Origin of the sequence: Variovorax sp. SRS16, assembly GCF_901827165.1 — a bacterium.
Lineage (GTDB): Bacteria > Pseudomonadota > Gammaproteobacteria > Burkholderiales > Burkholderiaceae_C > Variovorax.
The window spans coordinates 839,553-894,685 of the sequence record NZ_LR594666.1; the positions used below are offsets into that span (position 1 = coordinate 839,553).

The following is a 55,133-nucleotide window of genomic DNA, read 5'->3' on the forward strand; positions in this document are numbered from 1 at the left end:
ATCGGTCTCGAAGGCCTGTCGATCGGCGCGCTGGCAGAGGTCACGCAGATGAGCAAGTCGGGCGTGTTCGCGCACTTCGGCTCGCGCGAGGAACTGCAGATCTCGGTGGTGCGCGAATACCACGCGCGCTTCGAGCAGGAGGTGTTCTACCCCGCGCTCAAGGCCGCGCGCGGCCTGCCGCGGCTGCGCGCGATGTTCGCCAACTGGATGAAGCGCACCTCGGCCGAGATCGATTCCGGCTGCATCTACATCAGCGGCGCGGTCGAGTTCGACGACCGGCCCGGCCCGGTGCGCGATGCGCTGGCCGACTCGGTCAACACCTGGCTCGCCGCGATGTACCGCGCGGTGGTGCAGGCGCAGGAGGAGGGCCATCTGCGCGACGACGCGGATGCCAAGCAGATCGCCTTCGAGATCCATGCGCTGATCCTCGCGCTGCACTACGAGGCCCGCTTCCTGCGTTCGCCCGATTCGCTGGCGCGCGCCAACCAGGGCTTCGGCAACATCCTCGCGCGCAGCGCGGTGGCCGATGCGCCCGGCGCGGCCGCCTCGATCGCCGCATCCTCCACACGCCGCCTGAAGACCGTGCGCTGAGCGCCCGTCCTGTCCGATTCCTCAGCTTTCATCCCTTTTCAATTTCTCCCGGAGATCCGCCCGATGCCTTCCTACACCCCGCCTCTTCGCGACATGCAGTTCGTGATGCACGAAGTGCTGAACATCACCGAGGAGCTCCAGGCCCTTCCCCGCCATGCCGATGTCGATGCCGAGACGCTGAACGCCGTGCTGGAGGAGGGCGGCAAGTTCGCGGCCGAAGTCACCTTCCCGCTCAACATCACCGGCGACGAGGAAGGCTGCGTGCTCGACAAGGCCACGCACGAAGTGAAGACGCCCACCGGCTTCAAGGCGGCCTATGCGAAGTACGTCGAAGGCGGCTGGGCCGCGCTCTCGTGCGATCCGCAGTACGGCGGCCAGGGCCTGCCGCTGGCGCTGAACCAGTGCTTCTACGAAATGCTCAACTCGGCCAACCAGGCCTGGACCATGTACCCGGGCCTCTCGCACGGCGCCTATGAAGCGCTGGTGGCGCACGGCACCGACGCGCAGAAGAAGACCTACCTGCCCAAGCTCACCAGCGGCGAATGGACCGGCACCATGTGCCTGACCGAGCCGCATTGCGGCACCGACCTCGGCCTGCTGCGTACCAAGGCCGAGCCGCAGCCCGACGGCAGCTATCGGCTGACCGGCAACAAGATCTTCATCTCCGCCGGCGAGCACGACATGGCCGCCAACATCATCCACCTCGTGCTCGCGCGCCTGCCGGACGCGCCCAAGGGCAGCAAGGGCATCAGCCTGTTCGTCGTTCCCAAGTTCAACGTGAATGCCGACGGCTCGCTCGGCAGCCGCAACGGCATCTACTGCGGCGGCCTCGAACACAAGATGGGCATCCACGGCAATGCGACGGCGCAGATCGTGCTCGAAGGCGCGGCCGGCACGCTGGTCGGCGAGCCCCACAAGGGCCTGGCCGCGATGTTCGTGATGATGAACGCGGCGCGCCTGGGCGTCGGCAACCAGTCGCTGGGCCTGACCGAGGTCGCGTTCCAGAACGCGCTGGCCTATGCCAAGGACCGGCTGCAGATGCGCTCGCTCTCGGGCGTCAAGGCCAAGGACAAGGAAGCCGATCCGATCATCGTGCACCCCGACGTGCGCAAGATGCTGATGACCGCCAAGGCCTATGCCGAGGGCGGCCGCGCGCTGGCGATCTATTGCACGCTGCTGCTCGACAAGGAGCACCACCATCCCGACGAGAAGGTGCGCAAGGACGCGGGCGAGATCGTCGCGCTCTTGACGCCGATCGTGAAGGCCTTCATCACCGACAACGGCCACATCGCGACCAATGCCTGCATGCAGGTCTTCGGCGGCCACGGCTTCATCAAGGAATGGGGCATGGAGCAGTTCGTCCGCGACAACCGCATCAACATGATCTACGAAGGCACCAACACCATCCAGTCGCTCGACCTGCTGGGCCGCAAGGTGCTGGGCAACAACGGCGCCACGCTCAAGAAGTTCGGCAAGCTGGTCGGCCGCCTGGTGGAGGAGGAAGGCGTGAACGAGAAGATGTCGGAGTTCATCACGCCGATCGCCGTGCTCGGCGAGCAGCTCACCAAGTTCACGACCGAGATCGGCTTCAAGGGCTTCCAGAACCCCGACGAAGTGGGCGCGGCCGCGGTCGACTACCTGCGCGTGGCCGGCCACTTCGTGTTCGGCTACATGTTCGCGCTGATGGCGCGCGTGGCGCTGCGCGAGATCGCGGGCGGCAACACCGATCCGTTCTACCAGGCCAAGCTGCAGACTGCGCGCTTCTATTTCGCCAAGCTCTTTCCCGAGACCGCGACGCTGATGCGCACCGCGCGCGCCGGTGCTGCTCCTCTGATGAACACGGACGCCGCTCTGGCGTGAAGCCCATGAAAGACCTCCTCGCAGCGATCGCCTTCGCCGCCGCCGCCACCTCGGCGATGGCGCAGATGAACCCCGTCGGCCTGTGGCGCAACGTCGACGACAAGACGGGCGAGGCCAAGGCCGAGATCCGCATCGCCGAGTCGGGCGGTGCGCTCGCCGGCCATATCGAGAAGTCGCTCAAGAAGGACGGCAAGCCGGTGTGCGACGAATGCACCGACGACCGCAAGGGCCAGCCGATCGCCGGCCTCGAGATCATCCGCGGCGGCAGGAAGGCCGAAGGCAAGGAGGTCTGGGAAGGCGGCAGGATCCTCGACCCGGAGAACGGCAAGGAATACCGCGCCAGCTTCACGCCGATCGACGGTGGCAAGAAGCTCGAGGTGCGCGGCTACCTCGGCCCCTTCTGGCGCACACAAGTCTGGAATCGAATCCAGTAGCCCATCGACGGAAGAACCATGTCCCGATTTCAAGTGAAGAAAGTCGCCGTGCTCGGCGCCGGCGTGATGGGCGCGCAGATTGCAGCCCACCTCGTCAACGTGCGCGTGCCGGTGGTGCTGTTCGACCTGCCGGCCAAGGAAGGCGCGAAGAACGGCATCGTCGCGCGCGCCATCGACAACCTCAGGAAGCAGAAGCCCGCGCCGCTCGGCGATGTCGACGATGCGGTGCTCATCGAACAAGCCAACTACGAGGACGATCTCGCGAAGCTCGGCGAATGCGACCTGGTGATCGAGGCGATCGCCGAGCGCATGGACTGGAAGCTCGACCTCTACCGCAAGATCGCGCCGCACGTCGCCAAGCACGCGATCCTGGCCTCGAACACCTCGGGCCTGTCGATCACGAAGCTCAGCGAAGCGCTGCCCGAGGCATTGAAGCCGCGCTTCTGCGGCATCCACTTCTTCAACCCGCCGCGCTACATGTTCCTGGTCGAGCTGATCAACACGCCGACCACCGAGCCGCAGGTACTCGACCAGCTGGAGACCTTCGTCACCCGCACGCTCGGCAAGGGCGTGGTGCGCGCGCACGACACGCCCAACTTCATCGCCAACCGCATCGGCATCGCCGGCCTGCTGGCGACGCTGAAGGAGGCCGAGAAATTCGGCCTCGCGCCCGAGGTGGTGGACGATCTCACGGGCAAGAAGCTGGGCCGCGCGAGCTCGGGCACCTTCCGCACGGCCGATGTCGTCGGGCTCGACACCATGGCCCACGTCATCAAGACGCTGCAGGACAACCTCGACGAGAAGAGCGACCCCTTCCATGCCAGCTTCGCGACGCCGCCGGTGCTCGCGAAGCTGCTCGAACTCGGCAACCTGGGCCAGAAGACGAAGGCCGGCTTCTTCAAGAAGGTGGGGCGCGACATCCTGCGCTTCGATCTGGCCAAGGGCGACTACGTGCCCGCGGGCGACAAGGCCGACGAGGTCTATGGCCGCATGCTGAAGAAGCCCGCGGCCGAGCGGCTGAAGCTGTTGCGCGAGAGCGAAGGCGCCGAGGGCCGCTTCCTCTGGGCCATCCTGCGCGACAGCTTCCACTACGCGGCCGTGCATCTGGCCGATGTCGCCGAGAGCGCACGCGACATCGACTTCGCGATGCGCTGGGGCTTCGGCATGAAGCAGGGGCCGTTCGAGCTGTGGCAGGAGGCCGGCTGGACGCAGGTCGCCACGTGGATTCAAGAGGACATCGATGCCGGCGAGGCGCTGTCGCGCGCGCCGTTGCCGAAGTGGGTCTTCGAAGGTCCGGTCGCCGAGGCCGGCGGCGTGCACACGCCCGAGGGTTCGTGGAGCGCATCGCAGAACCGCTTCGTGCCGCAACGAAAGTTGCCCGTGCATGCGCGCCAGCTCTTTCCCGAGAGCGTGCGGGGTGCGAATGCGCCCGATGCGAACCAGGCCGGCACCACGATCCAGGACGAAGGCGAGGTGCGGCTCTGGACCCTCGACGGCGAGGTGCTGATCGCGAGCATCCATTCGAAGATGCATGCCATCGGCCCCGATGTCGCCGACGCGCTGGCGGCCGGCGTCGAACTGGCCGAGCGCGACTACCAGGCGATGGTGATCTGGTCGCCCGACGAGCTGTTCTCGGTCGGCGCCGACCTGCAGGCGATGCTGCCGGCCTTCGTGGTCGCCGGCATCGGCGCGGTCGACGGCGCCGAGCATGAACTGCAGAAGCTCATGCTCAGGATCCGCTACGCGGGCGTGCCGGTGGTCTCGGCCGTGCGCGGCATGGCGCTGGGCGGCGGCTGCGAGCTGGCCGTGTATTCGGCGAAGCGTGTGGCTGCGATGGAAAGCTACATCGGGCTGGTCGAAGTCGGCGTCGGCCTCGTGCCCGGCGCCGGCGGACTGACCTACATCGCACGCCGCGCGGCCGAGAACGCGGCGGCCTCGACAGGCACCGACCTGCTGCCCTTCCTGACCGAAGACTTCACTGCCGCGGCGATGGCCAAGGTCGGCACCGGCGCGCTGGATTCGAAGAAGCTCGGCTACCTGCTCGACAGCGACGTGATCGTGCCGAACAAGGACGAGCTGCTCCACGTCGCGCTGCAGCAGGCCCGCGCGATGGCCGATGCCGGCTGGCGCGCGCCGCTGCGCCGCCCGTTCAAGGTCGCGGGCCGCAGCGGCGCCGCGACGATCCGCGGCCAGTTGGTCAACATGCGCGACGGCGGTTTCATCAGCGCGCACGACTTCCACATCGCGAGCCTGATCGCCGGCGTGGTGACGGGCGGCGACGTCGATGCCGGCAGCCTCGTGACCGAGGAGTACCTGATGGCGCTGGAGCGCAAGGCCTTCTGCGCGCTGCTCGTGCATCCGAAGACACAGGAACGGATCATGGGGATGCTGAATACGGGCAAGCCGCTGCGCAACTGACGCACTCAATTCATCATGAGTAGCCTAGAGGACGACATTTCCGGTCCCCTCTCCCGCGTGCGGGAGAGGGTTGGGGTGAGGGCACGCAGTCTCAGAGAGACGCCGACCGACGCCGAGACCCTCCTCTGGTACCACCTCAGAGATCGTCGCCTCGCCGGCTGCAAGTTTCGAAGGCAGCGCCCGATCGGTCGGTACTTTGCCGACTTTGCGTGCCTCGAGGCCAAGCTGGTTGTCGAACTCGATGGTGGGCAGCACGCGGATGTGGCTGCCTATGACGAGGCGCGAACGCGATTCATGGAAGGCGAAGGACTTCGCGTGCTTCGGTTCTGGAACAACGAGGTTCTGACGCAGATCGATGTGGTGCGCGAGCAGATTCTGCGGGCGCTGCAGACCCTCACCCCAGCCCTCTCCCGCAAGCGGGAGAGGGGGCAAGACAGCGGCCTTTCCGACGATCCGGGGAGTTCGCAAGACAACAAGGACACATCGACATGAAGCAAGTTCAAGACGCCTACATCGTCTCCGCCACCCGCACCCCCATCGGCCGCTCGCACCGCGGCTTCCTGCGCAACCACCGGCCGGACGATCTGCTCGCGACCACGCTCAAGGCGGCGCTCGCGGCCGTGCCGGGCCTCGACTGGAAGGCCATCGAGGACATCGTCTGCGGCTGCGCGATTCCCGAGGCGCAGCAGGGCCTCAATGTCGCGCGCATCGGCGCGGTGCTCGCGGGGCTGCCGCACAGCGTCGGCGGCATCACGGTCAATCGATTCTGCGCGTCGGGCCTGTCGGCGGTGCAGATGGCGGCCGACCGCATCCGCGTCGGCGAGGCCGAGGTGATGATCGCGGCCGGCGTCGAGAGCATGAGCATGGTGCCGATGATGGGCAACTCGCCCTCGCTGTCGCCGTCGATCTTCGAGCGCGACAGCGATGTCGGCATCGCCTACGGCATGGGCCTCACGGCCGAGAAGGTGGCGCAGCAGTGGCAGGTGAGCCGCGAGGAACAGGACGCCTTTGCGCTGCAGTCGCACCAGCGCGCGCTGGCCGCGCAGCAGGCCGGCCACTTTGCGGACGAGATCACGCCGATCGAAGTCACCGACCGCGCGCCCGATCTCGCCAGCGGCGAGTCGGTTGCGACCACCCGCACCGTGCGGCTCGACGAAGGCGCACGCCCCGACACCTCGCTCGAAGGCCTGGCCAGATTGCGCACCGTGTTCGCCGCGCGCGGCACGGTCACGGCCGGCAACAGCTCGCAGACCTCCGATGGCGCGGGCGCGCTGATCCTCGCGAGCGAGAAGGCCTGCCAGCAGTTCGACCTGAAGCCGCTGGCGCGCTTCGTGAGCTTCGCCAGCAAGGGCGTGCCGCCGCAGATCATGGGCATCGGGCCGATCGAGGCGATTCCCGCCGCGCTGCGCTCTGCGGGCCTCGCGCAGGACGCGATCGACTGGATCGAACTCAACGAGGCCTTCGCGGCGCAGTCGCTGGCGGTGATCCGCACGCTCGGGCTCGATCCGGCCAAGGTCAATCCGATGGGCGGCGCGATCGCGCTCGGCCATCCGCTCGGCGCGACCGGCGCGATCCGCTCGGCGACCGTGGTGCACGCGCTGCGGCGCAACAACCTGAAGTACGGCATGGTCACGATGTGCGTGGGCATGGGGCAGGGCGCCGCGGGCATCTTCGAGCGCGTCTGAAACGCATGCTGCGTCCCGCACACGACTGCATGAACCACCGGCCCAGGGGCACACTGCGACCATGAGCACACATCCTCTCGACAAGGCGCTCGCGCTGTCGCACAGCGACCTGCGCGCCGGCCAATTCACCGGCGCCACGAGCCCGGACTACGGCAACATGGTCGGCCCCTTCGGCGGCACGACCGCGGCGGTGATGCTGCAGGCCGTGCTGCGCCATCCCGATCTGCTCGGCGCGCCGGTCGCGCTGACGGTCAACTATGCCGCGGCGATCGAGGCCGGCGCCTTCGAACTGCAGGCCGTGCCGGTGCGCACCAACCGCTCGACCCAGCACTGGACCGTGCAGATGTCGCAGGCCGGCGCCGACGGCAAGCCGCACCTCACCACCACGGCGACGGCCGTCACGGCGCTGCGCCGCGAGACCTGGGGCGCCACCGACCTGGCGATGCCCGAGGTGCCGCCGCCGGCCGCGGTCGAGCGCCTGAGCATCGGGCCGGCGAAGGTGGCCTGGATCGAGCGCTACGAGATGCGGCCGATCGTCGGCACGATGCCATCCCGCTGGGACGGCAGCGGCGACCACAGCGAAACCCGCATGTGGGTGCGCGATGCCGAGCCGCGGCCGCTGGACTTCGCCGCGCTCACGGCCTTGAGCGACTGCTTCTATCCGCGCATCTGGCTGCGGCGCGCGAAGCCGGTGCCGATCGGCACGGTCTCGATCACCACCTACTTCCATGCCGATGCGGCGCTGCTGGCCGAAGTCGGCACGGGCTATCTGCTGGGTCGGGCCGTCGGGCAGCAATTCCGCAACGGCTACTTCGACCAGGCGGCGCAGTTGTGGAGCGAGGCGGGTACGCTGCTGGCGACCAGCAATCAAGTCGTCTACTTCAAAGAGTGATCCCATGACAACCAAGGCCGCCCTGATCGTCGGCGCCGGCGACGCCACCGGCGGCGCGATCGCCCGCCGCTTCGCCCGTGAAGGCTATGCCACCTGCGTCACGCGACGCAGCCTCGACAAGCTGCAGCCGCTGGTCGCGCGCATCGGGGCCGAGGGCGGCCGCGCCCATGCCTTCGCCAGCGATGCGCGCAAGGAGGAGGAAGTGGTCGCGCTGGTCGAGCAGATCGAATCGACCGTCGGACCGATCGAGGTGATGGTCTTCAACATCGGCGCCAACGTGCCCGAGAGCATCCTGACCGAAAGCGCGCGCAAGTACTTCAAGGTCTGGGAGATGGCCTGCTTCTCGGGCTTTCTCAATGCGCGCGAGGTTGCCAGGCGCATGGTCGCGCGCGAGCTGCCGGATGGCGCGCACCGGGGCACCATCCTGTTCACCGGCGCCACCGCATCGCTGCGCGGCGGCGCGAACTTCGGCGCCTTCGCGGGCGCCAAGATGGCGCTGCGCGCGCTGGCCCAGAGCATGGCGCGCGAGCTCGGCCCGCGCGGCATCCATGTCGCCCACACCATCATCGACGGCGCCATCGACACCGAGTTCATCCGCAGCAATTTCCCCGAGCGCTACGCGTTGAAGGCGCAGGATGGCATCCTGGATCCGGCGCACATCGCGGACGCCTACTGGATGCTGCATGCGCAGCCGCGCGACGCATGGACGCATGAACTCGACCTGCGTCCCTGGTCTGAAAAATTCTGAAGAAGCTCGCCGAAAAGGAGACACGCATGACCACCAGGACCGTCGAGTTCTATTTCGACGTCGGCAGCCCCGCTGCCTACCTCGCCTACACGCAACTGCCGCACGTGTGCGCCGACACCGGCGCCACGCTGGTCTGGAAGCCGATGCTGCTGGGCGGCGTGTTCCAGGCCACGGGCAACCACTCGCCGGCCGAGATCGCGGCCAAGGGGCCGTACATGACCCAAGACCTGACGCGCTTCGCGCGGCGCTACGGCGTGCCCTTCGTTCACAACCCGCACTTCCCGATCAACACGCTGCTGCTGATGCGCGGCGCCACGGCGCTGCAGATGCGCGAGCCGGAACGCTTCGGCGACTACCTGGCGGCCGTGTTCCGTGCGATGTGGGTCGAGCCGCGCAATCTCAACGATGCCGCGACCGTCGGCGCCATGCTGACCGAGGCGGGCTTCGATCCGCATGCCATGCTTGCGCTCGCCGGTACCCAGGCGGTGAAGGATCAACTCAAGGCGATCACGGAGGAGGCCGTCGGGCGCGGCGTGTTCGGCGCGCCGACCATGTTCGTCGGCGACGCCATGTACTGGGGTCAGGACCGCCTAGACTTCGTGCGCGAAGCATTGGAAAGGACCATCTGACATGAGCGACATCCTCGTCCACACCGAAGCCGGTGTGATGACCCTCACCTTCAACCGCGTCGACAAGAAGAACTCGATCACCAGCGCGATGTACGCGCAGCTGGCCGACGCGATCGCCCAGGCCGAACAGGACAGTGCCGTGCGCACGGTGCTGATCCAGGGCGATGCGACCATCTTCAGCGCCGGCAACGACATCGGCGACTTCCTCAACGCGCCGCCCTCGACCGAAGACTCGCCGGTGTTCCGCTTCCTGCGCGGCATCGCGACCTTTCCCAAGCCGCTGGTCGCGGCGGTCTGCGGCCCGGCCGTGGGCATCGGCACCACGATGCTGTTTCATTGCGACCTCGTCTATGCGGGCGACAACGCGATGTTCTCGATGCCCTTCGTCAACCTCGGCCTGTGCCCCGAGGCCGCGTCGAGCCTGCTGGTGCCGCAGATGTTCGGCTACCACCGCGCGGCCGAGGCGCTGCTGCTGGGCGAGCCCTTCATGGCCGAGGCTGCGCTCGAGGTGGGCCTGGTCAACCGCGTGCTGCCGCCGACCGAAGCCAACGCCTTCGCGCAGACGCAGGCGCGCAAGCTCGCGGCCAAGCCGCTGACTGCACTGGTCGAGACCAAGCGCCTGATGAAGAAGGCGCAGCAGCCGGCGCTGATCGAGCGCATGGGCGAGGAAGGCCAGAGCTTCGGCCGCATGCTGCGCGAGCCGGCGGCGCGCGAGGCGTTCACTGCGTTCATGGACAAGCGGCGGCCGGATTTCTCGAAGGTGTGAGAGACAAGACGCAAGCGCTCAATCCTTCTTCTCGATCGCCCGCGGCCGCCCGTTCTCGTCGATCGCCACATAGGTGAAGGTCGCCTCCGTCACCTTGATGTACTCCCCCTGCGCCCGGAAGCGCTCGGCGAACACCTCGACCGTCACGGTGACCGAGGTGCGCCCGACGCGCACCAGCTTCGAATAGAAGGACAGGATGTCGCCCAGCCGCACCGGCTGCTTGAAGACGAATTCGTTGACCGCGACGGTCGCCATGCGGCCCTTGGCGTAGCGCGCCGGGATGACCGAGCCGGCCAGGTCGCACTGCGCCATGACCCAGCCGCCGAAGATGTCGCCGTTGGCATTGACGTCGGCCGGCAGCGGGATCACCTTGAGCACCAGCTCCATGTCGGCGGGGAGGCTCTTGAGCGTGGCGGCCACGTTGGCACTGGAAGAATGGGACATGGGCACAATCCGAGGACAACAACAGCCACGATTGTCTCCTTATGCGCCGCAGCGGCGAAACCCTTTCCTCTCCCCACCACGCATCAGCCGGCCAGCCCGCGCGCAGCGATCGCTCCGACTGGGCGACGCTGCGGCGGCTCTTTCCCTATATCTGGCACTACAAGTGGCGGGTGATCGCGGCGCTGACCTTCATGATCGGCGCCAAGGTCGCCAACGTGGGCGTGCCGGTGCTGCTCAAGAACCTGATCGACGCGATGTCGATCAAGCCCGGCAGCGTGGCCTCGCTGCTGGTGGTGCCTGTCGGGCTGCTGGTCGCCTACGGCCTGCTGCGCCTGTCGACCGCGGTCTTCAACGAGCTGCGCGAGCTGGTCTTCGCCAAGGCCACCGAGGGCGCGGCGCGGCGGATCTCGCTCGAGGTCTTCCAGCACCTGCATGCGCTGAGCCTGCGCTTCCACCTCGAGCGCCAGACCGGCGGCATGACGCGCGACATCGAGCGCGGCTCGCGCGGCGTGCATTCGCTGATCTCGATGTCGCTCTACAGCATCGTGCCGACGATCATCGAACTCACGCTGGTGCTGTCGGTGCTGGGCGTGAAGTTCGATGCCGGCTTCGTCTGGATCACGCTCGCGGCGCTGGTGGTCTACATTGTCTTCACCGTGACGGTGACCGAGTGGCGCACGCAGTTCCGCAAGACCATGAACGAGCTCGATTCGCTGGCGCAGAGCCATGCGGTCGATTCGCTGCTCAACTACGAGACGGTCAAGTATTTCAACAACGAGCACTTCGAGGCCGGCCGCTACGACGCCAGCCTGGAGCGCTACCGCAAGGCCGCCGTCAAGAGCCAGACCACGCTGAGCCTCCTGAATGCCGGCCAGCAATGCCTGATCGCGGTCAGCCTGGTGGCGATGCTCTACCGCGCGACGCAGGGCGTGGTCGACGGCCGCATGACGCTGGGCGACCTGGTGATGGTCAATGCCTTCATGATCCAGCTCTACATCCCGCTCAATTTCCTGGGCGTGATCTACCGCGAGATCAAGCAGAGCCTGACCGACCTCGACAAGATGTTCGTGCTGCTCGAGAAGGACCGCGAGGTGCGCGATGCGCCGGGCGCGCAGCCGCTGGCCGGCGCCGATTCGACGGTGCGCTTCGAGGACGTGAGCTTCGCCTATGAAGCCGCGCGGCCGATCCTGAAGCATGTGAGCTTCGAGATCCCCGAAGGCAAGACGGTGGCGGTGGTCGGCCCTTCGGGCTCGGGGAAGTCGACCATGGCGCGGCTGCTCTACCGCTTCTATGACGTCCAGCAGGGCCGCATCACGATCGGCGGCGAGGACATCCGGCAAGTCACGCAGGCCAGCGTGCGGCAGGCGATCGGCATCGTGCCGCAGGACACGGTGCTGTTCAACGACACGGTCGAATACAACATCGCCTACGGCCGCCCCGGCGCCAGCCGCGCGGAGGTCGAGGAGGCGGCTCGCGCGGCGCGCATCCACGACTTCATCGCCGCCACGCCCAAGGGCTACGCCACGACGGTCGGCGAGCGCGGCCTCAAGCTGTCGGGCGGCGAGAAGCAGCGCGTGGCGATCGCGCGCACGCTGCTCAAGAATCCGCCGATCGTGATCTTCGACGAGGCGACCTCGGCGCTCGATTCGGCGAACGAGCGCGCGATCCAGTCGGAGCTCAAGAGCGCGGCACAGAACAAGACCACGCTGGTGATCGCGCACCGGCTGTCGACGGTGGTCGACGCGCACGAGATCCTGGTGCTCGAAAGCGGCGTGATCGTCGAGCGCGGCACCCATGCGGCGCTGCTGGCCCGGGAGGGCAAGTACGCGCAGATGTGGGCGCTGCAGAAGATCGAGGCCGCGCCGGTGCTTTGACGCATCGGCACGGGCCTTGCAGCGTCATCGGTATCTCGAACTTCAGGAGTCGTCGCAGTCATGTCAGGTCTTGTCCCCTTGCTGATTCTCAACAGGCAGATGAAGGCGCATCTCGCGCAGCTGTCGCAGGCCTACGATGTCACCTATGCGCCGACGCCGGCCGAGCGCAAGGCGGCGATCGAGGCCGGGGGCGGGCGCTTTCGCGCCGTGCTCACCATCGGCACCGTCGGCCTCACCGGCGCGGAGATCGACGCGATGCCGGCGCTGGAGCTGATCTGCACCATGGGCGTGGGCTACGAGAGCGTCGACCTGGCCGCGGCACGGGCGCGCGGCATCGCGCTGGCGAACGGCGCCGGCACCAACGACAACTGCGTGGCCGACCATGCCTTCGGGCTGCTGATCGCGGCCGTGCGCGGCCTGCTCAGGCTCGACCGGCTGTGCCGCGAGGGCGTCTGGCGCGACGGGATCGCGTCGCCGCCGAACGTCTCGGGCAAGCGCCTGGGCATCCTGGGGCTGGGCACCATCGGCGAGAAGATCGCCAGGCGTGCCGCTGGCTTCGACATGGAGGTCGGCTATCACAACCGCCGCCCGCGCGAGGGCGCGGCGCATCGCTACTTCGACAGCCTCCATGCGCTGGCCGCGTGGTGCGACTTCCTGGTCGTCGCGACGCCGGGCGGCGAGGGCACGCGGCACCTGGTCGACGCGGCGGTGCTCGACGCGCTCGGCCCGCAGGGCTTCCTGGTGAACATCGCGCGCGGCAGCGTGGTCGATACCGAGGCGCTGGCCGCGGCCCTGCGCGAAGGGCGTCTCGGCGGCGCGGGCCTGGATGTCTACGAGAGCGAGCCGAAGCCGCCCGCGCCCCTGATCGGCCTCGACAATGTCGTGCTCACGCCGCACCTGGCCGGCTGGTCGCCGGAGGCCAACGAGGCGACCTTCCAGCGCTTCCTGGCCAATGCGGCCGGGCATTTCTCGGGGCGCGGCGTGGTCTCGCCGATCTAGCGCGAGGCTGCCGCGCAGACATAATGTTCTGCATGGAAACCAAGTGGCTTGAAGATTTCGTCAGTCTTGCCGAGACGCGCAGCTTCAGCCGCTCGGCCCAGTTGCGCCATGTCACCCAGCCGGCCTTCTCGCGCCGCATCCAGGCGCTGGAGGGATGGGCCGGCACCGACCTCGTCGATCGCAGTTCCTACCCCACGCGCCTGACGCCGGCCGGCCAGACCCTGTACGGCCAGGCGATCGAGATGCTGCAGGCGCTGCAGAGCACGCGCGCCATGCTGCGCGGCCATTCGGCGGCGGCGCAGGACGTGATCGAGTTCGCGGTGCCGCACACGCTGGCCTTCACCTTCTTTCCGGCCTGGGTCACCAGCCTGCGCGAACGGTTCGGTCCGATGAAGAGCCGCCTCATCGCGCTCAACGTGCACGACGCGGTGCTGCGGCTGGTCGAGGGCAGCTGCGATGTGCTGATCGCCTACCACCATGCGTCGCATCCGCTGCCGCTCGATGCCAACCGCTACGAGATGGTGGGCCTGGGCGTCGAAGTGGTCGCGCCCTGGGTCAAGCCCGACGCCGACGGCCGCCCGCGCTACCGCCTGCCGGGCCGGCCGGGGCAGCCGCTGCCCTACCTGGGCTATGCGCCCGGCGCCTATCTGGGGCGGCTGGTCGACCAGCTGCTCAAGGAATCGGGCACCGCCATCCACCTCGATCGCGTCTACGAGACCGACATGGCCGAAGGCCTCAAGGTGATGGCGCTCGAAGGGCACGGCATCGCCTTCCTGCCGGAGAGCGCGGTGCGCAAGGAAGTGCGTGCCCGCACGCTGGTGAGCGCGCTGCCGCCCGAGATCGAAAGCCTCGAGGCGACCATGGAGATCCGCGCCTACCGCGAGCGGCCGCAGGCCGCGCCGTCGGCGAAGGGCAACGGCCGCGCGGCCATCAAGCCCGACGCCGCGGCAGCGCCGCGGACCAAGGGCAGCGTGGAGGCGCTCTGGTCCTACCTGGTGGGCACCGAGGCGGCGAACTGAGCGCCCGTCTTGTGCAGTGCATCAATCTATGACGCCGGTGCATGCCGGGTCTCGCAAACGGCATTGGCGCACGCGTCTGCGTGCCCCTACAGTCGCGGGCAGTCTTGCTGTCGCATGAATCCTTCGCACGCCTTCGCGCGTGCTTTTTTTTGAGGCAGCCCGTCGGGCACGAAGACTGCATGGTGAAGAAGACCCGGCATTCTCCCGTGCGCCTCATGGCCGGCATGGTGCGCAGTGCACCGGGTTGGTCCGGGTGTTGCAGCAGAATGCGTGTGTCTAGAATTTCCTCGTCTCGTTTTTCAGTTCACCCCAAGGAGTTTTCCTTCATGAAGAAGCAAGTACTGGCATTGACGATCGCGGCGCTGGCCACGGGCGCCGCATGGGCGCAGGCCAACGACACCTTGGCGAAGATCAAGGCGTCGGGCGTCATCACCGAAGGCGTGCGTGAATCGTCCGGCCTGTCCTATACGCTGGGCAACGGCCAGTACACCGGGTTCCACTACGACGTCTGCGCCAACATCATCAAGGACATCCAGAAGAACCTGGGCCTGGCCAAGCTGGAAACCAAGTACCAGCCCGTGACCTCGCAGAACCGCGTGCCGCTGGTGCAGAACGGCACCGTCGACCTCGAATGCGGCTCCACCACCAACAACCTCGCGCGCCAGAAGGACGTGGCCTTCGCCGACACCACCTACGTCGAGGAAGTGCGCATCGCGGTCAAGGCCAACTCGGGCATCACCTCGATCAAGGACCTCAACGGCAAGACGGTGGCCACCACCACCGGCACCACCTCGGTCCAGACCCTGCGCAAGAACGAGCGCGCCGGCGGCATCGACTTCAAGGAGCTCTACGGCAAGGACCACTCCGACAGCTTCCTGCTGCTCGAGTCCGGCCGCGCCGATGCCTTCGTGATGGACGGCTCGATCCTGGCCTCCAACATCGCCAAGGCCAAGACGCCGTCCGACTACAAGATCGTCGGTGAGGTGCTCAGCGTCGAGCCGATCGCGATCATGATGCGCAAGGACGACCCGGCCTTCAAGAAGATGGTCGATGACAGCATCAAGGCGCAGATCAAGGCCGGCGAACTCAACAAGCTCTGGGACAAGTGGTTCCTGCAGCCGATCCCGCCGGCCAACGTCAAGATCGGCCTGCCTCTGTCGGACGCCACCAAGGCGGCCTGGGCGAACCCCAACGACAAGCCGATGGAAGACTACGCGAAGAAGTGATTCGCGCGCCGGTCACCGCGCAACGCCCGCCCACTTCGGCGGGCGTTTGTTTTAGTCAAGAAATAGGAGAGTCCCGATGGGATCGAGCTGGGATTGGCAGGTCTTCTTGCAAGACCCTGGAGGAAAGTACCCGACGTATTGGCAATGGATGATCTCGGCCTGGGGCTGGACCATTTCCGTGTCGCTGCTGGCGCTGATCGTGGCGCTGGTGCTGGGTTCGTTGATCGGCATCATCCGCACGCTGCCCGACAGCCCCTGGCTGATCCGCTTCGGCAATGCCTGGGTCGAGCTCTTTCGCAACATTCCGCTTCTGGTGCAGATCTTCCTCTGGTACCACGTGATCCCGGCCTTGATCCCGCCCATGAAGGGCGTGCCGAGCTTCGTGCTGGTGGTGCTCGCGCTGGGCTTCTTCACCTCGGCGCGGATCGCCGAGCAGGTGCGCTCCGGCATCCAGGCGCTGCCCAAGGGCCAGCGCTACGCGGGCATGGCGGTGGGCTTCACCACGCCGCAGTACTACCGCTACGTGATCCTGCCGATGGCCTACCGCATCATCATCCCGCCGCTCACCAGCGAGACGATGAACATCTTCAAGAACTCGTCGGTGGCCTTCGCCGTGTCGGTGACGGAACTCACGATGTTCGCGATGCAGGCGCAGGAAGAAACCTCGCGCGGCATCGAGGTCTACCTGGCGGTCACGGCGCTCTACGTGATCTCGGCCTTCGCGATCAACCGGCTGATGGCCTTCATCGAGAAGAAGACGCGCGTGCCGGGCTTCATCGTCTCGGCCAGTGCCGGCGGCGGAGGACACTAGCATGAAGCACACCCCCAGGCTGGCCCACTTCGTGTGGCCGCCCACCCCCTTGCAGGGGGCAACACCAGCAGCCCGGCGAAGCCGGTTCTGCGGTGTTTCTGGAATGGAGCAATTGCCATGATGCATCTGGATCTGTCGTTCTACAACTGGGACGTCATCAGCAACTTCGTCGTCAAGGGCTTCTACTTCAGCATCATGCTGACCGTGGTCTCGACGATCGGCGGCGTGATCTTCGGCACCCTGCTGGCGCTCATGCGCCTGTCGGGCAACAAGTGGCTCGACGCGCCGGCCGCCGTCTACGTCAACGGCATGCGCAGCATTCCGCTGGTGATGGTGATCCTGTGGTTCTTCCTGCTGATGCCGGCGTCCTTCTATTCGTTCTTCGGCGCCTGGGGTTCCAACTACCGCTCCGAGATCTCGGCGGTGATCACCTTCATCGCCTTCGAGGCGGCCTACTTCAGCGAGATCATGCGCGCCGGCATCCAGTCGATCCCGCGCGGCCAGGTGAATGCGGGCCAGGCCGTGGGCATGACCTACGGCCAGAACATGAGGCTCGTGATCCTGCCGCAGGCCTTCCGCAACATGCTGCCGGTGCTGCTGACGCAGACCATCATCCTGTTCCAGGACACCTCGCTGGTGTATGCCATCGGCGCCTACGACATGCTCAAGGGCTTCGAGACCGCGGGCAAGAATTTCGGGCGTCCGATCGAGGCCTACCTGCTGGCCGCGGTCGTTTACTTCATCATGTGCTACGCGCTGTCGTGGCTCGTGAAGCGACTGCACAAAAAGATCGCGATCATTCGATGATCGTCAATGAACCATTGAACGGAGAGCTTTGAAATGGCCGACAACATGATCGAGATCAAGAACGTGTCCAAGTGGTACGGGCCGGTGCAGGTGCTGCAGGACTGCTCGGTGAGCATCGCCAAGGGCGATGTGGTGGTGGTGTGCGGGCCTTCGGGCTCGGGCAAGTCCACGCTGATCAAGACGGTGAACGCGCTGGAGCCCTTCCAGAAGGGCGAGATCACGGTCAACGGCATTCCGCTGCACGACCCGAAGACCAACCTGCCCAAGCTGCGCTCCAAGGTCGGCATGGTGTTCCAGCACTTCGAGCTGTTTCCGCACCTGTCGGTCACCGAGAACCTCACGATCGCTCAGATCAAGGTGCTGGGCCGCAGCGCCGACGAGGCCAAGACGCGCGGCCTCAAGATGCTCGACCGCGTGGGCCTGATGGCGCACAAGGACAAGTTCCCCGGCCAGCTCTCGGGCGGCCAGCAGCAGCGCGTGGCGATCGCGCGCGCGCTCAGCATGGACCCGATCGTGATGCTGTTCGACGAGCCGACCTCCGCGCTCGACCCCGAGATGGTCGGCGAAGTGCTCGACGTGATGGTGGCGCTGGCCAAGGAAGGCATGACCATGATGGTGGTCACGCACGAGATGGGCTTCGCGCGCAAGGTCGCGAGCCGCGTGATCTTCATCGACGTCGGCGGGCGGATTCTGGAGGATTGTTCGAAGGACGAGTTCTTCAGCCATCCGGAGAATCGGCAGGCGCGGACGAAGGACTTTCTCAACAAGATCCTTCAACATTAAGCTCGCCCCCAGGCTGCGCGCACTTCGTGTCGCTCCGCCTCCCCTGCCGGGGGCGGTGCCGGCCGACCGGCAGAGCCGGATCGGCGGCACCCCTGGAACGAAAAAATGCCCCGCATCGCGGGGCATTTTTTCTTTCTCCCTCTCCCTCTGGGAGAGGGTTGGGGTGAGGCGCGCGGCGCCCGCTGCCGCCTACTTCCTGTTCGCCGCTACCGCCTTCTCTGCCTTCGCAACCAGGTCGGCGCCCACCGTGCTCTTCCACTTGTCATACACCGGCCGCGTCGCCTTCACGAACGCATCACGCTCCGCCGGGTTCAACGAAGTCACCGTCACCCCCATCCCCGCGATCTCCTTGAGCACCGGCTTGTCGGCTTCCACCAGCCCCTTGCGCGCAAGCACGAGTTCCTGTTTGCCCGCATCGAGCGCGGCCTGCCGCACGGCGGCCTGATCGGCCGGCGTCCACGAGGCCCAGACCTCCTTGTTGACGACGAACACCAGCGGGTCGCACACATAGCCCCAGGTGGTCACGAACTTCTGGCCCACGGTCTGCATCTTCAGGATGGTGAAGAGGAAGAGCGGATTCTCCTGCCCGTCGACCGCGCCGCTGGCGAGCGCGGGCTGCGCATCGGCCCAGCTCATCTGCGTCGGGTTGGCACCCAGCGCGGTGAACATGTCGGAGAAGATCGGTGAGCCGACGACGCGGATCTTCATGCCCTTGAGGTCCTCGGGCGTCCTGATCGGCTTCTTGGAGTTGGTGATCTCGCGGAAGCCGTTCTCGCCCCAGGCCAGCGGCACCACGCCGGCCTTGTCGAGGATCTTGAACATGTCCTTGCCGACCTCGCCCTGCGTCAACGCGTCCACCGCCGCATAGTCGGGCATCAGGAACGGCATCGAGAACAGGTTGAGCTGCTTGACCTGCGGCGACCAGTTGATGGTCGAGCCCACGGCCATGTCGATCACGCCCTGGCGCAGTGCGCTGAACTCGCGCGTCTGGTCGCCCTGGATCAGCGACACGCCCGGATAGAGCTTGATGTTGATGCGGCCCTGCGTGCGCTCCTTCACGAGGTCGGCCCAGATCTTGCCGGCCTGGCCCCATGGCGTGGGCGGGCCCAGCACCAGCGACATCTTGTACTCGGCCTTGTAGCTCTGCGCGGGCGCGGCCACCGAGAAGGTGCCGAGCGCCGCAGCGACGGCCAGCACGCCGAGCAGGGAGCGACGGAATTTCATGTGCAGTCTCCTTTGAATGAATCAGTAGCCCAGTTTTCGCGGCAGCCACAGCGCAAGCTCGGGCCAGATGACGACCGCCACCATCACGAGGAACATCGCGAACAGCATCCAGCCGACCCAGCGCACGGTCTCTTCCATGCGCACGTTGGCGATGCGGCACGACACCATCAGGTTGACCGCCAGCGGCGGCGTGAACTGGCCGAGCGCGACCTTGAGCGTGAGGATCACGCCGAACCACACCGGGTCCCACTTGTAGAACTGCACGATCGGCCACAGGAGCGGCACGAAGATCAGGAAGATCGAGACGCCGTCGAGGAACATGCCGACCGTGATCAGCATCAGGATCAGGAGCGACAGCACGCCGTACTCGCCCAGCCCCGAATTCACGATCGCGCGCGTGACCGGATCGATCACGCCCAGCGTCGACAGCGAATACGCGAAGATGCCCGCAAGCGACACCACGATCAGGATCACGGCCGACAGCTCGCCCGACTCGCGCAGGATCACGAACAGGTCGCGCACCTTGATCGTGCGATGGATCGCCATGCCGACGAAGAGCCCGTAGAACACCGCGACCACCGCCGCTTCGGTCGGCGTGAACAGGCCGGCGCGCATGCCGCCGAGGATCAGCACCGGGGCCGCCAGGCCCCAGGTCGCCTCGCGGAAACTCTTCCAGAACGCCGGCCGCGGCAGGCTCGATTCGAGCGCGCCCATCTTGTGCTTGCGCGCCAGCAGCACGGCCGGCACGATCAGCGCGACGCCGGCCAGGATGCCCGGGATCATGCCGGCCGCGAACAGCGCCGGCACCGAGGCGCCGGGCACCAGCACCGAATAGACGATGAAGGCGACCGAGGGCGGGATCAGGATGTCGGTCGCCGCCGCCGCGCCGACCACGCTGGCCGAGAACGCCGCCGGGTAGCCCGCGCGCGACATCGCGGCGATCATCACCGCGCCGACAGCGGCCGCATTGGCCGGGCCCGAGCCGGAGATGCCGCCGAGGAACATCGCCACCACGATCGCCACCAGCGGCAGCATGCCCGGGCCGCGGCCGACGATCGCGATCGCGAAGTTGACCAGCCGAAGCGCCACGCCCGAGCGGTCGAAGATCGAGCCGACCAGCACGAACATCGGGATCGCGAGCAGCGGGTATTTGCCGAGGCCCGCATAGAAGTTCTGCGGCACGGCCAGGAGGCCGAACCATTGCGCATCGCCGTTGGCCAGTGCGATGCAGGCCGCGCCGGCGAGGCCGAGTGCCGCGCCGATCGGCACGCCGACCAGCATCATCAGCACGAAGGCGACGAAGAGCAGGGTCGGAATCATCGGTCCGTGCCGCCGTAGGTGGTCTTGCGGCCGCGCCGCACGAACAGGCCCACCGCGCGCAGCGCGATCGCCAGCGAGACCACCGGCAGCCAGATCGAATACCACCACTGCGGCACGCCGATGCCGGGCGAGGTTTCCTCGTAGCGGTAGTCGTCCCAGACCACGCGCACGCTGAGCACCGCGATCAGGAAGAACAACATGGCCACCATCGCGGCGCCGAATTGCGCGAGGCGCTTGCGGCGCGCCTGCGAACCGCTCTCGGCGAAGTACTCGATGCGGATGTGGCGGTCGCGCGCCACCGCGGCCGAGCCGGCCACCAGCGCCAGCAGGATCATGAGGAACACCGAGAACTCCTCGGTCCACGCGAAGGACGAATCGGTGAAGTAGCGCACCAGCACGTTGGCGAAGGTGATGCAGGCCAGCAGGCCCATGATGATCACCGTGAGCCAGTCCTCGATGGCCAGCGGCACGCGCGTCGGCTCGTCGGCGGCTTCGATTTCGGGCGGGAGGGGGCTGGCGGCGTCCAGCACGGGGCCGGACTCGGTGGGCGTGGACATCGGGAAGAAGGTGCGTGCTTGGCGTTGTTGTGTCACCCGGCGGCCGCCGGGATGCGATCCGCGCACCTCGACAAGTGCCCCGAAATAGTAACGATCGATAACCACCGCCTCATCGGTGGTTTCCTTAGCACGCGCCCGCCTCAGCCCGTGCTGCGGCGGTAGAAGGCCAGCGAGCCGGCCAGCGCCAGCAGGGCGCCGCCGCAGCAGCGGTCGAGCCACAGCACCGCGCGCCGGCTCAGCAGCCTCACCGCGCGTGCGCCGATCAGTGCGTAGCCCAGCATCACCGCGCAATCGAGCGCGGCGAACACGATCGCGAGCGCGAGGTACTGCGGCCCCTGCGGCAGCGACGCGTCGATGAACTGCGGCAGCAGCGCCGAGCAGAACAGGTAGCCCTTGGGATTGGTCACCGCGACCAGGAAGGACTTCGCGAGCAGGGTGTGCGGCGTGCCGCCGGCGTGGCCTGCGGCGGCCTGCGACAGGTCCAGCCCGCCTTGCGAGCGCAGCAGCTTGAGCCCGATCCAGGCGAGGTAGGCCGCGCCCACCCACTTCACGACCGAGAACCAGAACTCCGACGCTGCCAGCAGCGCGCCGAGGCCGAGCGCCACCGCGCCGACCAGCACGAAGTCCGAGGCCATCGCGCCCAGCATGCCGGCCAGCGCGCGCCGCACGCCGTAGCGCGAGCCGTTGGTCAGCGCCAGCAGCACGGTCGGGCCGGGCGTGGCGATCGCCACCAGGGCGACCAGTGCGAAGAGCAGGAGGGTGGCGAGGTGCATGGCGTGTAAGGGGTACGGGGCTGCGTGACCGGTGTCGCGGGCGGGCGTTCAGGCCAGCTTGCCGACCTCCGCCTCCCAATGCCGCCCATCGAAGCGCAGCACCTCGGGCTGCGCCTGCTGCAGGTCGTAGTCGTCGAGGCAGCGCACGTTCACGGTATAGAGCGCGGGCGCGGCGCGCGGCCGCGTGAAGGTGTGGATGCCGCAGACTTTGCAGAAGTGATGCCTCGCGACCTCGCTGCCGAACTGGTAGGTGCCGAGCGCGTCCGCGCCGCTGACGAGGCGGAAGTTCTCGGGCGCCACGCGGTGGTGGAGGATGCCCTTCTTCGTGCAGACCGAGCAATTGCATTCGGTGATGCGGTCGATCACGGTGTCGATCTCGAAGCGGATGGCGCCGCAGTGGCAGCTTCCGGTGTAGCGGGTCATGGTGTTCAAGTTCTGATCAGAACGGCCCGTTCTCGCGAAAGCTGTAGAAGCGTTCGAAGCCGATGACGATGAAGTCCTGCAGCGGCAGGCCGTGGATGTCGCCGAGTTCCTTCAGCTTCGCGGCCGCGGCGATGTCGGCGTTCGAAGGCTCGCATGAACCGGAAGGGTGGTTGTGCACGACGACCAGCGACGATGCCCTCGCCAGGATCGCATTGCGGTAGATCTCGATCGGCTCCATCGGCACGCGCGTCGCCGTGCCGATCGACGCCACCTCATAGGACAGGACTTCCAACTGTGGATTGAGATGCAGGATGACCACCTTCTCCTTGGTCTCGTCCTGCATGTCCTTGAACAGCTCGTAGACCTGTGCCGGGCTTTCGATCGGCTTGTTCAGCAGATCGTCGTCGACGCGCTTTCGGGTGTAGGTGACCTTGAGTTCTTTCAGGTATGCCATCTTGGTTTTCCCCTGAGTTGCCCTGTCCCGGACTTGCCGCGACGCCAAGCGTACCGCATGACACCGTGGCCCAGGAGCGGGCGACCCTCGCATTGCGCAAGATCGGCTGACACCACCCGCACAGTCCTAAGCTTTGCGCGTGGCGCGGGACTTGCGCTTGGGCGGCGGCGCGCGCAGCACGGCTTCCCAGGCGCGGCGCGCCCAGACCGCGGCCGTGTCGCGGTCCTCGAACACTTCCGGCGGCGCTTCGTAGTAGGACAGGCGCGTCGGCTTGCCCTGGCGCATGTATTCGAAGGGCGCGAGCTGCTTCGCCTCGAAGGCGGCGACCGAGTGCGCGTCGGCCTTCAGGTAAAGGCGGTCGCCGGTGACCAGGCCGAACATCCGGCCCTCGTGGTAGACCCCGTAGCCGCCGAACATGCGCCGCATCGACACGCGGCCGAAGCGTTCGAAGACATCGTGGAGCTGGTCGACGAATTCGTTCATGGGATTGCGCCCTTGGGTTGGACGATCATAGGGCACCGCTCTTCGGCGGCCACTCTTCCCTGACGAAGGCCATCCCGCTGCGGGATCGGCGCCCAGGGCGCAATGGGACAATCGCCCCATGACAAGTTCCGCCGACACCCTCACGATCACCCGCCCCGACGACTGGCACCTGCATGTGCGCGATGGCGATGCGCTCGAAGCCGTCGTGCCGCACTCGGCCCGCCAGTTCGGCCGTGCGCTGATCATGCCCAATCTGCGCCCGCCGGTGACCACCTCCGGCCAGGCCATCGACTACCGCGAGCGCATCCGCGCCGCCGTGCCCGAGGGCCTGCAGTTCGAACCGGTGATGTCGCTCTATCTGACCGACAACCTCGCGCCCGACGAGATCGAACCGGCCGCCGATGCCGGCGTGCGCGCGCTCAAGCTCTACCCGGCCGGCGCCACCACCAACAGCGATGCCGGCGTGACCGACATCCGCCACACCTACCCGACGCTGGAGGCGATGCAGAAGCGCGGCCTCTTGCTGCTGGTCCATGGCGAAGTCACCGATCCGGCGGTCGACCTGTTCGATCGCGAGGCTGTCTTCATCGATCGCGTGATGATCCCGCTCAGGCGCGACTTCCCCGAGCTCAAGGTCGTGTTCGAGCATCTGACGACGAAGGAGGGCGCGCATTACGTGCGCGATGCCGACCGCTTCACCGCCGCCACCATCACCGCGCACCATCTGCTCTACAACCGCAACGCGATCTTCACCGGCGGCATCCGGCCGCACTACTACTGCCTGCCGGTGCTCAAGCGCGAGACGCACCGCGTGGCGCTGGTCGAAGCCGCCACCAGCGGCAGCGACCGCTTCTTCCTCGGCACCGACAGCGCGCCGCATCCGGCACACCTCAAGGAACATGCGCTGGGCTGTGCCGGCTGCTACACCGCGCTGGCCGCGCTCGAGTTCTATGCCGAGGCCTTCGACAACGCCGGCGCGCTCGACAGGCTCGAGGCCTTCGCGAGCTTCCACGGCGCCGACTTCTACGGCCTGCCGCGCAACACCGGCACGGTGACGCTCAAGCGCGAAAGCTGGACCCTGCCCGAAACCCTGCCCTACGGCGAAGCGACGCTCAAGCCGCTGCGCGGCGGCGAAACCCTGACCTGGAGACTCGCATGAACGACATGCCGCGCGTGATGCTGCTGATCGACGCCGACAACGTCTCGGCCGACGTGATCGAGCAGGCCGTGGCCATGGTGCTGGCCCGGCACGGCCATCTTCATGTGCGGCGTGCCTACTGCAATGCCGAGGCGGCACAGAAGCAGCAGGCCCTCTTCAAGCGCCTGTCGGTGCGGCCGATGGTCAACCTCTCGGCCGGCAAGAACAGCACCGACATCGCGCTGGCCGTCGATGCCATGGACCTGGTCATTGCGGAGCGGCCACAGGTGGTCTACCTGGTGTCTTCCGATTCGGACTTCGCGCCGCTCGTCATTCGCCTGCGCGAGAAGGGCTGCCGCGTATGCGGCATCGGGCAGAAGGGCAAGACCGGCGACGAGACGACGCTGGTGTACGACGAGTTCAACGATCTGCAGCACCACGCTGCGGCCACGGCCGCGGCGGCGCCCAAACCGGCCGCGGCCAAGCGTGCGCCGCGGGCACCGCGACGCGCTGCCGCCAAGCCCGAAGCGCCAGCCGCGGCACCGCGCGCGCCGGCCCTGCCCGACGAGGTGATCCGCATCCTCGATGCCGTGCCGGAACTGCTCGCGGGCGGCAAGGTCGAGCTCAACCAGGCCGCGGAGCGGCTGCGCGCCGCGCGCCTGCTCGGGCGCAGCGCGAGCTCGCCCAAGTTCTTCAACAAATACCCCGGCATGTTCTGGCTCACGCCGGACGGCACGCCGAACAAGGTGCAGTACATCGGACCCACCACGCTGTAAGGCCGCCAGAACTTTTGCTTCTATCATCACTCTGTACGAAAGTGCCGTGCGGGCCCCCAAGAACCAGAACAACGCCGTGCCCCGCGTCTCCCTTGGCTTGAAACCCTGTAGCCGGCCCTCATTTGCGCGCCAGGGCGGGCCGTCGTCTGTCCTCACGGAGAATTCAACTTGAAACGTATCCTTCTGTTCGTTCTGACCAACGTGATGGTCGTCGCAGTGCTCGGCGTGGTCGCCAGCCTGCTCGGCGTCAACCGCTACCTCACGGCCAACGGGCTCAACCTCTCGGCGCTGCTGGGCTTCGCGCTGGTGATGGGCTTCGGCGGCGCAATCATCTCGCTCCTGATCAGCAAGCCGATGGCCAAGTGGACCGCGGGCGTGCGCATCATCAACGAGCCGCAGTCGCCCGACGAGGCCTGGATCGTGCAGACCGTGCGCAAGTTCGCCGACACCGCCGGCATCGGCATGCCCGAGGTCGGCATCTTCGAAGGCGAGCCCAATGCCTTCGCCACCGGCGCCTTCAAGAATTCGTCGCTGGTCGCGGTGTCGACCGGCCTGCTCGCCAACATGACGCGCGAGGAGGTCGAGGCGGTGATCGGCCACGAGATCGCGCACGTGGCCAATGGCGACATGGTCACGATGACGCTGATCCAGGGCGTGATGAACACCTTCGTGGTGTTCCTCTCGCGCGTGATCGGCTATGCGGTCGACAGCTTCCTGCGCCGCGGCGACGACCGCTCGTCCGGCCCCGGCATCGGCTATATGGTGACGACGCTGGTGCTCGACATCGTGCTCGGTTTTGCCGCCGCGATCGTGGTGGCCTGGTTCTCGCGGCAGCGCGAGTTCCGCGCCGACGCGGGCTCGGCCAAGCTGATGGGCCGCAAGCAGCCGATGGTGAATGCGCTCGCGCGCCTCGGCGGCCTGCCGGCGGGCCAGCTGCCGAAGGCGGTCGAGGCGATGGGTATCACGGGCAGCATCGGCAAGCTGTTTGCAACGCATCCGCCGATCGAAGAACGCATCGCAGCACTTCAATAGCTCGCCGCCAGGCTGCGCGCCACGGCTTCCGCGACCTTGATGCCATCGACTCCCGCCGACAGGATTCCGCCCGCGTAGCTCGCGCCTTCGCCGGCCGGGTAGAGGCCGCGCACGTTGAGGCTCTGCAGGTCGTCGCCGCGCGTGATGCGGATCGGCGACGAGGTGCGGGTCTCGACGCCGGTCAGCACCGCGTCGTGGAGGTCGAAGCCCTTGATCTTGCGGCCGAAGGCGGGGAAGGCCTCGCGCATCGCCTCGATCGCGTAGCCGGGCAGGGCGGCGTGCAGGTCGCCGGGCGTGACGCCGGGCTTGTACGAGGGCTCGACGCTGCCGAGCGCGGTCGACGGGCGGCCTGCCACGAAGTCGCCGACCAGCTGCCCGGGCGCGCGGTAGTCGCCGCCGCCGAGGACGAAGGCCTTCGATTCGAGTTCGCGCTGCAGGTCGATGCCTGCCAGCGGCGAGCCCTTGCGTCCTTCTTCCCAGCCGGGGAAATCGCGCGGATCGATGCCGACCACGATGCCCGCGTTGGCGTTGCGTTCGTTGCGCGAGTACTGGCTCATGCCGTTGGTCACGACACGGCCCGGCTCGCTGGTTGCGGCGACCACCGTGCCGCCCGGACACATGCAGAAGCTGTAGACCGAGCGGCCGTTGCTCGCGTGATGGACCAGCTTGTAGTCGGCCGCACCCAGCAGCGGATGGCCCGCATGCCGGCCCCAGCGCGCGCGGTCGATCAGGCCCTGCGGATGCTCGACGCGAAAGCCGATCGAGAAGGGCTTGGCCTCGATATGCACGCCGCGCGCATGCAGCATCGCGAAGGTGTCGCGCGAACTGTGGCCGAGCGCCATCACCACATGGTCTGCGCGCAACGCGTGCGTCTGGCCCGTGCGCTGGTCGAGCACGGTGAGGCCGCGCAGCGCCTTGCCGTGCGGACCGTCCTCGATCAGCACGTCGGTCACGCGCTGCTCGAAGCGGATCTCGCCGCCGAGTGCGACGATCTGCGCGCGCATGTGCTCCACCACCTTCACCAGCTTGAAGGTGCCGATGTGGGGATGTGCGACGTAGAGGATCTCGGGCGGCGCGCCGGCCTTGACGAACTCCTCCATCACCTTGCGGCCGAGGAAGCGCGGGTCCTTGATCTGGCTGTAGAGCTTGCCGTCGGAGAAGGTGCCGGCGCCGCCTTCGCCGAACTGCACGTTCGATTCGGGATCGAGCACGCTCTTGCGCCACAGGCCCCAGGTGTCGCGCGTGCGCTGGCGCACCGTCTTGCCGCGCTCGAGCACGATCGGCCTGAAGCCCATCTGCGCGAGCAGCAGCGCGCAGAAGATGCCGCAGGGGCCGAAGCCGACCACCACGGGGCGCGACGACAGCGCGGCCGGAGCCTCTGCCGGCGCGTGCCATGCCATGTCGGGCGTGGGATGGATGTGCGCATGCCCGGCGAACTTCAGGCGCAGCGCCGCTTCGAGCGCCGGATCGGCGAGCGTCGCATCGACGATGTAGACCCGCAGCAACTCGGCCTTGCGCGCGTCGAAGCTGCGCTTGAAGACGGTGAATCCGCTGACCGCGCCGGGCGGTGTGCCGAGCGCGGCATCGATCGCGCGAGGCAGCGCCGCGTCGTCGTGATCGAGCGGTAGTTTGATTTCCGAGATTCGCAGCATATCGTGGCGTGGGCTTGTGGTTATCAAGCAGGGCGCCCGATCATAGAACGCGCTCGCCAATGACAAAGGGCCTGCGGCACGCATCGCGCCGCAGGCCCTTTGCCGTGAGGGTGATCCGTCAGGCGTCGGAGGTCGCTTCCACGCCGAGCTTGTCAGCGTCCTTCTCCACCTTCTTGAGGGCACGGCCGCGCCAGCTCGACCAGGTCACGCCGATCAGCAGCAGCGTCGAGATGATCACGAAGGCGCAGCTGATCGGGCGCTGCACGAACACCGTGACATCACCGCGCGACAGCAGCATCGCGCGCCGGAAGTTCTCTTCCACCATCGGCCCGAGCACGAAGCCCAGCATGATGGGCGCCACCGAGAAATCGAGCACGATGAACAGCGCACCGATCACCCCGAAGGCCAGCACTTCCCAGATCTGGAACAGGCTGTTCTGCGTGCTGAAGACGCCGACGGCAATGAAGAACATGGCCGAGGGGAACAGGTAGCGGTAGGGCACCTGCAGCATCTTCACCCAGACACCGATCATCGGCACGTTGAGGATGATCAGGATCACGTTGCCGATCCAGAAGCTGGCGATCAGGCCCCAGAAGATGTCCGGATGCTCGGTGATGAGCTGCGGTCCGGGCGCGATGCCCTGGATCATCAGCGCGCCCAGGATCAGCGCCATCACCGCGTCGCCGGGAATGCCCAGGCTCATGGTGGGGATGAAGTCGACCTGGGTCTTCGAGTGCGACGAGGCTTCGGGCGAGGCCACGCCGGCGATCATGCCGGTGCCGAACTTCTCGGGCGTCTTGGAGATCTTGCGTTCGAGCGCATAGGCGATGAAGGTGGTGATGGTCGGGCCGGTGCCGGGCATCGCGCCGAACACGGTGCCCACCAGGGTGCCGCGCACCATGGGCCAGAAGGCTTCCTTCATCTCGGCCATGCTCGGACGCATGTCGCGGATGCGCAGCTTGGTGTTGGTGGTGATCACCGTCATGCGATTGACGTTGAGCAGGAAGTCGGCCACGCCGAACAGGCCCATCGCGATTGCCACCAGTTCCAGGCCGTCGCTCAGTTCAGGCACGCCGAACGAGAAGCGGAAGCTGCCCGAGTTGACGTCGGTGCCGACCACGCCGCACAAGAGGCCGAACAGCGTCATCGCCACGCCCTTGAGCGGCGAGCCGCGCGACATGGTGGAGCCCGCGATCAGGCCGAGCAGCATGATCGAGAAGATCTCGGCCGGCCCGAACTTGAAGGCCACGGCGACCAGCAGCGGCGAGGCGAAGATCATCACCAGGATGCCGACCGATGCCGCGAAGAACGAGCAGATCATCGTGATCCCGAGCGCCGTTCCCCCCTTGCCGGCCTTCGTCATCGGAAAGCCGTCCAGACAGGTCACCGCGTGCGGCGGATGCGAGGGCAGGTTCAGCAGGATGGCGCCGATGGCGCCGCCGTACTGCGAGCCGTAGAAGATGCCGGCCAGCATCAGGATGGCGGGCACCGGGTGCATCACGTAGGTGAGCGGCAGCAGGATCGAGATCGCCGACAGTGCGCCCATGCCCGGCAGCACGCCGATCAGGTTGCCCACCAGGACGCCGAAGAAGGACCACATCAGGTTGGTGCCCTGGAAGGCGACACCGAAACCGAACCAGAGGTCTTGAAGTGCTTGTGACATGGCGGCTCAGCCTCCCCACTGGAACAGCGGCAACTGCAGCTGCAGCGCCCACCAGAAGACGATCACCGCGATGATGCACATCGCGAGCGACAGCAGGATGGCCTGCGTGATGGTGTTGCTGCGGTCGCCGAGGGCCGAGATGAACACGATCGCGAAGGTCGCCGGCACCAGGCCGCCGTAGATGCCGAACAGCAGGAAGGCCAGCGTGGCGAGGATGATGCAGACGCCGCCGCGCAGGTCGGGCATGCCGTGTCCGTGGCCATGGGCGACGACCAGCTTGGGCGCGCTCGAGTCGGCTTCGGTGCGTGCCGAAAGCGCGATCAGCAAACCGGTGACCGCCAGCAGCGCCCCGACGGCGACCGGGAAGAAGCCAGGACCCATGCGGGCCGGGGTGCCGGTCTTGTAGTCGAGGCCCGCGTACACCGCGAGCAGCCCGATGAAGACCATCAGCGCGCCGCCGTAGTAGTCCTTCTTGTTGTGATGGGTGCCGGGCTTCATGGCCGCCCTTTCAGCCCCGGGCTCGAGTGCCGGTGTTGGCTCTGCATAGAAATGTCTCCTTCGTGGCACGCGGGGTGCGTGCCGAGCGGGGGCCAGTCTAGGAATCGAGCCTTCCAATCTGCTTTCAGTGCGTGTCAGGATCCCCAAAATACGTGTTATCACGTATCGGGTTGGACCTGACGAACGGCAGCCGCAGCGTCGCGCGAAGTCCGCCCGGCAGGCCATCCGACGGCTCGGCATCGCCGAGCTCGATCACGCCGCCGTTGCGTCGCGCATAGGCGTCCGCGATCGCGAGGCCGAGCCCCGCGCCGCGGTTCTCTGCCGCGTCGCCGGCATCGGTGCGATGAAAGCGTTCGAACGCGGCGGCACGCAGCGCGGCGGGGATGCCGGGGCCGGTGTCGCTCACCTCGACCTCCGCCGAATCGCCGACCAGCCGCACCGACACCGTGATGCGTCCGCCCATCGGCGTGTACTTGATGGCGTTGTGCACCAGGTTCGACAGCGCCTCGTGCAGTTCGGCGGCGTTGGCCGCGACGGGCGCGACGGGCGCAGGCGGCTCGGCGCCGGCCTCGCCGGGTTCGTGGTCGACTTCGTCGGTCGCCGCCTCGCCGCGCGCGTCGACCCAGCCGAGGTCCTGGTTCTTCTCGTGTGCCAGCGGCAGGTATTGCAGCACCACGTCGCGCGCGACCGCGTTGAGGTCGGCCTTCGACGGCCGCGCCGCGGCGCTCTGCGTGGCATCGCGCGCATGCGCGAGCGCCAGCAGCTGTTCGCTCAGGCGGCGGGTGCGCACCAGCTGCGCCACGATGGCGCGCAGGGTTTCGCGCATCGGGCCGGGCTCGCGCTCGCGCAGCGCATAGCCGGCCTGCGTCAGCATGATGGCCAGCGGCGTGCGCAGCTGGTGCGATGCGTCGGCCAGAAAGCGCGACTGCGCCGCCAGCAGCCGGCTCTGGTTGCCGATGTGGTGGTTCACCGCGTCGACCAGCGGCGCGACCTCGTAGGGAACGCCGCGCGTGTCGAGCGGCGCGAGGTCGCCCGGCGCGCGCACCGCCAGCGACCGGCGCAGGCGCTCCAGCGGGCGCAGCGCGAGCGCCACGCCCAGCCACACGAGCACCACCATCACGCCGACCACGCGGACGTCGTTCCACAGCGCGTGGTGCCACGAATCGGCCAGCGCCTGCTGGCGCACGCCGGTGCTTTCGGCGGCCTGGCTCAGTACGCGCAAGGCCTCGGTGGCCGAGATCTGCACCGTGCGGTGCAAGGCTGCGATGCGCACCGGGTAGCCGCGGTAGACGCCATCGTAGAACACGGCCACGTCGTCGGCGGCGCCTGGCGGCGGTGGCGGCAGGTCCGGGACGCCCACCAGCGTCTGCTCGGGCGAGGGCGGCGCGGTGTCGGCGCCGTTCGACGCCACGCGCGTGAAGCCGACATGCAGGTGCTTGAAGCGCGGGCGTGTCGACTCGAACATGGCCTCCACCGAGAAGGCCGCGTTGACGCGCGGCTTCATGTCGCGGGTGTCGATCTCGACGCTGTCGTTGAGCGCCTGCACGGGCTCGATCAGCGCCTGGTCGTAGGCATCCACCACCACGCGCGAGATCGCCTGGTAGTCGTTCCACGTGTCGAGCGCGAGCAGCCCGAAGATGCCGGGCAGCAGCATCGCGAGCAACAGCACGCGGATGCCGATGCGGCGCGGCCCGGCCAGCGCCAGCCTATTCATGGCCGGGCGCCTGCGACGCATCTTCCAGCATGTAGCCCAGGCCGCGCACGGTGGTGATGCGCACGTCGCCGTCCGCGAGCTTGCGGCGCAGCCGGTGCAGCACCAGCTCGATCGCCGCCGGGCCGACGTCGCTGTCGTGCGGGAACACCTTGCCCGACAGCCGCTGCTTGCCGACCGGCATGCCGCTGCGCAGCAGCAGCGCGGTCAGCGCCGCATGCTCGCGCGGCGTGAGCGACAGCAGCGCGCCGTGCAGCATGAAGGCGCGGCTGCTGCTGTCGTAGACGAGCGAGCCGCACTGCATGCGCGGATGCGGGTTGTCGCGGCTGCGGCGCACGAGGGCGGTCAGGCGCGCTTCGACTTCCTCGACCGCGAAGGGCTTGGCGAGGAAGTCGTCGGCCCCGAGGTGGAGGCCGCGCACCCGGTCCTGCAGCGAGCCCTCGGCCGTCAGCACCAGCACCGGCGTGCGGTCGCCGGCGTCGCGCATGGCGCCGAGCAGGGTGAGACCGTGCTTGTCGGGCAGGCGCAGGTCGAGCACCACCGCGTCGTATTCGTTGCCGGCCAGCAGGGCTTCGGCCGTGCGCGCGTCGGGCGCATGGTCGGGGACGAAGCCGCTTTGCTTGAGCGCGCGCGCCAGCCAGTCGGCGAGTTCGACTTCGTCTTCGATCAGCAGGATGCGCATGGAAACGTGGTGGCGGGAAAGAGGAGCGACATTGTGGCGATAATCCTTGCGTGAAGCACGCTGGACCGCCGCTGGTGCAAGTCTCGAAAGAGCGCACTGGAGGAACGTCCGGACTGCACAGGACAGCGCAGGAGCTAACGGCTCTCCACCGCGAGGTGAGGATCAGAGCAACAGAGACGAGTCGGCCGGGGCGACCCGGCCGGGTGAAACGGGCAATCTCTGCGCGCAGCAACACCAAGTAGGCCAACGTCGATGTGGTTCCGCAGAGTTGGCGGGTAGGTGGCACCGAGCCGTCTGGCGACAGACGGCCCAGAGTAATGGCGGTCACGCTGAGGCGCTCGCAAGAGCATCTCAGTGCACAGAATCCGGCTTATAGGCGCGCTTCACACTATTTTTGTTCGCCCGCGGGCTTCGCGCGGCCGAGGGCGACCAGCAGCGCGGCGATCAGCGTGAAGACGACGAGCAGGGCAACGGAATTCATGGCCAGGCGCGGGTAGCCGATCGTGCTCGCGTCGATGAAGGGATACGGATACACGCCCTCGACCATGCCGCGCGCCAGCGAATAGACAAGGTAGGCGATCGGATAGACCCACCAGGTGGGAATGTCTCGGTACGCCACGCCGCGCCCGCGCACGCCGATCCACCAGTACACGAGATAGAGCACCGGCATCACGTAGTGCAGCAGCGCGTTGCACAGCCACAGCAGCCCTTGCGGATCCCAGACATTGCGCAGCAGGAAGTGGTAGCTCAGCCCGACCACCGCGATCGAGGCGGCGATCGCGGTCGCCACGCCCGGCCGGCGGAAGAAGCGCCAGAACGCGCCCTGCGCACCGGTCGCCGCCGCGGTGAGCGCGAAGGCGACGAGGAAATTGGTGAGCACCGTGTAGAAGCTCAGGTAGTTGAGCGCGCCCCAGGCCGCCGAACGGCCGGCCGTGGTCGCGAGCTCGATCGACAGCACGAGCTGCAGCACCAGCGCGGCCCAGCCGACGAAGGCCGCCACTGCGGCGAAGCGGCGTGCGTTGACGGGAAGCGGATCGTCGTCGTGCATCGTGTCGGCCTCGGGGTTCAGAAGCGTTCGTGCGGCAGCAGATAGCGCCACTGTTGCGGCAGCAGGCCGGCCAGCGGCACGCGGCCGATGCGGATGCGCTTCATCGCGAGGATGCGCAGGCCCGCGTCGTCGCACAGATGCGCGATCTGGCCCGGACGCGCGCCCTTGAGCGCGAAGCGCAGGCCGGTGTGGCCTTCGGCCTGCTGGCCGATGCTCACGCGCGCGGGCGAGCGCTCGAAGCTTGCCAGCACCTCGGGGCTCACCGGCCCGGCGACGTCGACCATGACCTCGTTCTCGAGCACGCCGGCGTCTTCCTGCAGCTTGCGCTCGATGCGCCACTCCTGCGTGAAGACGACCAGCCCGCTGGCGCCGGTTTCGAGCGGCGTCATGCAGCGTTGTCCGGCGGCATGGCGCGGCAGGAAACGAAGCCCTGCGCGCTCGGGCTCATGGTGGTGCGCCGGCACGAGCAGGTGGTGCGCGCCGTCGATCGGCATGCCCGCCGGCTTGTGCAGCAGCAGCGTGACCGGCACCACGGGTTCGGGCCGTGCGCCCGGCTCGATCTCGACGCGCTGCTGCGCATGCACGCGCGATTGCGGCAGCAGGGCCGGCTCGCCGTCGACGCGCACCGCGCCGTTCTCGATCAGCAGCTCGGCCTCGCGCCGTGAGCAGCCGGCGAGCGCGGCCACGCGCTTGGCCAGCCGGATGCCTTCGTCGGTGCTGTCCGTCACTGTGCGGCCGATTGCCGGATGCGCTCGACGTGCGCGGCCAGCGAACGCGCGGCCACTGGCCACATGCGCGGCGGCACGTCGTCGTAGGCCAGCGGCAGCCAGTCCTCGGGCGTGCCCTGCGGCAGGCGGCGCATGGCGTCGGCGATCCTGGCCTCGCGCTTGAGGCGGTGCGCCTTCAGATGCGCGATGGCGCCGCGCGCGTTGCCCAGCACGTAGCCGTGCGCCGGCAGGATGAAATCGACGCCGCCCTCGGCGCAGGCCGCATCCAGCTTGTCGAGCGAATCGAGGTAGGCGTTCATGTTGCCGTCCGGCGGATCGACCACGGTGGTACTGCCGTTGAGCACATGGTCGCCGGAGAACAGCAGCCCGTCTTCCTCGAGCAGCAGGCACAGGTGGTTGGCCGCATGGCCGGGCGTGTGGATCGCGCGCAGCGTGTGCGTGCGCGGCGCGCTGTCGTCGCCTGCGGCCGTGGCCGGTGCCAGCACCAGGCGCTCGCCGTCTGCGAGCACGCGCTCGGGCGAGAACTTCGCCGAGGGCCGTGCGGTGGCCGCGGCCGGCAGCCCGAGGATCGGTGGCCTGGTGCTGCACAGCGCCTGCAGCGGCGCGGCGCCGGGCGAATGGTCGGCATGCGAATGGGTGCAGACGATCATGCGGATGTCGCCCCCGGTCGCGCGCCACAGCCGGCCGATGTGTTCGGCGTCGTCCGGGCCCGGATCGATCACGAGGTAGCCGGTGGCGGCGTCGCCGACGATGTAGCTGTTGGTGCCGGGGCCGGTCATCGTGCCGGGGTTCGGCGCGGTCAGGCGCTGCACGTTCGCGAGCAGCGGCACCGGATGCGCGCTCTGCCAGTCGAGCGCATGGACCATCTGGCCGTCGGGGCAGACCAGCGCCAGTTCGCCGAAGGGCGAATCGCTTTCCATGTAGCGCGCTTCCTTGCCGTTCAGCAGCCCGGCGCGCGGACAGCTGGTCCACAGCGGTCCTTCGCCGCCGGGGCGGTTCGCGCAGGCATCGAGCACCGCGTCGACCGTGGCGTAGGCGGCCAGCCGCTCCAGCGTGCGCAGGGTCGGGAAGATCATGAAGAAGCTGCCCGCTGCATGGCGCGCCAGCGCGTCGGCCGGGCGCACCCAGCAGGGCTCGAACTGCTCGGCCTCGTCCGCCGCCGGCACCTGGCCTTCGGGCATGCGCGCCACCAGGAAGGGCACGTCGAAGCGCCTGGGCAGGTCGCGGTCGGTGATCCAGTGCGCCAGCGTGAAGACCTGGTCGGTCGCGAGCCGCAGGCCGCGCGCCGCGCACTGCTCCGCGAAGGCGACGGTGGAAGCGGCGGTGCTGCGGTCCATGCCCGCGATGTCCTCGGCACTCGCCGGCCGGCCGTCGGCATGGCGGGCGAGCAGCACGCCGAGTTCCTCGAAGCTCTCGCGGATCGCCGCGACGGCCTGCGTGAGTTGCGCCAGGCTCTGCGTGGGACGGCGCGTCGCCATGGCATGCGCCGCGGCATCGCCTTCGTCGATGCGCCCGCCGGGGAACACATAGGCGCCGGGCGCGAAGCTCGCGCTCGACGAGCGCCGCGTCATCAGCACCTCGACGCCCTGGGGCGTGTCGCGCAGCAGCAGCACGGTGGCGGCCGCGCGCAGCGGTGCGGGTTCATGAGGGGAATGGAGCAATTGAGCGGAACGGACCATGGTGCGATTATCGAGACCTCCGCGCCAACTCCGCCACCCGCCAGCAAAGGACCCCGATGTTCGATTCTTTTTCTCGCAGCGCACGCCGCCTCGGTGCGCTCGCCGGGCTCGCCCTGTGGGGCGCCGCGCTTCCCGTCGCCTTCGCCCAGTCGGACTGGCCGCAGCAGCCGATCACGCTGATCATGGGCTTTCCGGCGGGCTCCGGTGTAGACGTGGTGGCGCGCACCATCCAGGATCCGCTGCAGAAGAAGCTGGGCCAGTCGATCGTCATCGACTACAAGGCCGGCGCCGCCGGCAACATCGCGAGCGAGTACGTCGCGCATGCCAAACCCGATGGCTACACGCTCGCCTTCGGCACCGCCGCCACGCACGGCAGCAACGCCGCGCTCTACAAGAAGCTGCCCTTCGACGTCGAGGCCGACTTCGTGCCGGTGGCGCCGGTGCTCGACGTCTCCAACGTGCTCACCATCAACCCCGAGGTGATGGACGTGAAGACGCTCAAGGAATTCGTCGAGCTCGTCAAGGCCCATCCCGGCAAGTACAACTACGCATCGACCGGCAATGGCGCCGGCACCCACATGGCCTTTGCCGAATTCAATTCGCGCCTCGGGCTGCAGATGGTGCATGTGCCCTACAAGGGCGGGCCGGAGGCCATCACCTCGGTCGTGCGCGGCGAGACCTGCTGCATCATGAACCAGGTGCAGACCGTGCTGCCGCAGTACAAGGCCGGCAAGGTGCGGCTGCTCGGCGTCACCACCGCCAAGCCGGTGGCGGCCATCCAGGAAGTCCCCACGATCGCATCGAGCGGCCTGCCGGGCACCCAGGGCTTCGACAGCTCGATCTGGTTCGGCATCTTCGCGCCCAAGGGCACCGACCCGCGCATCGTCGACAAGCTCAACGCCGCCGTGAAGGCCGTGCTGGAGCAGCCCGAGGTCCGCGCGCATTTCGAGGCCCAGGGCAACACCATCCGCATCGAGACGCCGGCCGAGTTCAAAGAGACCGTGCACGCCAACCGCGTGAAATGGGCCGAGGTGGCGAAGGCGGCGCACATCAGCATCGATTGAGGCGCGGGTTTTGGCGGGTGTGACAGGCCGCCCGGTGCTCCCTAGAATGAAAAAATGAGGCCCGCCAGAGCATGGTTGATGGGACTGGTCCTCCTGGCCCACGCCCTGGGCGCGGCCAGCGCCGAAGCCGTGCCTGCCGCGCCTTCGGCATCCCCCGCCACGGCGGTGCTGCTGGACCTCGACGGCGCCATCGGCCCCGCGTCCGCCGACTACGTGCGCCGCGGCCTCGCGCTGGCAGCCCGGGAGCATGCGCAGCTGGTGGTGCTGCAGCTCGACACGCCGGGCGGCCTCGACACCTCGATGCGCGACATCATCAAGCACATCCTCGCTTCCCCGGTGCCGGTGGCGGCCTTCGTTGCGCCGGACGGCGCGCGCGCCGCCAGCGCCGGAACCTACATCCTCTATGCGAGCCACATCGCGGCCATGGCGCCGGCTTCCAATCTCGGCGCTGCGACGCCGGTGGTGATCGGGATGCCATCGCCCGCGGCGCCGGCCGGCAAGCCGCCGACCCCGGACAAGGGCGCAGAACCCGCCGCGCCCGCCGACACGATGACCGCCAAGCGCCTGGCCGATGCCTCGGCCTACATCCGCAGCCTGGCCCAGCTGCGCGGGCGCAATGCCGACTGGGCCGAGCAGGCGGTGCGCGAATCGGTCAGCCTCTCGGCACAGGAAGCATTGCAGAAGAACGTCGTCACGCTGATCGCGAGCGACGTGTCCGACCTGCTGCGCCAGCTCAACGGCCGTCAGGTGCCCATGGGCAAGGGCAGCGTGCGCCTCGCCACGCAGGGGATGCAGGTGCTGGTCTTCGAGGCCGACTGGCGCACCCGGCTGCTGTCGGTGATCACCGAGCCCAGCCTGGCACTGATCCTGCTGATGGTGGGCATCTACGGCCTCTTGTTCGAGTTCTCCAATCCCGGCTTCGTGCTGCCCGGCGTGGTCGGCGTCATCAGCCTGATGCTGGCGCTCTTCGGCCTGCAGATGCTGCCGGTCAACTATGCGGGGCTCGCGCTGCTCCTGCTCGGCGTGGCCTTCCTCATTGCCGAGGCTTTTCTTCCGACCTTCGGTGCGCTCGGCGCGGGCGGCATCGCGGCCTTTGCCATCGGCGCGCTGCTCCTGATCGACAACGATGCGCCGGGCTTCGGCGTGCCGCTGTGGCTGGTCGGGCTGATGAGCGCGATCTCGGCCGTCTTCATCCTGCTCGTGGCGGGCATGGCTGCGAAGGCGCGCCGGCGGCCGGTGCTGAGCGGCGTCTCGACGCTGGTGGGCGCGACGGGCGAGCTGGTCGAGTTCGAGGATGGCGAAGGCTGGGCGCAGATCGAAGGCGACTACTGGCACGTGCACGGCGCGCCCGACCTGCGCCCGGGCGGCCGCATCCGCGTGACCCATGTGCAGGATCTTGCGCTGCAGGTCGTCGCAGTGGCGCATGATTGAACCCTTCCGGGGAGCCCGCCATGTTCTTCAATTTCGGCTTCGCATTCGTGGTTCTGTGCCTGTTGCTTCTGCTGGTGCTCGCGGCCTCGTCGCTGCGCATCCTGCGGGAGTACGAGCGCGGCGTGGTGTTCCAGCTGGGGCGCTTCTGGCGCGTCAAGGGGCCGGGCCTGGTGATCCTCATCCCCGGCATCCAGCAGATGGTGCGGGTGGGCCTGCGCGTGATGGTGCTCGACGTTCCCTCGCAGGACGTGATCACGCGCGACAACGTGTCGGTCAAGGTGAACGCGGTGCTCTACTTTCGCGTGGTCGATCCCGAGAAGGCGATCATCCAGGTCGAGAAGTATTTCGAGGCCACCAGCCAGCTCGCGCAGACCACGTTGCGCGCGGTGCTCGGCAAGCACGAGCTCGACGACTTGCTGGCCGAGCGCGAGCGCCTCAATCTCGACATCCAGAAGACGCTCGAAGTGCAGACCGCTGCCTGGGGCATCAAGGTGACCAACGTCGAGATCAAGCACGTCGACCTCGCCGAGAACATGGTGCGTGCGATCGCGCGGCAGGCCGAGGCCGAGCGCGAACGGCGCGCCAAGGTGATCCATGCCGAAGGCGAGCTGCAGGCCTCGGCCAAGCTTTCCGAGGCGGCCGAGATCCTGGGCCGGCATCCGCAGGCGCTGCAGCTGCGCTACCTGGAAACGCTGACCGTCATCGCGGCCGACAAGAACTCGACCATCGTGTTCCCGCTGCCGATCGAGATCATGGGGCCGCTGCTCAAATGGATGAACCGGATGGGCGACGCACCCGGCGCCTAGAGCCGGTCGTGCCCGCCGTGGCAAGATGATTCGTCCAAGTCACCCCGGAGCTCCTGCATGCTCATCAACTGCGCCGTCTATGAAGACGGTACCAAGCTGGCCGACATTCCGATCGACAGGATCGGCGACTACGTGTCACTGCCGCGCTGCTTCGTCTGGGTGGCGCTGCACGACCCGACGCCCGAGGAGCTTGAAGAGGTGCGCGCCGAATTCGGTCTTCATCCGCTGGCCGTGGAAGACGCCCAGCACGGCCATCAGCGCCCGAAGGTCGAGGAGTACGCCGATTCGCTCTTCGTGGTGATGCATCTGCTCGACACCGACGAGCGCCGGCCCGGCGTGCTGGACGTGGGCGAGCTCAATGTCTTCGTCGGCAGGAACTACCTGGTGTCGGTGCGCAGCCGCAGCGGGCATGGCTTCGTCGAAGTGCGCGAGCGCTGCGAGCGCGAGCCCGAGCTGCTGCGCAACGGACCGGGCTTCGTGCTCTATGCGCTGATGGATGCGGCGGTCGATCGCTACTTCCCGGTGATCGACGGGCTGGAGGTCGAGCTCGAGACCATCGAGCAGCAGATCTTCAGCAAGGGCCAGGCCCGCGAGAACATCCGGCGGCTGTATGCCCTGAAGCAGCGGCTCACGGTGCTCAAGCATGCGGTCGCGCCGCTGCTCGAGGGCACCGGCAAGCTGCACGGCGGGCGCGTGCCGCAGATCTGCGCGGGCTCGCAGGAATACTTCCGCGACGTGGTCGACCATCTGGGCCGCATCGATGCCTCGATCGACGCCACGCGCGACACCATCGGCACCGCGATCCACGTCAACCTCTCGATGGTCACCATCGAGGACGGCGAGGTCACCAAGCGCCTCGCCGCATGGGCGGCCATCTTCGCGGTGTGCACCGCCTTCGCGGGCATCTGGGGCATGAACTTCGAGCACATGCCGGAGCTGAAATGGCAGTACGGCTATGTGGCCGCGCTGTTGCTCATGTTCGGGATCTGCGGCTACCTGTACTACCGGTTCCGGCGCGCGGGCTGGGTGTAGGCGCGTCCTCGGCGAACAGGCTGGCCAGGTCGACCTCCCGTTCCGCGGCCGCGCCGGCGACCACGCGCTGCTCCAGTTCGTCCAGGTGCTCCATCGCGATGGCGACGGCGCGTTGCAATGACGCGCCGCTGAGCGCCTCGATGATCTGCTCGTGTTCCCGCGGCGCGCAGCTCGCGGCCTCGGCCGAATCGAAGAGCGCCTTGTAGAGCTCGGTGTTCGCCACCAGCCGCCGGATGTAGGAAAGCAGTTCCTCGCTGCCGGCCATCTGCGCCAGCAGCAGATGGAAGTCGCCCGCCATGCGGATCGCGTCCTCGCGCCGTCCTTCCTTGAAGGCGCGCTGTTCGCCCTGGACGTGCTTGCGCAGCGCCGCGACCTGCTCGCGCGACAGCTGGCCGAACAAGGTCGTGATCAGGCCGGCCTCGACGATGCGGCGCGCGCGGTAGATGCCGCGCATGTCGTCGATCGACGGGTTGGGCACGAAGGCGCCGCGGTTGTGTTCGAGCACCAGCCGCTTCTCGGTGCCCAGCCGCGCCAGCGCCTTGCGGATCGCGCCGCGTGTGCAGCCCAGCGCCTCGGCGAGCGCGCGCTCGCGCAGCGGCGTGCCGGGGCGCAGCTTGCCGCTCAGCAGCGCCTTCGACACCGCGGCATAGACCCGCTCGTCCACGCCGGCATCGGTTGGCGGCGCCTCGGGCGGCGCGGCATCGGCGCGCCTGGCGCGGCTGGCGGGCGGGTCGGAAGGGGCGGGGCGGCTGCGGCGAAGGGCGGTGGGCATGGCGGAAATGGTACCCGCGGCGGCCGTGGCGCCGCCGGGCAGCTGGGGCGGACTCCGGGTCAACCCGAATATTGACCTGAAGCATGGTCAGCCATATCATTGATATATGGTTAACCAAAAATAGATTACAAGGTTGACCAAAAATTCAACCAACTGCGAAAGCGAGGCCTCGCGTGAACCCCCTCAAATGGCTGGCCCTGTTGCCGGTGATCGCGTTCTTCAGCGGCGGATGGCTCAGCGCCTTCGCGCCGGACTTCGTGCTGGGCCTGCCTTTCCTCATGCTGTGGAACGTGAGCTGGCTGGTGCTGAGCTCCCTCATCATGCTGGCCATCGACCGCAGCGAGGGCGACCTCGACGCCGCGGACGCAGCAGCAGCAGGAGAGGCTCGATGAACATCGCATTGCCGATCATTGCCTTCTTCGTGCTCGGCGCGCTCGGGCTCGCGGTGCTCGCGCGCCGTGGCCGCAAGATGAGCCTCGAACAATGGGCGCTGGGCGGGCGCGGGCTCGGCGCCATCATGGTGTTCCTGCTGATGGCGGGCGAATCCTTCTCCACCTTCACCTTCCTGGGCGCGAGCGGCTGGTCGTACAGCAAGGGCGCGCCGGCCTTCTACATCCTGGCCTACGGCGGCCTGGCCTACCTGATGGCGTTCTGGATGCTGCCGGCCGTCTGGCGCTATGCCAACGCGCGCAAGCTGGTGTCGTTCTCGGATTTCTTCGCCAGCAAGTACGACAGCCGCGCGCTCGGCGTGCTGGTCTCGGTCGTGGCGCTGATGGGCATGGTAGCGCTGCTCACCATCCAGCTGCGCGGACTGGGCATCATCGTCTCCGAGGCTTCCTACGGCGCCATCGCGCCGCAGGTCGCGATCTGGATCGGCGCGGCGGTGATGGTGGTCTACGTGCTGGTGTCGGGCATCCACGGCTCGGCGAGCATCGCGATCGTGAAGGACCTCCTGATCCTCGGCCTCGCGATCTTCCTCGGCGTGTACCTGCCCTTGCACTACTACGGCGGCGTGACGCCGATGTTCGCCGCGATCCATCAAGCGAACCCGAGCTACTTCCAGTTTCCGAAGGACGGCCTGAACCTCACCTGGTACAACTCGACCATCCTGCTGACGGCGCTGGGCTATTACCTCTACCCGTTCAACCTGACCTCGGTGTATGCGGCCAGGAGCGCGCGCGCCGTGCGGCGCAACACCATCCTGATGCCGCTCTACCAGATCGTGATCGCCTTCCTGTTCCTGGTCGGCTTCGCGGCCATCCTCAAGGTGCCGGGGCTCAAGGGCGCGGAGGTCGACCTCGCGCTGTTCGGCCTCGCCAAGGCGAGCTTCGATCCGTGGTTCGTCGGCCTCATCGGCGGCACGGGCGTGCTGACCGCGCTGGTGCCGGGCTCGATGATCCTGCTCACCGCCTCGACCGTGATCGGCAAGAACGTCTACAAGGAAGGCTTTGCGCCGCGCGCCACCGACCGCCAGGTGTCGACGATGGCGCGCATCGTGCTGCCGGTCTTCGCGCTGGTGGCGGTGTACTTCGTGCTGCGCGGCGGCACCACCATCGTGTCGGTGGCGATCTTCGCGTCGAGCCTGTTGACGCAACTGCTGCCCTCGCTGCTGTTCAGCCTGCTGCGGCGGCCCTTCGGCAGCAAGCAGGCCGCCTTTGCCGGCATCCTCGCGGGCGGCGCAGTGCTCGGCTTCACGATGATCGCCGGCACCAGCCTCGGACAATTGTTCCCGCAGGCGCCGGTGGTCTTCAAATCGCTCAACATCGGCCTGGTCGCGCTGGCGGTCAATGCGCTGGTGTTCGTCGTCGTGACGCTGCTCGGGCGTCTCGTGCCGGCGCGCGGCGCGGCGGCCGTGCCGGCCTGATTCCTTTCGCTCTTCTTCGATCGCACTGTCCATGTCCATGCCATCCTCGCTTCTTCTTCGCAACGTGCGCCCGCTGGGTGCCGCGCCGCTCGACGTGCTGGTGCAGGACGGCCGGCTCGCGGCGCTCGGCCCGGCCTTGCAGGCGCCGAACGGCTGCGCGGTCGAGGAGGGCGGCGGCGCCTTGCTGCTGCCCGGCCTGGTCGAAGGGCACACGCATCTGGACAAGACGATGTGGGGCATGGGCTGGTACCGCAACGAGGTCGGCACCCGGCTCATCGACCGGATCGACAACGAGCGCGCCTTTCGTCACGCGAGCGGGCATGACGCCGGCGCGCAGTCGCTCGCACTCGCCAAGGCCTTTCTCGCGCTCGGCACGACGCGCCTGCGCACGCATGTCGACATCGACACGCAGGCCGGGTTGCGCCATCTCGACGGCGTGCTGCGCACGCGCAGCGTGTTGCGGGACGTTCAGCAGATCCAGATCGTCGCCTTCCCGCAGTCGGGCCTGCTGCAGCGTCCCGGCACCGACGCGCTGCTCGACCAGGCGATGGCCGCGGGCGCCGACGTGCTCGGCGGACTCGACCCCTGCGCCATCGACGGCGACCCGGTGCGTTCGCTCGACACCCTGTTCGGCATCGCCGAGCGCCGCGCGTGTCCGATCGACATCCACCTGCACGAGCCGGGCGCGATGGGCGCGTTCTCGCTCGAACGCATCCTCGAGCGCACGGCCGCGCTCGGCATGCAGGGCCGGGTCGCGATCAGCCACGGCTTCTGCCTCGGCGACCTGCCGCCGCACGAGCGCGACCCGCTGCTCGCGCGCATGGCGGCGCTCGGCGTGGCCCTGATCACCAGCGCGCCGCCGTCGCGCAGCGTGCCGCCGCTCATGGCCTGCCGGCAGGCGGGCGTGACGGTGCTGGGCGGCAACGACGGCATCCGCGACACCTGGTCGCCCTACGGCAACCCCGACATGCTGGAGCGCGCGATGCTCATCGGCCTGCGCTACAACCTGCGTCGCGACGACGAGCTTGACGTGGCGCTGGACTGCGTCACCGAAGCGGGCGCGCGCGGCTGCGGCTTCGAAGCCTACGGCCTTGCACCCGGTTGCCGCGCCGACCTGGTGTTGCTCGACGCGCAGACCGTCGCCGAGGCGGTGGTCGCGCGGCCGGTGCGGCGGCTCGTGGTGGCGGGCGGCCGCATCGTGGCGCGCAACGGCGAGTTGCTGCCCGACGCGGTGCCTGCATGACGGCGGCAGGCACGCCGCCGCGCCGCGAGGGCGGCATCGGCTTCGCGCTGCTGATCGTGCTCGTCGCGCTCAACCTGCGCGCCTTCTACACCTCGAGCAGTCCGCTGCTCGAAAGCATCCGCAACGCCACCGGCTTGAGCTTCCAGTGGGCCGCGATGCTCACCGTGCTGCCGATGATGACGATGGGGCCGATGTCGCTGGCAGGCGTCGCGATCGGCCGGCGCTTCGGCGAGCGCGCGGCCATTCTGCTCGGGCTGGCGACGATCGCCGCGTCCTGCGCCAGCCGTTTCTTCGTCACCGGCGATGCGCTGCCGCTGCTGCTCAGCGCCGCGCTGGCGGGCGCCGGGGTCGGGCTCGTCCAGGCCCTGATGCCCGCGGTCATCAAACGCAATTGTCCGGCCCGCATGGGTATCGCGATGGGCCTCTATTCCGCCGCGCTGATGGGCGGCGGCGGCCTGGGCGCGATGGGCAGTCCCTGGGTCGCGCGCCTCGCCGGCGCATGGCAGGCCGGGCTTGCGGCGTGGGCGCTGCCGGCGCTGCTCGCGCTGTGGGCATGGTCGCGCAGCGCGTATGCCGCGCCGGTGTCCGCGCGCGTGCCCGGCGCGCGCACCGACGCGGGCTGGCTGCGTTGCTTCGCGAACCGCCGCGCCTGGCTGCTGGCGGTCTACTTCGGCCTGGTCAACGGCGGCTACACCAGCCTGGTCGCGTGGCTGCCGCACTTCTATGCGCAGCAGGGCTGGAGCGCAGCGCAGGGCGGCGCGATGCTGGCGCTGATGACGGCCGCGCAGCTGGTTTCGGCGCTGCTGCTGCCCGCACTCGCACGCGGTCGGCGCGACCTGCGGCCGTGGCTCGCGCTCACGCTGCTGGCGCAGCTCGCGGGTTTCGCTGGGCTGCTGCTGAACGCACCGGCGGCCGCGGCCATCGTGGTGGTGCTGGGCTTCGGCCTCGGCGGCTCCTTCGCGCTGTGCATGGTGCTGGCGCTCGACCATCTGCCCGATCCCGCGCAGGCTGGCACGCTGGCCGCGTTCATGCAGGCGGTCGGCTTCATGATCGCCGCGCTGGCGCCCTTCGTGACCGGTGCGGTGCGCGAGCACACCGGCAGCTTCGGCTTCGCGTGGGCCTACCTGGGCGCCGTCGTCGTGCTGCTGCTGCCGTTGAGCTGGCGCTTCGATCCGCGCGGCTATGCGCGGGCGACGGCCGGGCTCTTCGGCTCGCCGACCTCGGCGCGCGCGGTGCCGCTCGGCCGTGCGGCCCATGCCGCGGCCGAATGAGCGGCCGTGACGCAGCGCGCGGCCGCGTCCTTCACTTGAGCGGGCCTTTCTTTTCCAGGATCCTGAATTCCTTCACCACATGCGGCATCAGCTTCGCGAGCTGAGGCACGACCGTGCTCTTCAGCGTCGCGATCGAGGTGGCACGGATCTGTTGCGCGATTTCCGTTCCCTCGCCGCGCCGCGTGGCGACGATCAGCGTGCGGCGCATGGCCGGCCCGGGCAGCGGCAGCACCCGCACCGCGTGCGGCTGGACACCCGACTTGAGCAGGATCAGCGGCGTCATCACCGTCCAGCCGAAGCCGCCGGCGACCATGCGCACGACGGCGTCGGTGGTGTCGAACTGGTAGCGCACCGGCGCCTGCATGCCGGCGCTCTCGAGGTAGCTCTGGATGCGCGTGAGCATGTGCGCGTCGCGCCCGTAGCGGATGAAGTCGAGCTTGGCGCCCAGGCTCTTGACGTCGCTGACCTTGCCGTGGTGCGAAGCCGGAATGGCCAGCACGAAGGGCTCGCTGCAGATCGGCAGCGCCTCGACCTCCGGCGGCACCGGCGTCTCGTCCGAGGTGATGATGACGTCCGAGCGGCGCTCCAGCAGCGCCGGAATGCCGGTCGCCCTGAAGCCCGAGGCGATCGTCCATTCGAAGGCGAGTTCGCGCAGCTGCGACAGCACGGTGACGCCGGCGGTCGAGGCGAAGCTGTCCAGCATGCCGATGCGCAGCAGCGGCAGCCGGCCGGAGCCGCTGTAGCGCATCTGGTCCTCCAGCTTGTGCGCGGCGGTGACGATCTCGAGCGCGTGCTGGCAGACGGATTGCCCGACCAGCGTCAGCACCGGCGGCCGCACGGAACGATCCAGGAGCTTGGCCCGCAGCACCTGCTCCAGCGCGGTGATCGACTGCGACACCGCCGCCTGCGTCAGGTTCAGCTGTTCGGCCGCCGCGGTCATGGTGCGCCGTTCCACGACCACCAGGAAGACCTCGAGCAGGCGCAGCGTCAGGTTCAGCGGCGGGGATCCGCCGGTCAGGCCCTGAAGGGCCGCCGAGGCCACGGCTGCGTCGTCTTGCATTGCTAGTTGCTCCAACTTATAGTTTGTATAAATATAAAGGCTTGGCGCCCCGCCAGCCGTCCTGACGGAGACACGATGAAAAGATTCCTGCGCGCGGCCCTGGTCCTCGGCCTGATTGGCAGCGCGGGCGGCGCGCTCGCCGCCTATCCCGACCATCCGGTGCGCATCATCTTGCCCTATGCGGCAGGCGGCGGCGCCGACGTGCTGACCCGCACCGTGGCGGACGCGCTCGGCAAGCTGTGGAAGCAATCGGTGCTGGTGGACAACCGGCCCGGCGCCGGCGCCACCATCGGCACGGACATGGTGGCCAAGGCACCGGCCGACGGCTACACGCTGCTGATGACGGCCGGCACGATGGCCGTCAGCCCGGCCGCGTATCCGAAGCTGCCTTACGACGTGCTGAAGGACTTCGCGCCCATCACCATGGTCGCCGAATCGCCCTACGTGCTCGCCGTCAACGCGGCCGTGCCGGCGAAGACCGTGGCGGATCTTCTGAAACTCGCCAGAAGACAGCCCGGCAAGCTGAACTTCGGCTCGCCTGGCAACGGCACGCTGTCGCACCTGAGCTTCGAGCTGCTGTCCTTTCGCACCGGCACCCGCAGCACGCTGGTCAACTACAAGGGCAGCAATCCGGCGCTCACCGCGGTGATGGCGGGCGAGGTCGACTTCGTGCTCGACACGCCGGCCGCCGTGATGCCGCAGGTCGACGCCGGCAAGCTGCGCGCGCTCGGCGTGACCTCGGCGGCGCGCAGCCGAGGCCTGCCGTCGGTGCCCACGTTGCAGGAGGAGGGCGTGCCCGACTTCGACGTCACGATCTGGTTCGGTCTGATGGCGCCCGCCCACACATCGCCCGAGATCGTGCGCCAGCTGCACGACGACGTGGCCAAGGTGCTGGCCGCGCCCGCCATGAAGGAGAAGCTCGGCCGCGAGCGCCTGGAGATCACCACCATGCAGCCCGACGAATTCGCCACCTACCTTCGCCGCGACGTCGCCAAGTGGGGCGAAGTCGTCAAGAAAGCCAACATCAAGTTCGATTGAAACCATGAGCCTGTCCATCACCCATTCCGAGCGGCCGATCGGCGCCCGGGTCGCCAACGTCCGTCTGCCCGATCTGGATGAAGATGCGTTCCGCCGGATCCTCGATCTGGTGAACGAGCGCAGCGTCGTCACCATCGAAGGACAGGACCTGTCCGAGCAGCAGCAGATCGATTTCGCGCGCCGCTTCGGCGAACTGCAGAAGATCTTTCTGAAGGATGCGCTGTCGAGCCGCTACCCCGAACTCTTCGTGGTCTCGAACATCCTCGAGAACGGCAAGCCGATCGGCAGCACCGACGCGGGCGTGTACTGGCACACCGACGGCGCCTACCTCGCCAGGCCGCACAGCGTGTCGATGCTGTATGCGATCGAGGTGCCCGAGAAGGACGGCAAGGCCGTGGGCGACACGCTGTTCGCCGCCATGGGCGCGGCCTACGACGCGCTGCCGCAGGCCACGCGCGAGCAGGTCGACCGGCTGCGCGGCGTGCACAGCCTGCACTACCGCTACGCGACCAAGGCGGGTGCCGCGCAGGACATGGCCGAGCTCACGCGGCAGTTCCCGCCGGTTTCGCATCCGCTGGCGATCCGGCACCCGGCCACCGGCCGCAAATGCCTGTACCTCAGCGAGGGCTACACGACCCGCATCGAAGGCCTGCCCGAGGACGAGGGCGAAGCCCTGCTGAAGGCGCTGTGCGAGCACGTGGTGCGGCCCGAATTCCAGTACCGGCATCGGTGGGCGCCCGGCGACCTGCTGATCTGGGACAACCGCGCCACGCTGCATCGCGCCACCTTCGACTACGCGCTGCCGCAGCGCCGGCTGATGCGGCGCGCCACCGTCTCCGGCGAGGCCTTCGGGTAAGCACCGCCGCTGGAGGGCTTGCGATGGATCGCTGTCGGACTTATAGTTAATATAAGCAAAGGCAATGTCTAGCCTCGCTCCCATTCAACCGAGGTGAACGATGGATTCCTCAATCACGCTGCGCCACTCTCCCCCCTCCGACACCGGCGCCGGCCGGCCGGAACGCGAGGTCGTGCTGAAGGGCCCGGGCATCGGCGCCGAGGTCCGGGGCGTCGACGTGGCCCGTGGCCTCGACGACGAAGCCTTCGAATTCGTGCGCAATGCGCTGCACGAGTATTCGGTGATCGTGCTGCGCGACCAGGACCTGGCACCGGCCGAGCAGACAGCCTTCACGAAGCGGCTGGGCGAGATGCGCGTCTCCTTCTACAACCGCTATGGCGTGCCCGGACATCCCGAGCTGTCGGTGGTCTCCAACATCAGGAAGGAGGACGGCGAGGCGATCGGCATCGCCGACGCCGGCATGCTCTGGCACACCGACGCCTCCTACCTGAAGACGCCGGACATGTACACGGTGCTCTACGGCCTGCAGATACCGCAGCGCGACGGCCAGGTGCTCGGCGACACGGTCTTCACCAGCGCCTGGCGGGCCTACGAGGCCTTGCCCGAGGCGATGAAGAAGCGCATCGCAGGCCTGCGCGCGACGCACAGCTTCATCCATCACCTGGACAAGAAGAAGCGGGCCGGCAACCTCAAGCGCGCACCGCTCACCGAGGCGCAGAAGGCGGAGCTGCCCGATGTCGACCACCCGATCGTGCGCACCCATCCGGTCAACGGCCGTCCCTGCCTGTTCGTGACGGAAGGACACACCAGCGCTGTGGTCGGGTTGCCCGAGGACGAAAGCGACGCGCTGCTCGAGGCGCTGTGGACACAGCTGAAGAATCCCGCCTTCCACTACCGGCACAGCTGGCGCAAGGGCGACCTGATCGTCTGGGACAACTGCGCGGTGCACCACCTCGCGGTCTTCGACTACGGCGACATTCCGCGCCGGCTGCATCGCGCGGGCATTCTCGGCCCGGAGCCTTTCTAGGCGCAGCCGTTGCGAGGCGGAAAGGAAGGGCGAATGAAGCACCACGGTCTGCGCAGAAGCCTGCTCGCCGGCATGGCCGGGCTCGCGCTGTTCGGCGCTGTCGCGGCCCAGGCCGGCGACTATCCGAGCAAGCCCATCCGTCTCGTCGTCGCCTACCCGCCGGGTGGACCGCTCGACATCCTCGCGCGCGTGCTCGCCGAGCCGCTGGGCACGGCGCTCGGCCAGCCGCTGATCATCGAGAACCGCGCGGGCGCGGGCGGCGTCATCGGTTCGGACTTCGTCGCCAAGGCGCAGCCCGACGGCTACACGATCCTGCTCGGCTCGACGCCGCTGGCGATCCAGGAAACGCTCTATCGCAAGCTGCCCTATTCGGCCACGCGCGACCTGACGCCGATCGCCAACCTCGCGGAGGGCCCGCAGGTGCTCGTCGTCGGCAGCGCGGTGCCGGTGAAGACGGTGCAGGAACTGATCGACTACGGCCGTGCGCAGCACGGCAAGCTCAACTACGCCTCGCCGAGCGCGGGCGGAACCAACCACCTCGCGGCGGAGCTGCTCAAAATGCGCGGCGGCTTCGAGGCCACGCACATCGCGTACAAGGGCGGGGCGCCGGCGGAAATCGCCATCATCAGCGGCGACGTCGCGTTCGGCTTCGGCGCGCTGACGGGCTCGCTGCAGCAAGTCCGGCAAGGCCGCCTGCGCGCGCTGGGCGTGACGTCGAAGCAGCGCTGGCCGAGCGCGCCGGACGTGCCCGCCATCGCCGAGACGCTGCCGGGCTTCGATGTCAGTTCCTGGTACGGCCTGCTCGGGCCGGCCGGCATGCCGGCAGAGGTCGTGCAGCGGCTCAACAGCGAGGTCAACAAGATCCTCGCGCAGCCGGCGATGAAGAAGCGCCTGGTCGATCTGGACCTGCTGCCCGCGCCGGGCACGCCGGCCCAGTTTCGCGCCTACCTTCACCAGAACATCGAGATGTGGGGCAAGGTCGTCAGGGACGCCAGGATCACCGTCGACTGAAACCATGACCACCGGCACACCGTCTCTCCGCATCGCAGTGCTCGACGACTACCAGGGCGTGGCCGCGCGGCTCGGGCCCTGGTCGTCCATCCCGGATGCCGAGCTCACGGCCTTCGCCGACCATCTGGACGATGTCGATGCGCTGGCCGAGCGCCTGGCGCCCTTCGACGTCGTCTGCCTGATGCGCGAACGCACGCGGATGCCGGCCGGGCTGCTGTCGCGCCTGCCGAAACTCAGGCTCATCGTCACGGCCGGCATGTGGAACGCGAGCCTCGATGTCGGCCATGCCGTGCGCCAGGGCATTGCGGTCTGCGGCACCACCTCGCTGCAATCGGGCACGCCGGAGCTGACCTGGCTGCTGCTGCTGGCGCTGGCGCGGCGGCTGCCGGCCGAACTGGCCTCCGTGGCCGCAGGCGGCTGGCAGACCGCTGTCGGTGACGAGCTCGAGGGCCGCACGCTCGGCATCCTGGGCCTCGGAACGATCGGCTCGAAAGTGGCGCGCGTGGCCAACGCCTTCGGCATGCGCGTGCTCGCATGGAGCGAGAACCTCACGGCCGAGCGCGCCGCCGAAGCCGGCGCCTCGCTGGTGGGCAAGGACGAGCTGCTTCGCAGTTCCGACTACGTCACGGTCCACATGAAGCTGAGCCCGCGCACGCGCGGCCTGGTCGGCGCGCGCGAGTTCGGTCTCATGAAGCGCTCGGCCTTCCTGGTCAACACCTCGCGCGGGCCGATCGTCTCGGAGCCCGCGCTGATCGATGCGCTGCAGAGCGGACGCATCGCCGGCGCCGGCCTGGACGTGTTCGACGTCGAGCCGCTGCCGCCGGACCATCCGCTGCGCAGCCTGCCCCACGTGATCGCGACGCCGCACATCGGCTACGTGACCGAGCGCAACTACGCGCACTTCTACGCCCAGTTCGTCGAGGACATCCTGGCCTGGATCGCCAAGGCGCCGGTGCGCGTGCTCGACGCCGACCGGTCCTCGCTGCAAACCGTCTAGGAGATCCGCTCTTGGCATCGTCTTTCTTCTCCGATTTCGCCGACTTTGCCGCGCAAGCCGCGACGACGGGATTTCCCGCCCTGGCGCAGCAGCGTGCGCTCGACGGCATCACCGACTGCGTGGGCTGCATCGCGGCCGGCCGGCGCGAGCCGCTGGCGGGCAAGCTGCTGCGCGCGCTGCGGGGCCGCGCCTTCGAGGGCAGCATCGACGCCGAGACCGCGGTCATGGCCTTCAGCGACCGCGCGGCCCTGCCGACGGACGCGGCGATCTTCAACGGCGCGCTCGCGCATGCGATCGACTTCGACGACTCGAGCCATCCCGCCTATGCGCACACCAGCGCGGTGCTGGTGCCGACCTTGCTCTCGGCCAGCGCGATGGCGCGCGTGTCGGGCACGGATGCCATCAACGCCTACATCGTCGGCCTCGAGATGTTCGGCAAGCTGGCGCGCGGCATGAACAACCGCCACTACGAGAACGGCTGGCATGCCACCAGCACCTTCGGGACGATCGCTGCGGCGGCCGCGGCCGCCATGCTGCTGCGCCTGCCCGCCGCGCAGATCGCCGGCGCGCTGAATCTCGCGACCTCCTTTGCTTCGGGCCTGCGCGCGCACTTCGGCACCATGACCAAGCCGCTGCATGCCGGCATCGCGGCGCGCAACGGCATCCAGGCCGCGATGCTGGCGCGCGAAGACTTCGGTTGTGCGAGCGCGGCCCTGGACCATCCCTACGGCTTCGCGACCGTCTTCAACTGGGGACCGGACAAGGCCGATCTCGGCGCCATGGGAAAGCCCGGCGAAGCGCTCGAGATCCTGACCGACTACGGCCTGTCGCTGAAGGCCTTCCCGTCCTGCGGCGCGACCCATCCCGGCATCGAGGCGGCGACCAAGGTCCACCGGTGGCTGGCCGGCCGCAAGCCGCGGCGCGTTCGCATCGGCGTGCCGGAGCTCTCCTTCCGGCCGCTGATCCATCATTCGCCGAAGACGCCGCTGGAGGGCAAGTTCAGCCTCGAGTTCTGCGTCGCGGCCGGGCTGCTGGACGGCCAGGTCCGCATCGACACCTTCACGCAGGCGCGCGTGTCCTCGCCCGAGATCGTCGAGCTGATCGCGCGCACCACGATGGAGGTGGACGAGCGCGTGCGCTTCGATCCCGAATGGGCGACCGCGGTGCGGGTCGAGACCGAGGACGGCGCGATGCACGAGGAACTGGTGCCGCTTGCGATCGGCAAGGTGGGCCGCTGGTTCAGCGAGAACGAGTTGCGCACCAAGTTCATGGATTGCTGCCGCGGTGTGCTGGCGGACGACCGGGCCGGTGGCCTGTTCCGCACACTGCGGGATCTGCCGTCGCTCGACTCGCTCGCCGCGCTGCAGCGCCAGCTGCACGTGGCGTCGCGCCAGGCCGAAGCCCGGGACGCCGCGAGCGTTGCGGCCTAGCGCCAAGGAGAAAGCAGCCATGGCCACCGTCACTCCCAGCGGCGCCGCGCTCGGCGCCGAGATCCGCGGCATCGATGCCTCGGTGCCGCTCGCTGACGCCGACCTCGCGCTGGTACTGCAGGCCCTGCACACGCACAAGGTGGTCGTGCTGCGCGATCAGCTGTTGCAGCCGGCGCAGCAGATCGCTTTCTGCGCGCGCTTCGGATCGCTCGAGGAACACGTGCTGGCGCAGTTCCTGGTGCCGGGCCATCGCGAGCTGGTGCGGGTGTCGAACGTGCTCGACGCGGCGGGCAAGCCGATCGGCCTGGTCGATGCCGGGCGCCTCTGGCACAGCGATGGCGCCTTTCTCGACAAGCCGAACCTCTACTCGATGCTGTATGCGATCGAGATCCCGCACGGCGCGGGCGGGCGCTCGCTCGGCGAAACGTGGTTCGTCGATACGGCCAAGGCTTACGAGTCCCTGCCCCGGGCGATGAAGCAACGCATCACCGGCCTCACGGCCCTCAATTCGCTCGAGGCCGTGTACGCGGCCATGCACAAGGACAAGGCGGCGCTGAACCGGCCGCCGCTGACCGAGGCGCAGCGGCGCGGCGTCGTGCACCCGGTGGTGCGCGTGCATCCGCACAGCGGCCAGCTGTGCCTGTATGTGAGCCGCGCCGCGACGGTGCGCATCCTCGGGCTCGCCGACGAGGACAGCCGCGCGCTCATCGACGAGCTCGCCGACTGGTGCGTGCGCGACGAGATGCAATACCACCACCGCTGGCGCGAAGGCGATCTGCTGATCTGGGACAACTGCGGCGGCCAGCACCTGGCCATCGGCGACTACGCGCTGCCGCAACGGCGCCTGATGCACCGCGCCACCGTGGCCGGCATCGAGCCCGTCGGTGCGTCCGCGCACGAGAGCGCCACCGCCGACGCCGCATGAACACGCGCATTCCAGGACCCGAACGATGACGATGGAACAGATCATTCCCAGCGGCGCCCCCCTCGGGGCCGAGATCCGGGGCATCGACCTCGGCGCCGGCGTGGACGATGCGACGGTCGAGCGCATCAAGGCCGCGCTGCATGCGCACAAGGTGGTCGTGCTGCGCGACCAGTGGCTGACGCCGGACGAGCAGATCGCGTTCTGCAGCCGCATCGGAACGCTCGAGCCGCACGTGCTGCCGCAGTACCTGGTGCCCGGCTACCGCGATCTGGTGCGTGTCTCCAACGTGCTCGACGACGCCGGCCAGCCGATCGGCATGATCGATGCCGGCCGCGTGTGGCACAGCGATGGCGCCTTCCTCGAACGGCCCAACATGTACTCGATGCTCTATGCGCTGGAGATACCCGCCGACGCCGACGGCAACCCGCTCGGCGCGACCCTGTTCGCAAGCACCGCGGCCGCCTACGACCGGCTGCCGGCCGCGACGAAGGCCCGGATCGCGGAATTGAAGGCTGTCAATTCGCTGGCCGCGGTCTACGACTCATTGCGGCGCTCGAACGCAGCCGCCCGGCGCGCGCCGCTGACCGAGGCGCAGAAGCGCGAGGTCACGCATCCGGTCGTGCGCACCCATCCGCACACCGGCGAGAAGTGCATCTACGTGAGCAAGGCCGCGACGCTGCGCATCGTCGGCCTGCCCGAGGACGAAAGCCGCCAGCTCATCGACGAACTCGCCGACTGGTGCGTGCGCGACGAGATGGTGTATCGGCATCGCTGGCAGGTCGGCGATCTGCTGATGTGGGACAACTGCGCGAGCCAGCATCTCGCCGTCGGCGACTACGCGCTGCCGCAGCGGCGCCTGATGCACCGCACCACCGTCGGCGGCAGCGTGCCCTTCTGAAAAAGAAAGAACCCATGAACGCCCGTGTCAAAGCCAAGCTCGCCCGCGGGGAAACCGCGACCATGGTGCTCGTCAACTACCCGTCGCCGGCGCTGGTCGAGAAGGTCGGCGCGCTCGGCTTCGACATCGCCTTCATCGACACCGAGAAGGGCAGCGCCACCACCGAGCGCATCGAGGAGATGTGCCGCGCCGCGCGCGCGGCCGGCATCGCCGCGCTGGTGCGGCCCTGGAGCAGCGATGCCAACCTGATCAGCCGCTACCTCGACCTCGGCGCCGACGCCGTCATGGTCGCGGCCGTCGACACGCCGGAGGCGGCGCGCGCGCTGGTCGAAGCGGTGCGCTATGCGCGCTTCGCCGACCACGACCAGAAGCTGGTGGTGGCGATGATCGAATCGCCGCAGGCCATCGAACGGCTGCCGCAGCTGCTGGCGGTCGAGGGCATCGACGTCTGGTTCATCGGCCCGAACGACCTCGCCCATCGCATGGGCCATCCGGGCAACGCGGCCCATCCCGATGTGCGCGCGGCCGTGCTCTCGACCTTGCGCGCGATCTCGGACGCGGGCGCCATCGCGGGCACGCTC

55 protein-coding genes and 1 other RNA gene (2 of these 56 cut by a window edge) are annotated in these 55,133 nt (G+C 68.2%); 38 read left to right on the forward strand and 18 right to left on the reverse strand.

The window, feature by feature from the left end:
* The 10 genes from E5P2_RS04095 to E5P2_RS04140 form a co-directional block, all read left to right on the forward strand.
* Nucleotides 1–591, forward strand: the 3' portion of a protein-coding gene (locus tag E5P2_RS04095; protein WP_162565882.1) for a TetR/AcrR family transcriptional regulator. 102 nt of this gene lie to the left of the window's left edge; 591 of the gene's 693 nt are visible here — the last part of the coding sequence; its start codon lies beyond the left edge, outside the window; its stop codon occupies nucleotides 589–591.
* A 63-nt stretch (nucleotides 592–654) separates the two neighbouring features.
* The gene (locus E5P2_RS04100; RefSeq protein WP_162565883.1) at nucleotides 655–2,451 is read left to right on the forward strand and encodes an acyl-CoA dehydrogenase C-terminal domain-containing protein; all 1,797 of its coding nucleotides are present in this window, start codon (nucleotides 655–657) and stop codon (nucleotides 2,449–2,451) included.
* A 5-nt stretch (nucleotides 2,452–2,456) separates the two neighbouring features.
* Nucleotides 2,457–2,885, forward strand: coding sequence for a DUF2147 domain-containing protein (locus E5P2_RS04105; RefSeq protein WP_162565884.1), 429 nt, complete (start codon nucleotides 2,457–2,459; stop codon nucleotides 2,883–2,885).
* Nucleotides 2,886–2,903: 18 nt separating this feature from the next.
* The gene (locus E5P2_RS04110; protein WP_162565885.1) at nucleotides 2,904–5,303 is read left to right on the forward strand and encodes a 3-hydroxyacyl-CoA dehydrogenase/enoyl-CoA hydratase family protein; all 2,400 of its coding nucleotides are present in this window, start codon (nucleotides 2,904–2,906) and stop codon (nucleotides 5,301–5,303) included.
* Between the two features lie 15 nt (nucleotides 5,304–5,318).
* Nucleotides 5,319–5,795 (forward strand): endonuclease domain-containing protein, encoded by a 477-nt coding sequence (locus tag E5P2_RS04115; RefSeq protein WP_162565886.1) that lies wholly within the window; start codon nucleotides 5,319–5,321, stop codon nucleotides 5,793–5,795.
* Nucleotides 5,792–6,988: an acetyl-CoA C-acyltransferase gene (locus E5P2_RS04120; RefSeq protein ID WP_162565887.1), complete on the forward strand. Its 1,197-nt coding sequence runs from the start codon at nucleotides 5,792–5,794 to the stop codon at nucleotides 6,986–6,988. Before E5P2_RS04115 ends, E5P2_RS04120 begins: the two co-directional genes overlap by 4 nt.
* Nucleotides 6,989–7,049: 61 nt before the next feature.
* A complete protein-coding gene (locus E5P2_RS04125; protein WP_162565888.1) occupies nucleotides 7,050–7,880 on the forward strand; it encodes an acyl-CoA thioesterase in 831 nt (276 codons plus the stop codon).
* 4 nt (nucleotides 7,881–7,884) lie between these two features.
* Nucleotides 7,885–8,628, forward strand: coding sequence for an SDR family oxidoreductase (locus E5P2_RS04130; RefSeq protein WP_162565889.1), 744 nt, complete (start codon nucleotides 7,885–7,887; stop codon nucleotides 8,626–8,628).
* Between the two features lie 26 nt (nucleotides 8,629–8,654).
* Entirely contained in the window at nucleotides 8,655–9,257 is a 603-nt protein-coding gene (locus E5P2_RS04135; protein ID WP_162565890.1) for a 2-hydroxychromene-2-carboxylate isomerase, read from the forward strand.
* A 1-nt stretch (nucleotide 9,258) separates the two neighbouring features.
* Entirely contained in the window at nucleotides 9,259–10,023 is a 765-nt protein-coding gene (locus E5P2_RS04140) for an enoyl-CoA hydratase (protein ID WP_162565891.1), read from the forward strand.
* Between the two features lie 18 nt (nucleotides 10,024–10,041).
* Here the strand turns inward: E5P2_RS04140 and E5P2_RS04145 are convergent, their stop codons facing one another.
* Nucleotides 10,042–10,467, reverse strand: coding sequence for an acyl-CoA thioesterase (locus E5P2_RS04145; protein WP_162565892.1), 426 nt, complete (start codon nucleotides 10,465–10,467; stop codon nucleotides 10,042–10,044).
* A gap of 41 nt (nucleotides 10,468–10,508) precedes the next feature.
* Here E5P2_RS04145 and E5P2_RS04150 point away from each other — a divergent pair, with 41 nt between their 5' ends.
* The 7 genes from E5P2_RS04150 to E5P2_RS04180 all read left to right on the forward strand — a co-directional run bounded on the left by E5P2_RS04150 (nucleotide 10,509) and on the right by E5P2_RS04180 (nucleotide 17,986).
* Nucleotides 10,509–12,341, forward strand: a complete 1,833-nt coding sequence (locus E5P2_RS04150) for an ABCB family ABC transporter ATP-binding protein/permease (protein WP_162565893.1) — start codon at nucleotides 10,509–10,511, stop codon at nucleotides 12,339–12,341.
* Nucleotides 12,342–12,401: 60 nt separating this feature from the next.
* The gene (locus E5P2_RS04155) at nucleotides 12,402–13,340 is read left to right on the forward strand and encodes a 2-hydroxyacid dehydrogenase (protein WP_162565894.1); all 939 of its coding nucleotides are present in this window, start codon (nucleotides 12,402–12,404) and stop codon (nucleotides 13,338–13,340) included.
* Nucleotides 13,341–13,372: 32 nt separating this feature from the next.
* Complete coding sequence (locus E5P2_RS04160; RefSeq protein WP_162565895.1) at nucleotides 13,373–14,359, forward strand: LysR family transcriptional regulator; 987 nt, start codon at nucleotides 13,373–13,375, stop codon at nucleotides 14,357–14,359.
* Nucleotides 14,360–14,685: 326 nt separating this feature from the next.
* Nucleotides 14,686–15,585 carry a transporter substrate-binding domain-containing protein gene (locus E5P2_RS04165; RefSeq protein ID WP_162565896.1) on the forward strand — a complete coding sequence of 300 codons (900 nt, stop codon included), beginning with the start codon at nucleotides 14,686–14,688 and terminating at the stop codon, nucleotides 15,583–15,585.
* Nucleotides 15,586–15,661: 76 nt separating this feature from the next.
* Nucleotides 15,662–16,396, forward strand: coding sequence for an amino acid ABC transporter permease (locus E5P2_RS04170; RefSeq protein ID WP_162565897.1), 735 nt, complete (start codon nucleotides 15,662–15,664; stop codon nucleotides 16,394–16,396).
* 117 nt (nucleotides 16,397–16,513) lie between these two features.
* A complete protein-coding gene (locus tag E5P2_RS04175) occupies nucleotides 16,514–17,203 on the forward strand; it encodes an amino acid ABC transporter permease (RefSeq protein WP_162565898.1) in 690 nt (229 codons plus the stop codon).
* Nucleotides 17,204–17,248: 45 nt separating this feature from the next.
* Nucleotides 17,249–17,986, forward strand: a complete 738-nt coding sequence (locus E5P2_RS04180; protein WP_162570334.1) for an amino acid ABC transporter ATP-binding protein — start codon at nucleotides 17,249–17,251, stop codon at nucleotides 17,984–17,986.
* A 189-nt stretch (nucleotides 17,987–18,175) separates the two neighbouring features.
* Here the strand turns inward: E5P2_RS04180 and E5P2_RS04185 are convergent, their stop codons facing one another.
* The 7 genes from E5P2_RS04185 to E5P2_RS04215 form a co-directional block, all read right to left on the reverse strand.
* On the reverse strand, nucleotides 18,176–19,210 hold the full coding sequence (locus tag E5P2_RS04185) for a DctP family TRAP transporter solute-binding subunit (RefSeq protein ID WP_162565899.1): 1,035 nt from the start codon (nucleotides 19,208–19,210) through the stop codon (nucleotides 18,176–18,178).
* A gap of 21 nt (nucleotides 19,211–19,231) precedes the next feature.
* On the reverse strand, nucleotides 19,232–20,530 hold the full coding sequence (locus E5P2_RS04190) for a TRAP transporter large permease (protein WP_162565900.1): 1,299 nt from the start codon (nucleotides 20,528–20,530) through the stop codon (nucleotides 19,232–19,234).
* On the reverse strand, nucleotides 20,527–21,087 hold the full coding sequence (locus E5P2_RS04195) for a TRAP transporter small permease (protein WP_162565901.1): 561 nt from the start codon (nucleotides 21,085–21,087) through the stop codon (nucleotides 20,527–20,529). Before E5P2_RS04195 ends, E5P2_RS04190 begins: the two co-directional genes overlap by 4 nt.
* Nucleotides 21,088–21,227: 140 nt before the next feature.
* Nucleotides 21,228–21,860 (reverse strand): LysE family translocator, encoded by a 633-nt coding sequence (locus E5P2_RS04200; protein WP_162565902.1) that lies wholly within the window; start codon nucleotides 21,858–21,860, stop codon nucleotides 21,228–21,230.
* 48 nt (nucleotides 21,861–21,908) lie between these two features.
* Nucleotides 21,909–22,283 carry a GFA family protein gene (locus E5P2_RS04205; protein ID WP_162565903.1) on the reverse strand — a complete coding sequence of 125 codons (375 nt, stop codon included), beginning with the start codon at nucleotides 22,281–22,283 and terminating at the stop codon, nucleotides 21,909–21,911.
* 16 nt (nucleotides 22,284–22,299) lie between these two features.
* Nucleotides 22,300–22,737, reverse strand: a complete 438-nt coding sequence (locus tag E5P2_RS04210; protein WP_162565904.1) for a JAB domain-containing protein — start codon at nucleotides 22,735–22,737, stop codon at nucleotides 22,300–22,302.
* A 126-nt stretch (nucleotides 22,738–22,863) separates the two neighbouring features.
* Nucleotides 22,864–23,220: a TfoX/Sxy family protein gene (locus E5P2_RS04215; RefSeq protein WP_162565905.1), complete on the reverse strand. Its 357-nt coding sequence runs from the start codon at nucleotides 23,218–23,220 to the stop codon at nucleotides 22,864–22,866.
* Nucleotides 23,221–23,338: 118 nt separating this feature from the next.
* Here E5P2_RS04215 and pyrC point away from each other — a divergent pair, with 118 nt between their 5' ends.
* The 3 genes from pyrC (at nucleotide 23,339) to htpX (ending at nucleotide 26,166) form a co-directional block, all read left to right on the forward strand.
* Entirely contained in the window at nucleotides 23,339–24,379 is a 1,041-nt protein-coding gene (gene pyrC / locus E5P2_RS04220; protein WP_162565906.1) for a dihydroorotase, read from the forward strand.
* Complete coding sequence (locus E5P2_RS04225) at nucleotides 24,376–25,134, forward strand: NYN domain-containing protein (protein ID WP_232080573.1); 759 nt, start codon at nucleotides 24,376–24,378, stop codon at nucleotides 25,132–25,134. The genes pyrC and E5P2_RS04225 overlap by 4 nt, the downstream gene beginning before the upstream one ends.
* Nucleotides 25,135–25,302: 168 nt before the next feature.
* Nucleotides 25,303–26,166 carry a protease HtpX gene (htpX, locus tag E5P2_RS04230; RefSeq protein WP_162565907.1) on the forward strand — a complete coding sequence of 288 codons (864 nt, stop codon included), beginning with the start codon at nucleotides 25,303–25,305 and terminating at the stop codon, nucleotides 26,164–26,166.
* Here the strand turns inward: htpX and E5P2_RS04235 are convergent.
* The 5 genes from E5P2_RS04235 to E5P2_RS04255 all read right to left on the reverse strand — a co-directional run bounded on the left by E5P2_RS04235 (nucleotide 26,160) and on the right by E5P2_RS04255 (nucleotide 32,372).
* Nucleotides 26,160–27,818, reverse strand: a complete 1,659-nt coding sequence (locus tag E5P2_RS04235) for an NAD(P)/FAD-dependent oxidoreductase (protein ID WP_162565908.1) — start codon at nucleotides 27,816–27,818, stop codon at nucleotides 26,160–26,162. The two genes, htpX and E5P2_RS04235, sit on opposite strands and share 7 nt — an antisense overlap.
* A gap of 118 nt (nucleotides 27,819–27,936) precedes the next feature.
* The gene (locus E5P2_RS04240) at nucleotides 27,937–29,481 is read right to left on the reverse strand and encodes a tripartite tricarboxylate transporter permease (protein WP_162565909.1); all 1,545 of its coding nucleotides are present in this window, start codon (nucleotides 29,479–29,481) and stop codon (nucleotides 27,937–27,939) included.
* Nucleotides 29,482–29,487: 6 nt separating this feature from the next.
* On the reverse strand, nucleotides 29,488–29,979 hold the full coding sequence (locus tag E5P2_RS04245; protein WP_232076954.1) for a tripartite tricarboxylate transporter TctB family protein: 492 nt from the start codon (nucleotides 29,977–29,979) through the stop codon (nucleotides 29,488–29,490).
* A gap of 124 nt (nucleotides 29,980–30,103) precedes the next feature.
* A complete protein-coding gene (locus tag E5P2_RS04250; protein WP_232080574.1) occupies nucleotides 30,104–31,693 on the reverse strand; it encodes a sensor histidine kinase in 1,590 nt (529 codons plus the stop codon).
* Nucleotides 31,686–32,372 (reverse strand): response regulator, encoded by a 687-nt coding sequence (locus E5P2_RS04255; RefSeq protein WP_162565911.1) that lies wholly within the window; start codon nucleotides 32,370–32,372, stop codon nucleotides 31,686–31,688. Before E5P2_RS04255 ends, E5P2_RS04250 begins: the two co-directional genes overlap by 8 nt.
* A 52-nt stretch (nucleotides 32,373–32,424) precedes the next feature.
* Here E5P2_RS04255 and rnpB point away from each other — a divergent pair.
* Nucleotides 32,425–32,761: RNase P RNA component class A (gene rnpB, locus E5P2_RS04260), an RNA gene on the forward strand.
* On the opposite strand, the gene E5P2_RS04265 is transcribed toward rnpB, so the two are convergent.
* Genes E5P2_RS04265 through E5P2_RS04275 form a run of 3 tightly spaced genes read right to left on the reverse strand, consistent with a single transcriptional unit; the run spans nucleotide 32,761 to nucleotide 35,827 of the window.
* Nucleotides 32,761–33,420: a Pr6Pr family membrane protein gene (locus E5P2_RS04265; RefSeq protein WP_162565912.1), complete on the reverse strand. Its 660-nt coding sequence runs from the start codon at nucleotides 33,418–33,420 to the stop codon at nucleotides 32,761–32,763. The two genes, rnpB and E5P2_RS04265, sit on opposite strands and share 1 nt — an antisense overlap.
* Before the next feature lie 17 nt (nucleotides 33,421–33,437).
* Entirely contained in the window at nucleotides 33,438–34,148 is a 711-nt protein-coding gene (locus tag E5P2_RS04270; RefSeq protein ID WP_162565913.1) for an RNA pseudouridine synthase, read from the reverse strand.
* Nucleotides 34,145–35,827 (reverse strand): MBL fold metallo-hydrolase, encoded by a 1,683-nt coding sequence (locus E5P2_RS04275; protein ID WP_162565914.1) that lies wholly within the window; start codon nucleotides 35,825–35,827, stop codon nucleotides 34,145–34,147. Before E5P2_RS04275 ends, E5P2_RS04270 begins: the two co-directional genes overlap by 4 nt.
* 56 nt (nucleotides 35,828–35,883) lie before the next feature.
* On the opposite strand from E5P2_RS04275, the gene E5P2_RS04280 reads away from it, so the two are divergent.
* From E5P2_RS04280 to corA, 4 genes are read left to right on the forward strand one after another with little or no spacing between them, the layout of a single operon-like run.
* Complete coding sequence (locus E5P2_RS04280) at nucleotides 35,884–36,891, forward strand: Bug family tripartite tricarboxylate transporter substrate binding protein (RefSeq protein WP_162565915.1); 1,008 nt, start codon at nucleotides 35,884–35,886, stop codon at nucleotides 36,889–36,891.
* A gap of 54 nt (nucleotides 36,892–36,945) precedes the next feature.
* Nucleotides 36,946–38,322: an NfeD family protein gene (locus E5P2_RS04285; RefSeq protein ID WP_197908447.1), complete on the forward strand. Its 1,377-nt coding sequence runs from the start codon at nucleotides 36,946–36,948 to the stop codon at nucleotides 38,320–38,322.
* Between the two features lie 20 nt (nucleotides 38,323–38,342).
* On the forward strand, nucleotides 38,343–39,128 hold the full coding sequence (locus E5P2_RS04290; RefSeq protein WP_162565917.1) for a slipin family protein: 786 nt from the start codon (nucleotides 38,343–38,345) through the stop codon (nucleotides 39,126–39,128).
* 57 nt (nucleotides 39,129–39,185) lie between these two features.
* On the forward strand, nucleotides 39,186–40,160 hold the full coding sequence (corA, locus tag E5P2_RS04295) for a magnesium/cobalt transporter CorA (RefSeq protein ID WP_162565918.1): 975 nt from the start codon (nucleotides 39,186–39,188) through the stop codon (nucleotides 40,158–40,160).
* On the opposite strand, the gene E5P2_RS04300 is transcribed toward corA, so the two are convergent.
* Nucleotides 40,102–40,932, reverse strand: a complete 831-nt coding sequence (locus E5P2_RS04300) for a GntR family transcriptional regulator (RefSeq protein WP_162565919.1) — start codon at nucleotides 40,930–40,932, stop codon at nucleotides 40,102–40,104. The two genes, corA and E5P2_RS04300, sit on opposite strands and share 59 nt — an antisense overlap.
* A gap of 173 nt (nucleotides 40,933–41,105) precedes the next feature.
* Here E5P2_RS04300 and E5P2_RS04305 point away from each other — a divergent pair, with 173 nt between their 5' ends.
* The 4 genes from E5P2_RS04305 to E5P2_RS04320 are packed head-to-tail and all read left to right on the forward strand — an operon-like array spanning nucleotide 41,106 to nucleotide 45,310.
* Nucleotides 41,106–41,324, forward strand: coding sequence for a DUF3311 domain-containing protein (locus E5P2_RS04305; protein ID WP_162565920.1), 219 nt, complete (start codon nucleotides 41,106–41,108; stop codon nucleotides 41,322–41,324).
* Complete coding sequence (locus E5P2_RS04310; protein WP_162565921.1) at nucleotides 41,321–42,796, forward strand: sodium:solute symporter family protein; 1,476 nt, start codon at nucleotides 41,321–41,323, stop codon at nucleotides 42,794–42,796. Before E5P2_RS04305 ends, E5P2_RS04310 begins: the two co-directional genes overlap by 4 nt.
* A 31-nt stretch (nucleotides 42,797–42,827) precedes the next feature.
* Complete coding sequence (locus E5P2_RS04315) at nucleotides 42,828–44,039, forward strand: amidohydrolase family protein (RefSeq protein WP_443083502.1); 1,212 nt, start codon at nucleotides 42,828–42,830, stop codon at nucleotides 44,037–44,039.
* Complete coding sequence (locus E5P2_RS04320; protein ID WP_162565923.1) at nucleotides 44,036–45,310, forward strand: cyanate transporter; 1,275 nt, start codon at nucleotides 44,036–44,038, stop codon at nucleotides 45,308–45,310. Before E5P2_RS04315 ends, E5P2_RS04320 begins: the two co-directional genes overlap by 4 nt.
* 31 nt (nucleotides 45,311–45,341) lie before the next feature.
* Here the strand turns inward: E5P2_RS04320 and E5P2_RS04325 are convergent, their stop codons facing one another.
* The gene (locus E5P2_RS04325; RefSeq protein ID WP_162565924.1) at nucleotides 45,342–46,370 is read right to left on the reverse strand and encodes a LysR family transcriptional regulator; all 1,029 of its coding nucleotides are present in this window, start codon (nucleotides 46,368–46,370) and stop codon (nucleotides 45,342–45,344) included.
* 75 nt (nucleotides 46,371–46,445) lie between these two features.
* On the opposite strand from E5P2_RS04325, the gene E5P2_RS04330 reads away from it, so the two are divergent.
* From E5P2_RS04330 to E5P2_RS04370, 9 genes are all read left to right on the forward strand, one after another.
* Nucleotides 46,446–47,408, forward strand: a complete 963-nt coding sequence (locus tag E5P2_RS04330; protein WP_162565925.1) for a Bug family tripartite tricarboxylate transporter substrate binding protein — start codon at nucleotides 46,446–46,448, stop codon at nucleotides 47,406–47,408.
* A 4-nt stretch (nucleotides 47,409–47,412) separates the two neighbouring features.
* Nucleotides 47,413–48,264, forward strand: coding sequence for a TauD/TfdA dioxygenase family protein (locus E5P2_RS04335; RefSeq protein WP_162565926.1), 852 nt, complete (start codon nucleotides 47,413–47,415; stop codon nucleotides 48,262–48,264).
* Between the two features lie 100 nt (nucleotides 48,265–48,364).
* The gene (locus tag E5P2_RS04340) at nucleotides 48,365–49,291 is read left to right on the forward strand and encodes a TauD/TfdA dioxygenase family protein (protein ID WP_162565927.1); all 927 of its coding nucleotides are present in this window, start codon (nucleotides 48,365–48,367) and stop codon (nucleotides 49,289–49,291) included.
* A 33-nt stretch (nucleotides 49,292–49,324) separates the two neighbouring features.
* Nucleotides 49,325–50,302, forward strand: a complete 978-nt coding sequence (locus E5P2_RS04345) for a Bug family tripartite tricarboxylate transporter substrate binding protein (RefSeq protein WP_162565928.1) — start codon at nucleotides 49,325–49,327, stop codon at nucleotides 50,300–50,302.
* Nucleotides 50,303–50,306: 4 nt separating this feature from the next.
* Nucleotides 50,307–51,299 carry a D-2-hydroxyacid dehydrogenase family protein gene (locus E5P2_RS04350; protein WP_162565929.1) on the forward strand — a complete coding sequence of 331 codons (993 nt, stop codon included), beginning with the start codon at nucleotides 50,307–50,309 and terminating at the stop codon, nucleotides 51,297–51,299.
* A gap of 11 nt (nucleotides 51,300–51,310) precedes the next feature.
* Nucleotides 51,311–52,729 (forward strand): MmgE/PrpD family protein, encoded by a 1,419-nt coding sequence (locus E5P2_RS04355; protein ID WP_162565930.1) that lies wholly within the window; start codon nucleotides 51,311–51,313, stop codon nucleotides 52,727–52,729.
* Nucleotides 52,730–52,748: 19 nt separating this feature from the next.
* Nucleotides 52,749–53,654, forward strand: coding sequence for a TauD/TfdA dioxygenase family protein (locus E5P2_RS04360; RefSeq protein ID WP_162565931.1), 906 nt, complete (start codon nucleotides 52,749–52,751; stop codon nucleotides 53,652–53,654).
* 25 nt (nucleotides 53,655–53,679) lie between these two features.
* Nucleotides 53,680–54,552 (forward strand): TauD/TfdA dioxygenase family protein, encoded by an 873-nt coding sequence (locus tag E5P2_RS04365; protein WP_162565932.1) that lies wholly within the window; start codon nucleotides 53,680–53,682, stop codon nucleotides 54,550–54,552.
* A gap of 14 nt (nucleotides 54,553–54,566) precedes the next feature.
* Nucleotides 54,567–55,133 carry the 5' portion of an HpcH/HpaI aldolase family protein gene (locus E5P2_RS04370; RefSeq protein ID WP_162565933.1) on the forward strand. Its footprint extends 123 nt past the window's final position, so 567 of the gene's 690 nt are visible here — the first part of the coding sequence; the start codon lies at nucleotides 54,567–54,569; its stop codon lies off the right edge, out of view.

Coding starts and splice junctions, on each gene's coding strand:
- E5P2_RS04100 (WP_162565883.1), top strand. CDS start 655: ATGCCTTCCTACACCCCGCCTCTTCGCGACATGCAGTTCGTGATGCAC.
- E5P2_RS04105 (WP_162565884.1), top strand. CDS start 2,457: ATGAAAGACCTCCTCGCAGCGATCGCCTTCGCCGCCGCCGCCACCTCG.
- E5P2_RS04110 (WP_162565885.1), top strand. CDS start 2,904: ATGTCCCGATTTCAAGTGAAGAAAGTCGCCGTGCTCGGCGCCGGCGTG.
- E5P2_RS04115 (WP_162565886.1), top strand. CDS start 5,319: ATGAGTAGCCTAGAGGACGACATTTCCGGTCCCCTCTCCCGCGTGCGG.
- E5P2_RS04120 (WP_162565887.1), top strand. CDS start 5,792: ATGAAGCAAGTTCAAGACGCCTACATCGTCTCCGCCACCCGCACCCCC.
- E5P2_RS04125 (WP_162565888.1), top strand. CDS start 7,050: ATGAGCACACATCCTCTCGACAAGGCGCTCGCGCTGTCGCACAGCGAC.
- E5P2_RS04130 (WP_162565889.1), top strand. CDS start 7,885: ATGACAACCAAGGCCGCCCTGATCGTCGGCGCCGGCGACGCCACCGGC.
- E5P2_RS04135 (WP_162565890.1), top strand. CDS start 8,655: ATGACCACCAGGACCGTCGAGTTCTATTTCGACGTCGGCAGCCCCGCT.
- E5P2_RS04140 (WP_162565891.1), top strand. CDS start 9,259: ATGAGCGACATCCTCGTCCACACCGAAGCCGGTGTGATGACCCTCACC.
- E5P2_RS04145 (WP_162565892.1), bottom strand. CDS start 10,467: ATGTCCCATTCTTCCAGTGCCAACGTGGCCGCCACGCTCAAGAGCCTC.
- E5P2_RS04150 (WP_162565893.1), top strand. CDS start 10,509: ATGCGCCGCAGCGGCGAAACCCTTTCCTCTCCCCACCACGCATCAGCC.
- E5P2_RS04155 (WP_162565894.1), top strand. CDS start 12,402: ATGTCAGGTCTTGTCCCCTTGCTGATTCTCAACAGGCAGATGAAGGCG.
- E5P2_RS04160 (WP_162565895.1), top strand. CDS start 13,373: ATGGAAACCAAGTGGCTTGAAGATTTCGTCAGTCTTGCCGAGACGCGC.
- E5P2_RS04165 (WP_162565896.1), top strand. CDS start 14,686: ATGAAGAAGCAAGTACTGGCATTGACGATCGCGGCGCTGGCCACGGGC.
- E5P2_RS04170 (WP_162565897.1), top strand. CDS start 15,662: ATGGGATCGAGCTGGGATTGGCAGGTCTTCTTGCAAGACCCTGGAGGA.
- E5P2_RS04175 (WP_162565898.1), top strand. CDS start 16,514: ATGATGCATCTGGATCTGTCGTTCTACAACTGGGACGTCATCAGCAAC.
- E5P2_RS04180 (WP_162570334.1), top strand. CDS start 17,249: ATGATCGAGATCAAGAACGTGTCCAAGTGGTACGGGCCGGTGCAGGTG.
- E5P2_RS04185 (WP_162565899.1), bottom strand. CDS start 19,210: ATGAAATTCCGTCGCTCCCTGCTCGGCGTGCTGGCCGTCGCTGCGGCG.
- E5P2_RS04190 (WP_162565900.1), bottom strand. CDS start 20,530: ATGATTCCGACCCTGCTCTTCGTCGCCTTCGTGCTGATGATGCTGGTC.
- E5P2_RS04195 (WP_162565901.1), bottom strand. CDS start 21,087: ATGTCCACGCCCACCGAGTCCGGCCCCGTGCTGGACGCCGCCAGCCCC.
- E5P2_RS04200 (WP_162565902.1), bottom strand. CDS start 21,860: ATGCACCTCGCCACCCTCCTGCTCTTCGCACTGGTCGCCCTGGTGGCG.
- E5P2_RS04205 (WP_162565903.1), bottom strand. CDS start 22,283: ATGACCCGCTACACCGGAAGCTGCCACTGCGGCGCCATCCGCTTCGAG.
- E5P2_RS04210 (WP_162565904.1), bottom strand. CDS start 22,737: ATGGCATACCTGAAAGAACTCAAGGTCACCTACACCCGAAAGCGCGTC.
- E5P2_RS04215 (WP_162565905.1), bottom strand. CDS start 23,220: ATGAACGAATTCGTCGACCAGCTCCACGATGTCTTCGAACGCTTCGGC.
- pyrC (WP_162565906.1), top strand. CDS start 23,339: ATGACAAGTTCCGCCGACACCCTCACGATCACCCGCCCCGACGACTGG.
- E5P2_RS04225 (WP_232080573.1), top strand. CDS start 24,376: ATGAACGACATGCCGCGCGTGATGCTGCTGATCGACGCCGACAACGTC.
- E5P2_RS04235 (WP_162565908.1), bottom strand. CDS start 27,818: ATGCTGCGAATCTCGGAAATCAAACTACCGCTCGATCACGACGACGCG.
- E5P2_RS04240 (WP_162565909.1), bottom strand. CDS start 29,481: ATGTCACAAGCACTTCAAGACCTCTGGTTCGGTTTCGGTGTCGCCTTC.
- E5P2_RS04245 (WP_232076954.1), bottom strand. CDS start 29,979: ATGAAGCCCGGCACCCATCACAACAAGAAGGACTACTACGGCGGCGCG.
- E5P2_RS04250 (WP_232080574.1), bottom strand. CDS start 31,693: ATGAATAGGCTGGCGCTGGCCGGGCCGCGCCGCATCGGCATCCGCGTG.
- E5P2_RS04255 (WP_162565911.1), bottom strand. CDS start 32,372: ATGCGCATCCTGCTGATCGAAGACGAAGTCGAACTCGCCGACTGGCTG.
- E5P2_RS04265 (WP_162565912.1), bottom strand. CDS start 33,420: ATGCACGACGACGATCCGCTTCCCGTCAACGCACGCCGCTTCGCCGCA.
- E5P2_RS04275 (WP_162565914.1), bottom strand. CDS start 35,827: ATGGTCCGTTCCGCTCAATTGCTCCATTCCCCTCATGAACCCGCACCG.
- E5P2_RS04280 (WP_162565915.1), top strand. CDS start 35,884: ATGTTCGATTCTTTTTCTCGCAGCGCACGCCGCCTCGGTGCGCTCGCC.
- E5P2_RS04285 (WP_197908447.1), top strand. CDS start 36,946: ATGAGGCCCGCCAGAGCATGGTTGATGGGACTGGTCCTCCTGGCCCAC.
- E5P2_RS04290 (WP_162565917.1), top strand. CDS start 38,343: ATGTTCTTCAATTTCGGCTTCGCATTCGTGGTTCTGTGCCTGTTGCTT.
- corA (WP_162565918.1), top strand. CDS start 39,186: ATGCTCATCAACTGCGCCGTCTATGAAGACGGTACCAAGCTGGCCGAC.
- E5P2_RS04300 (WP_162565919.1), bottom strand. CDS start 40,932: ATGCCCACCGCCCTTCGCCGCAGCCGCCCCGCCCCTTCCGACCCGCCC.
- E5P2_RS04310 (WP_162565921.1), top strand. CDS start 41,321: ATGAACATCGCATTGCCGATCATTGCCTTCTTCGTGCTCGGCGCGCTC.
- E5P2_RS04315 (WP_443083502.1), top strand. CDS start 42,828: ATGTCCATGCCATCCTCGCTTCTTCTTCGCAACGTGCGCCCGCTGGGT.
- E5P2_RS04320 (WP_162565923.1), top strand. CDS start 44,036: ATGACGGCGGCAGGCACGCCGCCGCGCCGCGAGGGCGGCATCGGCTTC.
- E5P2_RS04325 (WP_162565924.1), bottom strand. CDS start 46,370: ATGCAAGACGACGCAGCCGTGGCCTCGGCGGCCCTTCAGGGCCTGACC.
- E5P2_RS04330 (WP_162565925.1), top strand. CDS start 46,446: ATGAAAAGATTCCTGCGCGCGGCCCTGGTCCTCGGCCTGATTGGCAGC.
- E5P2_RS04335 (WP_162565926.1), top strand. CDS start 47,413: ATGAGCCTGTCCATCACCCATTCCGAGCGGCCGATCGGCGCCCGGGTC.
- E5P2_RS04340 (WP_162565927.1), top strand. CDS start 48,365: ATGGATTCCTCAATCACGCTGCGCCACTCTCCCCCCTCCGACACCGGC.
- E5P2_RS04345 (WP_162565928.1), top strand. CDS start 49,325: ATGAAGCACCACGGTCTGCGCAGAAGCCTGCTCGCCGGCATGGCCGGG.
- E5P2_RS04350 (WP_162565929.1), top strand. CDS start 50,307: ATGACCACCGGCACACCGTCTCTCCGCATCGCAGTGCTCGACGACTAC.
- E5P2_RS04360 (WP_162565931.1), top strand. CDS start 52,749: ATGGCCACCGTCACTCCCAGCGGCGCCGCGCTCGGCGCCGAGATCCGC.
- E5P2_RS04365 (WP_162565932.1), top strand. CDS start 53,680: ATGACGATGGAACAGATCATTCCCAGCGGCGCCCCCCTCGGGGCCGAG.